Source organism: Polymorphospora sp. NPDC050346, from assembly GCF_040655695.1.
GTDB lineage: Bacteria > Actinomycetota > Actinomycetes > Mycobacteriales > Micromonosporaceae > Polymorphospora > Polymorphospora lycopeni.
In genome coordinates this window covers 85216-142886 of the sequence record NZ_JBFAKM010000003.1, presented here as the reverse complement: position 1 = coordinate 142886, position 57671 = coordinate 85216, and the positions used below count along the sequence as shown (strand labels likewise).

The following is a 57671-nucleotide window of genomic DNA, read 5'->3' as shown; positions in this document are numbered from 1 at the left end:
GCTGGTCACCGCTGTCGTCGGCTCCGGCATCATGGCCACGGCCCTTTCCCCCGGTGACGTGGGCCTGCAACTGCTGGAGAACTCCACCGCCACCGCGTTCGCCCTCGGCGCGCTGATCCTGATCTTCGGGCCGGTCTCCGGCGCGCACTTCAACCCCGTCGTCTCCGCCGCTGACTGGTTCCTCGGTCGCCGCGCCGGCACCGGCCTCACCGCCCGCGACCTGGGCGGCTATGTGGTGGCGCAGGTCCTGGGCGCGATCGCCGGATCAGTGCTGGCGAACCTGATGTTCGACCTGGCCGCCGTCGACTTTTCCGGCAAGGACCGCGCTGCCGGTCACCTGTGGCTCGGCGAGGTCGTTGCCACCGCCGGCCTGATCCTGCTGATCTTCGCCCTCGCACGCTCCGGCCGCGCCGCGGCGGCACCCGTCGCGGTCGGGGCCTACATCGGCGCCGCCTACTGGTTCACCTCGTCCACCTCGTTCGCCAACCCGGCGGTCACCATCGGCCGTGCGTTCACCGACACCTTCGCCGGTATCGCCCCCACCTCGGTGCCCGGGTTCGTCGTGGCCCAGTTCGTCGGCCTCGCCGTCGGTGTCGGTCTGCTCGCGGCCCTCTACCCCGACGCGGGTGCCGCTGCCGACCAGGTCGTCGTGCCCATGGACGAGGACGCCGCTGCCGGCCGCCGCTCGTGACAACACCGTACCCACAAGAACAGCGTGCTCGGCCCGGTCCGGGCTTCGTCGACCGCCGCCGTAAGCCCGGGAGAGGCACCTGATGAGCGACAAGCCCAGCGTCCTGTTCGTCTGCGTCCACAACGCCGGCCGTTCCCAGATGGCCGCCGGCTGGCTGCGCCACTTCGCCGCCGACACCGTCGAGGTCCGCTCCGCCGGCTCCGCGCCCGCCGAGAGCGTCAATCCGGCCGCCGTCGAGGCGATGTGGGAGGTCGGGATCGACATCACCGACCAGACCCCCAAGCTCCTTGAGTACGCCACCGCCGAGTCGTCGGACGTCATCGTCACCATGGGCTGCGGCGACACCTGCCCCGTCTTCCCGGGCAAGCGCTACGAGGACTGGAAGCTCGAAGACCCCGCAGGCAAGGGCGTCGACGCCGTCCGGCCGATCCGCGACGAGATCCGCGCCCGCGTGGAGAAGCTCCTCACCGAACTTCGTGCCACCGCCTGACAGCCGGCCAGCGCCGCCCGCCCGCCGACCTGCCGGATCCGGACGGCTCCCGCCCGAACAAACTCACGGTGATCCAGGCCTCGTTTCACCGGCTTACCGACGGTGTTGCTGCAACGATGCAATATGTGGGATCCGCGAAAATTACAACGCCTGCTATCTCGCCCCTTGCCGGCGAGCCGATCAAACGTGCCGACGCCGAGCGACTCGCCGGAGTGCTGAAGGCCTTCGCCGACCCGGCCCGGCTGCGACTGATCAGCCTGATCCAGTCGTCTCCGTCGGGGGAGGCGTCCGTTACTGACCTCACCGCGCCGCTCGGACTTTCCCAGCCGACCGTGAGTCATCACCTTCGGATCCTCACCGAGGCCGGCCTGCTCGAGCGCGACAAGCGCGGCGTCTGGGTGTACTACCGCCTGGTGCCGTCCGCGATTGCGGGAGTCGCCGATCTGTTGACGCCGCCTCGCAAGCGGGCGATGAAGAAGGTCCGCTGACCGACACCCGTCAGGCAGTGGCGGCGAGCCCCAGCGGCAGGATCCGGCCGCGGCTGACGTGAGGTCGGATCTGCTCGCAGTCTCGCTGGCATCGAGGACGTGCGATGGTTTCGGCGCTCGGGCTGGTCGAGGTGTTGGCGCATATCGCGCTGAGCCCGGAACGGGTAGGACCGCTACGGACGGCGGCCCTCGATCTCGGCTGGGCGCCCGTCGTAGCTGATCACGCTGTCCGACGGAACCGAGCAGCGTGCCTTGGCGGTGAGCCAGACGGTCGCGACGACGAGCCGTGCGAGCGCGACGAGGGACGCCGGCTGGACGCGCTCGGGAGTGTCAGCGGGGCTGTGGTCGCCGCCCATGCCAGCGCCGATCCCGACCGTCGCGAGCCCGGCGGCGGCGTACCGGCGGTCGTCCGAGATCAACGAGCGCGGGGAGAGGGGGAGGCCGACGTGCCGGCCGGCCTGGTCGACGGTCGCGAGCAGGCGGTGTGCGTCGCCGCCGGCTCCGGCGTGTGCGGCCCCACGGGTCAGTCCGGCGCCGTCGGTGCTGATCACCAGCGGTCTGGCGTCATCAGATGCGAGCGTGGCGGCGTGGTGGGCGGCTCCACGGCCACCGAGCGCTTCGGCGTCCAGCAGCGCTACCCGCAGCGCGGTTCGTGGGGGCGGCGCGGCAGCCAGGAGGCGGGCCGCCTCGAGTACGACGGCGACGCCGCCGGCATGGCTCGCGGCCGGCTGCCGCAGTCCCGGCACGTCGCCGACGCCGTCGAAGTGCGCGGTCAACAGGATCTCCAGGTCGGCATCCGGGGCGGTCGCGAAGATCGCGTGGATGTTGGCGGCCGTCAGGTCGAGCCGGCGGATCGGTGCGTTCGCCGCCCACCAGCCGCGTCGCTGCGCCGCTGCCTCATGGACCGCCGCGTGCAGGTTCGGTTCCAGGGCGAGCATCGGTAGGGGACCGGCGTCGGTGCCGGCGAGCGTCGTCGTGAGCCACCCGTCGATGCCAGTGGTCCCAGGAAGGAGCAGGCCGCAGGAGCGGCCGGCGTGTCCGTACGCGTCGAAGACGCTCATCGACGCTGGGACGACCAGCCACCGGCCGGTCGGATCGCCCTGTCCGGCGACCGTCAGTTCACCGTGGCGGATCAGTGGTGCGTCGGACGAGGTCAGGTGCAGGCTGACCTCGCGGCCGAACACCGGCTCTCGCAGTGCTCGGCCGTCGTTCCAGCGCACCTGTGGCGCCGCGTACACCTCCGGCACGCGGGTCGCGTCGAACGGGGCGACAGCGACCGTTGCACCGAGTTCTGCAAGCTGGTCCGCGAGCCATGCCCGTGCCGCGGCGCCACCGGGCGTGCCGGCCCGGCGGCCGGCGAACCGTTTGTCGGCGAGGTAGTTGACTGTGCTGGTCATGCGCCTGGCGGATACCTGTGCCAGCACGAGGTCGAGGGCCCGGACGGTGTTCGCCGTCGAGACAGGCACGTTCATCGGTGGCAGGGGACCGTGATCCGTTGGCTGCTCGCCGGCGCGCCCTGATGCGTCGGGGAACCGGGCACCCCCATCGGTGTGCGGTGGAACGGTGCGCCTCGACGCAGGCGTGGTGGCGGCGAGTGCCTCGTCCGGATCCTCGGCGAACCCACCGGTCGCCTCGGATCGCCTCATGGTCGGAACCCGGTCTCGCTGTGGACGCTGGACGCGATTGGGCGAAGGGTGCCGGGACGGCGGTCGTGCGACGCGGCGGGGGTGGGCCCGGTGCGGTTGCTGTGGAACCGCGCTCTGGTCGACCGGCGGCTGAACGGGTCCATGGCGGCCCTCCTTCGCAGCTCTCGGCTGTCTAGACAATCCTCTAAGTAACCGTGCACGCTGATTCGAGAGCTGTCAACCTAGACCCACGTCGAAACAAGTCATGTGGCTGCCTCGATGCCTCGTCGGCGACGCCCACCGCCGACGAGGCGGGCCGGTCTGGTGCGGGCGCCCGCACTTCAACCTCTACCTGGCTCTGTGCCCGCACCCCGCCAGGGCGGTGGCCGTCTGCCGCCGCACCGTCGGCGGCCCCGGGACGGCACGCGAGAGGTCGCGTCGCGAGCGACCGGTGGTGCGGCCCCGTTCGGGTGGGGCCGCACCACCGGTTCAGGTTCCCCGACTCGCGTCGGATGGCTGGAGGCGGCCGTTGCGATACGCGGTGTTCCGCAGCCCACGACGGTGGTCCTGCCCTGGAAACGCTGGGATCGCGGTGGAGTGCCGGGGCTCCAGCCGGCCGTCGGGACGCCGACGGTGCCTGCCGGGAAGTCGGGCTTCAGGCGGGGGTGCAGCAGATGCCGGCGGCGGTTGGGCTGCTGGCGGGCTGCTCCTCGGCGACCGGAGTGCGGCAGGCGCTCTCGGTGGCCTTCGTCAGGTGGGGAGAGTCGGCCTTGACGGTGTAGACCTCCCAGGGTTCGTTGCCGGGGCCGCGTACCCAGACCTTGTCCTGCAGGGCGTAGCAGCACTCGGTGCTGTTCTCCTCCAGGGTCACCAGGCCGGCCTCGGTGAGGCGCCGGGTGGCCGCGTCGACCTCGTCGGTGCCGGGGACCTCGACGCCGAGGTGGTCCATGACCGTGGGCTGGTCGGGCTCGCCTTCGAGCAGGACGAGCTTCAGCGGCGGGTTCTCGACGGCGAAGTTGGCGTATCCGGGGCGACGCTTGGCCGGCTCGGTGTCGAACAGCTTGCTGTAGAAGGCGATGGAGCCTTCCAGGTCGGATACGCGCAGGGCGAGCTGGACGCGGGACATGGGTGTCCTCTCAATGGTCGTGCATCGACGCGCGGCAGGCCGTAGCGGCTGCCCGCTTGTCTAGATGCTTTTCGAATCAGGCCCACTGTTGCACACTGTTTCGAGAACCGTCAAACTAGGGGAATGTCGAAGCAACCGGTGGCGGACCCCGACCTGGTGGCCTGCTGCCCGCCGATCGCGACCCGCCGTCTGGAGGCGAACCAGGCGGAGGTCATCGCACCGATGTTCCGGGCCCTGGGCGACCCGGTCCGGCTGCGGCTGATGTCGATGATCGCCTCGGTGCCCGAGATCTGCGTCTGCGACCTGACCCCGGAGTTCGCCCTGTCCGGGCCGACCATCTCCCACCACCTCAAGGTGCTGCGCGACGCCGGCCTGGTCGAGTCCGACCGGCGTGGCACCTGGGTCTGGTACCGGGTCAGAGCCGACGCGTTCCGCCAGCTCGGTGCCCTGCTGCGGGTCCCCGCGCCCACCGGGGAAGCGTCGGCGTGAAGCACGCATCGGAGAACGTCGTCATGGCCATGCCACCGCGACCCGTCGGCCTCCGATAACCCATCCGCCCGGCACCGGCGAGATCACGACCGTTGCCATGACCGACCGGCACGCTGACCCGGTCCTGGACATCTACCGCCTCGGGATCGCCCCCGCCAACGGCACCTTCGGCGGCTGACCGGCACGACAAACGCGCGTCGGCTGCCCCGACCTTCGAGGGCCGGGACAGCCGACGCGCGTTGACCGTCAACGGTCATCGTGCCGGCAGAGCGCGGTGCTGCCTTCACAACCAGCACCGTTTGTGACCACTGACGGGCCCGGAACCTGAACCCGTCCTACCGCCCGGCGGCGCCGGACCGGAGGCACCGCCGTCGACGGTTGGTGCTCGTCATCGGGACGCCACGGTGTCGGCCGACATGTCTGGCGCGCCCGCCTTGCTGTCGTCGGTCGCGCCGCGTTGGCGGACGATTCGGGCGGCCCGGGCCGGTGCGTCGGGGTAGAGCAACCGGACCAGGGCGTAGGCGAGGCCGCCGCCGATGAGCTGCATGAGGATGAACGGCAGCACCGACGACGGCGTGATTCCCGCGAACGTGTCGGAGAACATGCGGGCGACGGTGACGGCCGGGTTGGCGAAACTGGTGGAGCTGGTGAACCAGTAGGCGGCGGTGATGTAGCCGGCGACGCCGACGGCGATGGTGTTGGTCCGGCCGGACCGGGCCATGCCGAAGATGACCATCACCAGGCCGAGGGTGGCGACGACCTCACCGAGCCACAGGTTTGGGGTGTCGCGTTGGGTACTGGAGATGCTGACCGCCGAAAGGTCGAACATCAGGTTGGCCACGACCGCGCCGACGAATCCGCCCACCAGTTGCGCGGCGATGAGGACGGCGGCGGTGGTGGCCTTGACGGCGCCGAGCGCGAGTTCGACGAGCGTGACGACAGGGTTGAACGCGGCCGACACCGGTTGCAGGGCGAGGATGAGCGCGACCAGGATGCCGCCGGTGATCAGGGAGTTCTGCAGCAGCTGCAGGCCCACGTCATCGGGTGAGAGGCGGGTGGCGGCGATGCCGGAGCCGATGACGGTCGCGACGAGGAAGGCGGTACCGACGAGTTCGGCGACCGCGGCACGGATGACCGGCATCGTGCTGCGCGGCTGCGGCCGGTCCGGGCCGTGGTCAGACATCGGCGGCGGCGAGTCGGTGGATCGGGCGGGGGTAGCCGGGCTTGAACGAGTTCGCCTCGGCCGCCCGGGACCGGGTTCCGGCGATGTCGTCGGCGTGCGCGACGGCATCGAGCACCGCCTGGTCGAGGACGGCTGGCTCGCAGGCGACCCGCGCGTTGACCGTGGCTGTCGCGGTCGTGGGGGAGCCGGCGGCGGTCAGGTCGACCGACGGGGTGGTGCCCGAACCGGTGATGCTCATCTTGGTCAGTTCGCCGTCGCTGTCGACGGTGAGCTTGGCGTGCCCGATCTCCGCGCCAGCGGCCTGCATGTTCTCCGCCAGGTGTGTCAGCAGGCTGCTCGCCCACACGTCCGGGGAGAATCCGGCGCCGTCGGCGTCGATGACGAATTCCTGGTTCAGCCAGGCCAACTGTGCCTCCGCCGCCGCGTACCGGTCGTAGTCGATGTCGAGGTCCGCGGTCCAGCTCGCCGGCTGCTCCCATGCGTGCAGCAGGTCGGTCAGGCCGGTTCCGGTCTTCGCCGAGTAGCCGATGACGGTCGCCTCCGGGTAGGCGCGGCGCAGGTCGTCGATGACGCGGTCCCGGTCGTCCTGGCCGATGAGGTCGATCTTGTTGACGGCCAGGACGTCGGATTCGCGCAGCTGCTGGCTGAACAGGTAGGACAGGTCGGACTCCGGCTCGCCGCGTTCAGCGGCCCGGGTGAAGGCCCGCAGGCGCATCGGGTCCACCACGGTCGCCAGCGGCGCGACGACGAACTGGTCGCCGTAGAACTTGCGCAGGGGCCGGACCACGGTGGCCTGCAGATCGGTGCAGCTCCCAACCGCCTCGGCGATGACGACGTCGACGTCCCCGCCGGCGATGAGTTCCTCGACGACCTCGATCAGGTCCTCGAACCGGCAGCAGAAGCAGCCGCCGGTCACCTCGGCCACCGAGTCGAGGCTGCTGCGGACGAGCTTCGTGTCGACCAGTTCCGTGCCCTGGTCGTTGGTGACGACAGCGACGCGCTTCCCTTGCTGCTGCAGGTGCCGGGCGGCCGCGACCAGCGTCGTGGTCTTGCCCGCACCGAGAAAACCGCTGAGTGCGATAAATGTGATCACGGGCCTGTTCCTCCGGTCGATACGTCGGGATGGCATGCGCAATACGACGACACTGACCTCAGGCCCTGAATAGTCGGCGAGAACTGCGGTCGGTCAGTGAATCGCTTGATCGAAATGATCCCGGTGCCTGTAACACTTGTCAACGGTCGGCTCTTGGGCTGATACGCGTTTCATGCCTTGTTTTCGGGCGCGTTGTATCGACGGACCGGCGCAGTTCTGATGTCGCTCCGATCGGCGGATTATTCTCAGATAGGTTTGTATTCCAACTCGATTATGTCGTGGGCGCGTTCGAGTTCGGCGTTCGTCTGTTCGACCGAGTCCGTCACGGCGATCACGTATCCGTACCGGGAGAGGAACCCCCGCGGTGGCAGTGCCAGATCCTGGTCGGGCTGACCGGTCGCCACCGCGGCATGCACTCCCGGACTGAGCAGGTCGGTACGTACTCGCAGGTTCAGGATCCGGCAGTCGACCGGCGGGTACAGGAACCGGATACCAGCCACCCGTCGACGGGTCGGGCGGCTGGTGGAATAACACCCAGTGGCGATCTGCCCGGCGGCGACGGCGAAGTCGACACCGGTGGCCAGATAACCGAGGTGCGGGATGAAATCGCCACCGAGTCGGGCGTTGATCTCAATGAGACGTGGACCGTCACGAGTCAGCCGAAATTCGGTGTGAGTCATGCCGTCGGTGAGACCGAGCCCGGAATGAATTAGACGAAGCTGGTCGTTCAACGCCTCATTGGTCAATAGTGGATCGGCGCCGTCGATGAAATGAGCGGTTTCCTCGAAGTACGGAGCCAGCCCCGTCTGTTTGCGGGCCAGGGCGAGCGGAATGACGTTTCCGTCGACGACAGCGCTGTCGACACTGATCTCCGGCCCGTCGAGGTATTCCTCGACGAGCACATCCGCGCCGTCGCGTACGACGTCCGGAAACACTGCGGCGTCGGCGATGCGGTACGCCCGCACCAGCGCCTGCTCGTCGTCGACCCGTTGCACGCCGATGCTGCCGGCCAGCCGTCGCGCCTTCACGACGACCGGGTAGCCGATCGCGGCGGCGGATTCCACCGCCTCGACCTGACCGGTCACGGTGACCGACCGGGGCTGGCCGACGCCGTGACCGGCCAGGATCCGGCGGGTGGCCGCCTTGTCGCGGCAGGCGGCGACCGCCTGCGGCGGGCTGCCCGGCAGGCCGAGCTGTTCGGCGGCGATGGCGGTGGCATCGATGACCCACTCGTCGTAGCTGAACAGGCCGGCGACCGGTGCGACCTCGGACCCGATGCGGCGGACGGCCCCGACCAGGGCCGCCGGATCGTGGGTGTCGACAAGGGTGAATCCGGTCAGGTAGGGCCGGTGCCAGCTGGGTTCGATGGCGTCCAGCAGCCACAGCCGGAAATGGGGTGCCAGCGCGGCGAGGATGTACTCCCGGTAGCGGCGGTCCCCGCTGCCGACCAGCGCGAGCAGCGGGCCATCCTGTCCGGGGCTGCTACTCCTGTCGCCCATGTCGTCGGTCTCCGTTGTCGAGGTGCGGCCACGCCGGCAGCGTCGGGGTGGGTGCGGGGGAGCGACCCATGACGACGTCGGCGGCGGTCGGGAACTTCGTGATGCAGCTGTGGTTGACCGAGTAGAGCCGGGAGGTTCCCTCCCGGGTGTAGGTGACGAAGCCGACCGCGAGCAACGCCTTGAGGTGGTGCGAGACGAGAGACTGCCCCAACCCGAGTTCGTCGACGATGTTGCCGACCGAGACGGGTTCGGTGCGGCGGCTCAGATAGCTGAGGATGATGATCCGGGTCGGATCCGACAGCGCCTGGAACCAGCGGGCGTACGTCTCGGCGGTCTCCCGGTCCAGGGGCTGGTCGTCACCGGACACCGGGCCCGGCTCGGACGTGGCGCCGTTCTGGCTGGTGCCGCTGCGCGACCAGGCACCGCCGGACCGCTCGGCGGCCGGCCGACGGTCCGCGGTGAGGTGGATACCCGGGCGGTGTCCGGACGGCCACCCACGCGCCGCGATGATCATGGCTGCCAGCGCGGTGGCGGCGACCTGGTAGGCGACCAGAGTGGTGTCGAACACGGCTTCTCCCTCGTCCGGCGGACCGATCCTGCGCTGCCGCTCGTTCAAGGCCAGCTGATCGGTGGGCGCTATTGGGAGCATGCCCGTTAAGCGGAGGCGCTGTCATCTGAGGTGATCGGTGTCGCCGGTTTCCGGGCCCGGATGATTGCCGCATGCATCCCGTCGGCGGCCTCGTGGGTGAAGACAACCTCCGGGTCCACCAGGCCGGCCCGCGTCAGTACGTCGCGGTACTCGCTGACCGACAGCGCACCCGCGACGCACTCGGCACGGCTGCCCCGGGCGGCGCGGTCGTCGGCGGACAGCCGATCCTCGGCGACGACGTCACTGATCCCGATCCGGCCACCGGGCACCAGCACCCGGCTCATCTCCTGACACACCGCCAGCTTGTCGACCGACAGGTTGATCACGCAGTTGGAGATGACCACGTCCACGGTCTCCGCCGGCAGCGGGATCGCCTCGATGACGCCCTTGAGCAGCACGATGTTGTCCAGTTCGGCGTCGGCGATGTTGCGCCTGGCCACCGCGAGCATCTCTTCGAGAAAGTCCAGACCGAAGACCTGCCCGTCCGCCCCGACCCGGCGGGCGCTGAGGATCAGGTCGAGGCCCGCCCCGGAACCCAGGTCCAGCACCGTCTCACCCTCACGCAGCTCGGCAACCGCGGTCGGGTTGCCGCAGCCGAGACTTGCCAGCAGCGCCGGATCCGGCGCCTCGCCCGGGCCGATGCCCGCGTAGTTGACAGCACCGAAGGCGGTATCGGTGTCGTCGGCGCAGCAGGCCGAGCCGGCCGCGGCCGTACGCGCCTTGTCCCGGTAGTAGTCCTGGACATCCTGTTGCGGTGCAAGCGTCTCACTCACGGGAACCTCTTCCAGATCCTGGCGTTCAGCCGTCGGAGCAGCAGGCGCTGCCCGAGGCCGCGGTTTCGAGCAGGGGCAGACGGCTCGGCGCGGCCACGTCGCCGAAGGCGACACGCCGGGCCGCACCAAAGGCATCGAGCAAGGGATAGGCCCGTACGCGGTGGGCGGCATCGGCCAGCACCAGACTCGTGGTGATCCGACGCGAGCTGCACCCACGCAGCACCTTCGCCTGATGGGCGCCGGCACCGAACTCCACCTGGCGCAGCCCCTCCCGGTACGCGTCGCGGACCGGGGCGTTGAGCACCAACGCGAAGTACAGGCCGCTGCGCTCACCGAGCCGGGCGTAGTCGAACCCCGCCCACTTCGTCAACAGGCGGTGCCCCTTGCGCAGCACCACGCACGAGGCGACCAGGTCGCCGTCGACACTGCCGGTGTAGGCACGCAGGTCGGCGCCGGCGTCCAACAGTTCGGCGAGCAACGTCTCGATGTGGGCCGGCTCCTCACCGGCACCGTTCTTCTCCCGGTTGAGGCAGGTCAACTCCGCGATCCGGGGAACGTGCGGCCGGATCGCCGCACCGTCGAGCCGCTGCACGGTCACACCGGCCGCGGCGACCCGGCGTTCGTCGGTGACGACCCGCTGCCGCTTCCTCTTCGGCAGCCCCACCAGATACTCTTCCCAGCTCGCGGCGGTGAGCGGGATGTGGTCCTCGAAACCCCAGAAGGTGGTGTGACCGCCTGCCGCGTCCAACGCGGCGGTCAGCGCGTCGTTACCCGGCCGGTCCGGTACCCACGGAGCGACCACACTGCGGATCCCGGCACCGAACGCCGCCGGGACGAGCTGCTCGACCATCGTGGCGAACAGCGTCGGGGTCCAGAAGTTGTAGCCGATCTCGGTGCGGTAACCCAGCGGGGACCCCAACAGCAGCGCGGGGAAGAAGGCATCCTCACCCAGCGCGTCGACCTGGGCCGTGACACTCGGGGCCACCTCCACCCCGCAGCACACGCTGTCACCCGACGGCGGCTGCCAGCCCAGATACGTACGGGGATCGTGGTCCACGGCCGGTGGCGCGGTCAGCACGTAGCCGGGAAGCAGCGCCAGCTCGCCCCGCCCTCGCGTGGCGACGGTGTGCCACGGCTTCGCCTCCGGCAGCGCCCGCTCGGTGGCGGCGAGGAACGTCGGCCCCACGTACGGCCACGCGTCCGTGAGGTCCGCGGACTCGCGGGCCCAGTCCATCTCGGGAAGCTGCTCGCCCGTGCGGACGACGACCCGATGGGATCCACTCATACCTGTTGCCTCCTCCTACCGGCCGCCCGGCCCGTCAACACTTGACGCAGCAGCGGACGGCACCCGCGTCTTCGGCTTCGCTGCGGCGCTGCTGCCACAGCGTCTCCACCCGCCGGTCGGGATGGGTCCAGTCGAGGTGGAAACCCCGGTCCACGAGATCGACATCGGTCAGCCACGGTGACTGCAGCAGCGGGGAGCCCTTGAACAGCAGCAGCCTCGTCTGCAGTGCCGTCGGCTCCACCACCCGGGCCAGGCCCGTCTCGACCAGGAAGTCCTCGAAGGTCAGCAGTTCCTCGTAGCGTACCCAGGGGGTGAACGGGATGAAGGTCGGATTCAGCTCGAAACCGATCCGGTCCGCCTCCGCGATCGCCGCACGCATGTGGGCGACATCGATACCCTTGTCGAAGATCCGCAGGATGCGGTCCGACGGGAACTCCAGCGCCGACGTGACCCGGCGCAGCCCCAACGACACCAGCTCTTCGAGCAGCTCCGGGTAGTCGAGGATGTGGTCGACCCGGGTGGTGAACTCGAACGTCGAGCCGGGAAACTCCGCCACGATCTGGCGGACCACCTCGACCCCGAGAGTCCGCGAGTTGAAGAACTCCGCGTCGATGAAGAAGAAGTGCCGTACGCCGTCGTCGGCGAGCTGCCGCGCGTCGGCGAGCACCGTCTCCAACTCGTACGGCGCCACACCGCCGTCGTACGCCCCGTACACAGAGCAGTAGGTGCACTTGTGGTGACACCCGCGGGACACCTCGATGTTGCCCATCAGCCCCAGGCCGGTGTGGTGCGCGGGATAGTGCACCAGCGACGGGAACAGGTGACGCGCCGGCGCCGTGGCGGTGATCCGCCGCCGCGGGGGCCGTGCGGTCATCTGGTGCGCCGTACGCAGCGCGGGAACCTGTGGCAGCGGGAGCTGTCCGGTGGCCGCCTGGCACAGCTCCTGCGCGATCCGTTCCGGCTCGTCGAACGCGACCGCGTCGACCCTGGCCAGGAACTCGGTGCTGTTCATCTGGGCGTACTGGCCGAACGCGACGATCGGCGCGCCCGGGTGGGCGGCCCGCAGCCTGGGGGCCAGGTCCACGGCCCGGTGCAGACCTTCGAACTGCTGCACCGACAACAGGACCAGGTCCACCTCGGCGTCGGGGAGGCGGTCGGGGAACGCGTGCGCGTCCCAGGCCGTCACCGCCGCCCCCTGGTCCTGCAGGGCAGCGGCGACGCAGGCCGACGCCAACGGTTGCAGTTCCGCTTCGAAGGAAGACACCACAAGCACCCGGGGATCAGGCAACGTAGCCCCCTATGTTCGCGCCACAGGACCGGCGGCAGCCGACGATTGCCGGAGGCGACGAAGCATCCGGGTGCATCAGCTGGGTACCGCCGACGATGGCACCTTCACCAATCCGTGTCAATAGATTGATGGAGTCGGAATGTCCGAATCGGAAGTCTTTCCGTGATCTTGTAGCGGTTGCTGTCGCAGCCTCTGGCCTGCGCGTTTCGCGTCAACGCACCAAACTCGATCTTTCGGGATGAGTCCGGGACGATTGTGGTTTGAAGCGATCGGGCAGATCGTCTGACGTTTGTCCGAATTAGGATTGCCCGGCCTGGGGCGGACCTCCTGAACACCTGATCCTCCGCACGGCGGTCCTCGGTCCCAGCGAGCCCCGCCATGCGGCCCGACCGACAAGCCGGCTGACCGTCGTCAAAGCACGAGCTGGGCACCGAAGCCGATGATGATGCTGCCGAACACGCTGATCCCCAGATACGTCAGGAAGACCCGGTTGGTCACGACGCTACGGACCGCGACCATCGCCGGAACCGTGGTCACGGCACCACCGAGCAGGAACGTCACGACCGCCCCCGGCGCCATCCCCTTGGCCAACAGGCCGTCGATGATCGGAATCGCGCCGACACCGTTGAGGTACAACGGCACACTGATCGCCGCCGCGAGCGGGATCGCCACCAGCGGATCCTTCCCGAGCAGGGTCGTGATCAGGTCACCCGGCACGTACATGATGATCAGCGCCTCGGCGACACAGGCCAGAACCAGCCACTTGCCCAGGGTCAGCGTGTCCCGGCCCATGTTCCGGAAGCTGATCTGCCAGTTCCGCCGGGTGCGCACGCTTGCCTTCGCCGCCGGCCACCACGGCCTGTCGTCGTCCTCGCCGTCGTCGACGCCGGCCGAGCCGCCAGAACCCTGGGCCGCCGTCTGCGAGCAGGCAGCGGTCGCCTGCGCGGTGCCGCCACCGGCGCCCACCAGCGCCGGCTCCTCGGTGCGCGGCTGATCCTGTCCACACTGGGGAACCTCGAGTCGCTCCTGCTTCTCGTATCCACGCCGAAGGACATTCTTGAACATCCCCCGCCGCTCCATGAGCAGGACGACGAAACCGGCCCCAACGCTGAGTATCACCGCGCCGACCAGGCGAGCCGTCGCCAACGGCATGCCGATCTGCGCCGCCGTCATCGCGAAGATCTCCGGATCCATCGCCGGCGAGGCCACCCAGAACGCCATCACCGCCGACAGGGGGATGCCGCCGGCGAGCAGCTTGCGGATGAGTGGGATGACGGTCAACGAGCAGAACGGGCTGAACGCCCCGATCGCCGCGGCCAGCACCACGCCGACCCAGCCCCGGCGTCGGAACGTGCGTCGCGCGATGATGTCGAGATAGAGCAGATCCACCATGGCCGAGATGAAGATCGCCAGGGCGAACCACGGCGCCAGTTGAACCAGATAGACCAGGGTGAGTCGCACGACCTCCACGACATCTTCCACGGCCCCTCCTTGCGGACGCGCTTCGGCCGGCACGGGCGGCCGCCGAGCGCACTCTATCAACCAACAACGATGATAGATAGAATCTGTGGTAGGTGGCCGCGAGGCGGCCCACGCCGACACCGCGGACACCCACCACGAACAGTTGTTTGCCGCGCTGGGAGAGAACGGGTGGCCCCACCGACGCCAACCGTCCATCGATCTTGCCGATGCCGGTGCGCAGTACAGTGGCCACGCTGGCCCGACCGTGCGCGACCACCTGAGGTGGGGCAGAACGGCGATGTGGCAGTCCACAATGGGGTGATGCGCACGTGGCGGAAGGTGATTGGGGGAGTGAGGGCCATCCCGCGAGCTCGATGATTGCCACCCAATATGGTCCGCCGCCGTGTCAGGACGATCCAATGACGGCTTGCCGACCAAAGTGAAGGAAAATAGCGTAGTTGATCTCTAGAGCAGCAGGTCAGGAAGTCTGCTCCCCGCGCACGCGGGGATGATCCCACGTCGTCGACGTCGACGGTCTGCCCGTCGAGCTGCTCCCCGCGCACGCGGGGATGATCCCGCGCGCGCGCGTACGCGCGCGAGGCTGACGCGCTGCTCCCCGCGCACGCGGGGATGATCCCTGTTCAAAATCATTGATCCACGGTTCCGAAGGCTGCTCCCCGCGCACGCGGGGATGATCCTCGATTGCGAACAGCGAAGAAGCTATCCGTCTGCTGCTCCCCGCGCACGCGGGGATGATCCCTAAGCGCTTCAAGCTGCGGCCGTATGTGAGGCCTGCTCCCCGCGCACGCGGGGATGATCCCCCGGCCAAGGAGACGGACTCCCGGGCTAACGGCTGCTCCCCGCGCACGCGGGGATGATCCCGCGGAGTTTCTCGACCTGCTTGTGCAGGCCGTCTGCTCCCCGCGCACGCGGGGATGATCCCTTCGCGGTGACGTCTTCCTTCCCGGCCGGGGCTGCTCCCCGCGCACGCGGGGATGATCCGGCCGCGATCGTTGGCGCCTGCGGATACAGCGTCTGCTCCCCGCGCACGCGGGGATGATCCCCTGAAGATCACGGATGCTCGGGCTGCGGAGAACTGCTCCCCGCGCACGCGGGGATGATCCGTCGTACATGCGCCGCTGCTCGGCGGCACTCAACTGCTCCCCGCGCACGCGGGGATGATCCCTCGCCCCGCGCGCCGTGAAGCTCGACGGATCCCTGCTCCCCGCGCACGCGGGGATGATCCGTCCTCGCGGAAGCACAACCCGACCCGGAATTGCTGCTCCCCGCGCACGCGGGGATGATCCCGCGGCCCACACATCGAACACGGCTACTACGACCTGCTCCCCGCGCACGCGGGGATGATCCCGAGGCCGACCGGCGCCGCTGGCACGACGAGCGCTGCTCCCCGCGCACGCGGGGATGATCCTGCGCTTACGGCACCGTTCCGGGCGGCTAGTAGCTGCTCCCCGCGCACGCGGGGATGATCCCTCCCAGCCGCGGCCCGAGCGGTCCACGAAACCCTGCTCCCCGCGCACGCGGGGATGATCCCTCGCTGTGCAGGTCAGCCTCGACCAGCGTCCACTGCTCCCCGCGCACGCGGGGATGATCCCGTGGCGGCGAGGTCGCCGGACGCGTCCAGGCCACTGCTCCCCGCGCACGCGGGGATGATCCCGCCGGGCCCTGGTCGACGCGGACCGGCGGGCCCTGCTCCCCGCGCACGCGGGGATGATCCTGGTGGCGCTGACTCAGCCGGCGTCCCGGGCCCTGCTCCCCGCGCACGCGGGGATGATCCCTCCCCGCCGGACCGGCGCCGGTCGGCGTCGTCCTGCTCCCCGCGCACGCGGGGATGATCCATGGATCCCGACACGTTCCTGCCGAACCGGGAACTGCTCCCCGCGCACGCGGGGATGATCCCTGTCGTGTGGACATATGAAGAGTCGACGCACCCTGCTCCCCGCGCACGCGGGGATGATCCGATCGTGCGGACCGTCGCCCGCCACGGGTGCCGCTGCTCCCCGCGCACGCGGGGATGATCCCGCCGGCGGGACCGGGCGGCCCGGCGGGCCCCGCTGCTCCCCGCGCACGCGGGGATGATCCCCGAGCGACGTGATCTACGGCGGTGGCCGATGACCTGCTCCCCGCGCACGCGGGGATGATCCCTCGCTCAGGTCCGGGCGCAGGCTGCTGATCTCCTGCTCCCCGCGCACGCGGGGATGATCCCGGCTGGCGTTCGGCATCGAGCTGCACATGAATCTGCTCCCCGCGCACGCGGGGATGATCCGGACGGCCTGCCCAATCCGGCGCTGCCGTACTGCTGCTCCCCGCGCACGCGGGGATGATCCCCGCGCCGAGCCCGTCGCGTGGCCGCCGAACCCAGGCGGAGCGCTGGCCGGATCGGGTTACAGGGAGCCCGCGACCTTGCCGCGCCGACGTCCTGCCGAGCGATCAGCCGCCCGGCCCGCGCTGGATTGTGGTGGGCCAAGGCCCAGGATGGCGGTGGTCGTTGACCTGCTCGATGGTGACCGGCCGCAGCGCTTGCCAGCCAACGCTTGTCACAGGTCGCGCCCGCCCAGCGAGACGTCGCAGAGCCTCGACGCCGCTGTCGTCCAGCGGATTGCCGCCGCCGTAGCCGACGAAGGCTATCGCCCCAGGGGTCGGCTCCCAGACGATCATTCCGGCGCCGTCACGTATGCCGGACAGCACCGCAGGCCGGCCGTGGACGGTCCCGGCACTGACCGAACGCACCGCGAAGAGTTGGTCTTCGAAGCCGCCACTACTGGCGACCCCAGCATGAATCCAGCCCGAGCCGAGGGCTTGCCCTTCGCCGGCTGCTGCGCTGCTGTAGCCGACTTGACGCACGATCGGTGGTCGGTACGGCCCAGTCGAAATCACCGTATAGCCATCAGGCGGATCCATGCCCGGCCTGCCAGCGACGACAGTTGTTCGGGCAGCAAGCGCGATCAGCATGGGCTGGCCAACATCTCCACGGATGCGGGCGTGTCCACCAGCGACCGGCCATGTGACCTCCGCATCCGTCGCTATACCTGTAACCCCGTTGACACTGACGTGACGCCCCGTAGCGGGAATCTCGACAGGGAATGTCACGACAGCACCGTGCCTGGCGAGCGAGCCGTCCGACCGGCGTACGACCACGGCCCACGGTCCGTCCAGGGCGGTGGGGTCACACCGTTGCTGGCTTAGATCTCGGTGCAGTCCATCCCCCGGCTGCTCGAGAAGCAGGCCAGTGATCCAGTCTGCCACCGCAGCGCCCTGGTCCGAACTGGCCGACGGACATGATTCCTCGGGATCAGTCGGCGTCGTCGGGCTCACGATAGGAGGTGTCGTGCTGCGTGACCCGTCACTTTCGTGTAGGACGAACAGTGCTGCCACGATGAGGGCGATGAAACTCGCTCCGATCAGCCACCGAGGTAGCGGCTGCAAGGACCGGTCGGGGCCGGAGTTGAGGATGTCCGGTTTATCATCCTGACGGCGATCCACGCTCCTGGACACCCCCTGTCAGTTGGAAGGCAACAACGCAGCTTGGGCCGGGTTCGGCTGAAAGCGCAAGGCGACCTCATTGATCGCTACCGGACCTGGGGTGTCCGATCGTGCTGTCCTTCGGCGATGAAGTTGATCGCCCCACCGACACGAACTCCCACAAACCCCGAGCGCTCGCGGTGGTTGGGCAATCGATCGTCGCGATGACCGAACGACACCTCGATGGCGGGGGAGTGGGCGTGCGTGGGTGATGCGTGAACAGCGACAAGCCCTGCTTGCAGGTGAACACCACCCTGCGGGAAGCGGGGGAGACTCCCGGAGTCATGTGGCGAGGCGGACGATCGCGGCGATGGACCGGTCCACGTCTTCCTCCGTCGTGGTGGCGTTCGATACCGAGATCCGCATCAGACGCCGCCCCCGCCAGGTTGTGCCGCCTGCCCAGCATGTGCCGTCCGCCTGGACCGCCGCCACCACCCGGTCGGTGCGCGCGTCGTCGCCGAAGCCGACGAGCACCTGGTTGAGGACTACCTCGTTCGCCACCTCGAACCCGGCCGAGGTCAGGCCGGCGGCGAACCGGCGGGCCAGCGCACAGCAGCGGTCGACCAGTGCCGTGACCCCGTCGCGGCCCAGTTCCCGTAGTCCAGCCCAGACGGCGAACCCACGGGCCCGGCGCGACGACTCGGCGGTGAAATCCCCTCCGGCTGGTACACCCCCGGAACCGACCAGGTACGAGGCGGCAAAGGACATCGCCGCGGCATGCACATCCGGCCGGGCGCAGAACGCGAACCCCGAGTCGTACGGAATATTCAGCCACTTGTGGCCGTCGCAGGCCCACGAGTCCGCCAGTTCCAGCCCGTCCACCAGATGCCGGGTGGCGGGGCTCGCCGCGGCCCACAGCCCGAAGGCCCCGTCCACATGCACCCACCCGCCGTGCCGTCGGACCAGTTCGCACGCCTCCCGGAGTGGGTCGCAGGCGCCGGTGTTCACGTTCCCGGCCTGCAGGCACACGATGGTCGGACCCGAGGGGCCGCCTTGCAGCACCTCCCGCAGCAATCCAAGATCAATCGCGCCGTTCGGCCCGGCCGGCACCGGTTCCACCAGATCCGTCCCGAGGCCGAGTAGACGCAGCGACCGGTCGATGGTCGCGTGCCGCTCCGCACCGGCGATCACCCGTATCGGCGGCGCCCCGAGCAGCCCGCGCCGATCCACGTCCCAACCCGCGTCCGCCAGTAGGTGGTGGCGGGCGGCAGCGAGCCCGGCGGTGTTGGCCGCCTGGGCGCCGGTGACGAAACCGACCGACGCGGACGCCGGGATCCCCAGCAGTTCCTTCAACCAGACGCCGGCGGCGGCCTCGGCCGCGATCGCGGCCGGCGACGTGACGGCATTGGTCGCGAGCTGGTCCCAACCGGCTGCGAGGATGTCGGCGGCGGTCGCGGCCGGCAGGGCACCGCCGACCACGAAACCGAAGTACCGCGGGCCGGCACTGGCCACCAGGCCCGGTTCGGCCGCGGCGAGCAGGTCCGCCAGCACCTGCTCCGGCGGGCAGGGCACGGAGGGCAACGGGCCGGTGAACGCCTCGGCCAACGCCCCCTGGTTGATCGACGCTCCGACCGGCCGATCCGGCAACGATTCCCGGTAGCCGGCGGCATGATCAGCGGCCAACCGGAACAGGCGCCCCAGATCCTCCACCGATCCACCCCAATCCCCGGCGCACACCGAACTCGGCACCGTCGTTCGGGGACCGGAACGCTGCACGTACACCGTCTTGCCCAACGACCGCGGGCCACCGGAGCCTACCGGTCTCCCGCGGAGGTGCGCCGCGCTGCCGTGCCCGCCGCGTCGGGCGTGCGGCTACACCACAAACCCGAGACGCAGGCGTACGTCCAGGGGCTGACCCGGAACGCCGGGCGGGCGCGGCTACCGCGAGCCGACCCAGGACATGTCCGGCCACGGCCCGAAGTCGAACTCCTCGGCGATGCGGACGAGTTCGGCCAACGGCACCGTCTCGGGGTCCCCGCCCGTCGGCTCGGCGGCGATCGGCGCGTCCAGCCCGACGAACACCGCGACCCCGTCCGGCAGGGTGAAGAACAGGTGGCCGTTGTCGGGCACGTGCCAGCCGTCCGACCCGAGCACCCGTACCGGCCGGGCCGCCTGCTGGTTCAACAGACCGGCGTGTGCACCGGGGCCGGAGAGCACCATCAGTTGCCGCCCGTCGCCGCCGGTGACCGAGACCAACTGCCGCCAGTCGGCTCCCTCGTAGTTCACGAAGAGCTGCCAGGGCCGGCCGGCCAGGCCGATCGGCAGCCAGCCCGGACGTGGTCCCAGCCGGATGTGGCGCGGATCCGGTCGCGTCGACCGGGCGACGCGCAGCGCGACGTTGGCCCGCTGCTCGACGGTGTCGTCGCCGAGTACGGTCAGGATCAGTTGCGGCTCGCCGGGCGGCTGCCAGATGACGTGGACGTCCGGGGCGGCGTCCGGAATCTCGGGGCCGCGGACGAGTTGGCCGGCGACACCGGCGACGTCGACGTCCTGCGTACGGCCGGTGGGCCGGTCGGCATCCAGGGACTCGTGCCAGCCGACGGTGAGCGCGACGATCGGGGTCCGGGCGTCGGCTGTGCCGGGTCGCTCCCACTGCCGCGCGACGACCGGTGCCTCCTTGCCGGACACCAGGACCCGCAGTTGGCTCTGTCCGTGACCGGGAGGCAGCCAGGTCGGATGTTGACGTAGCGGGACCTCCAGCCAGCCGCCCCCCGGGCCGTCCGAGATCTCAGGAAAGCCGGTTCGGGGTCGGTCGAGGAGACGCACCGTGCCCAGCCCGCCGAGGCCGACCGCCGCCGTGGCCACACCGGTGCCGGCGAGCCGCAACACGAGGCGGCGCTGCCGGTGCCGCCGGGTGCGGCCGGTGAGGTTCGCGCGGATGCGTTCCGGCCCGGGCGCCTCGTCGGCGATGGCGGTCAACGCCTCACGGATCGCTGCTGAATCGATCATCGCTGTTCCTTCGACGGCTGGAGCGTGGCGGTGCCCCGCAGGCTGGCGAGGGCGCGTGATGCCTGACTGCGTACCGTGGCGACGCTGCAGTCCATGAGCGCCGCGATGTCGGCGTCGGCCATGTCCTCGAGATAGCGCAACGCGATCACGATCCGTTGCCTGGTCGGCAGGGCCCGGATCAGCCGGACGAGTGCGTCGCGCTGCACGACGGTCTCGGTGCGGTCGTCGACCGGGTCCGGCAGGTGGACCCGTTCTCGGCGTAGCCTGGCCGTCACCCGTCGGCGGGTCGACACCAGTTCGTTGACGATCATCTTGCGTACGTACGACTCGGGCAGGTCCAGCGCGTCGATCCGCGCCCACCGGGAATGTGCCTTCACGAGTACGTCCTGCACGACGTCCTCGGCCTGGTGCGGGTCGCCGGCCAGCACGGTGGCGTACCGCAGCAGCGCCGGCAGCCGCGCCGCGACGAATTCCTCGAACGTCACTCGACCTCCCTGTTCATCATGAACACGAAGCAGGGTGCCGTTTCTGTTGCAGGCGCCTGCGGACCTCGTCGCCCGGACCGGGTGCCGCGGCGGCCGCCGGAGGGCGCTTTCCTGCACCTGCGATGTACCCATTGACCGATTCTGATGGGTGGGGATAGCCTGCCGGGAAAGCGTTTTCTTCTACGTGGGGCAACACGGAGAACGGCGCGCCAACCTGCCGCCATGCCGTCCGCCCCCGTCCCCCGGCTCCTCCGTCCGGCGGCCGTCCATGGCGCGAGTCCCAGATGGGAGCAGCGACATGATCCTGGAAACCCGTCCCCCCGATTCGGGACGACGGCTGCGCAGGGCCGTCGTCGGCCTTGTCACCATGGCCCTCGCCGCACTCGGTGTCGCCGTCGCACCGGGTCCGGCACACGCGGCCACCGTCGACACCAACGCCTGGTACGTCCTGGTCAACCGGCACTCCGGCAAGGCGCTCGACGTCTACAACCTGTCCACCAGCGACGGCGGGCAGATCGTCCAGTGCCGCGCAACGACGGCAACTGGCAGCAGTGGCAGTTCGTCGACTCCGGGTCCGGCTACTACCGCCTGAAGTCCCGGCACAGCGGCAAGGTGCTCGACATCTTCGAATGGTCCACGGCCGGCGGCGCCGAGGTCGTGCAGTGGGCCGACTTCAACGCCACCAACCAGCAGTTCCGGCTCGCCGACTCCGACGGCGGACACGTCCGGCTGATCAACCGGCACAGCGGAATGGCGCTGGAGTCCTGGGAGTGGTCGACCGCCGACGGTGCCCGCATCTCGCAGTGGAACGACCTCAACGGCGCCAACCAGCAGTGGCAGCTGGTCAGGGTCACCGGCGGTGGCAGCGGTGGGGGCGACGGCAGCGGCCCGTGGCCGACCGAGACCGGCAGCGAGCGGGTCAGCTCGACGCGCAACCTCGGCAGCTTCTTCGATGGTGGCATGAAGCGCTACTACGGCATCGGCGACGGCGGGCAGAGCGAGGACCAGGACCCGATGTTCGTCGTACCCAACGGTGGCACCATCCAGAACGTCATCCTCGGCTCCCCGGCCGGCGACGGCATCCACTGCGAGGGCTCCTGCACCATCCGCAACGTGTGGTGGAACGACGTGGGCGAGGACGCGGCCACCTTCCGCAGTTCGAGCGCGTCGGCGACGTACCTGGTCGACGGTGGCGGCGCCCGGTCCGCGTCGGACAAGGTCTTCCAGCACAACGGTGCCGGCACCGTCACCATCCGCAACTTCCAGGTGCACGGCTCCGGCAAGCTCTACCGCGCCTGCGGCAACTGCTCCACCTCCTACCAGCGGCACGTCGTCATGGACGGGGTCACCGCCCGGACGACGGGCGTCCTGGCCGGCATCAACACCAACTGGGGCGACACCGCGCGCTTCTCCCGGATCACCGTGTACGGCAGCACCACGATCTGCGAGAAGTACCGGGGTGTCCCGAAGGGCGGCGAGCCGACGAAGATCGGCTCCGGTGCCGACGGCACCCACTGCCTCTACAGTTCGTCCGACATCACCCAGCGCTAGCCGGGTTCCGGTGGCTTCCGGTCGACGATCCGGCCGGGAGCCACCGGTGGCGGTGCCGGTTCAGCCGAACAGCGTCCGGGCCAGCGCCGAGTCGCCAGCGCGGCCCGGCCGAGCGGGAGACGGCGTGAGGAGGGGCGCAGCCCGCGGATGACGGTGAGCCCTGTTCCGGGTGCGGGCACGCGCCGCAGCATCACCCAGGGCCGGACGATCGCGATCTCTTCATCTGCGCGGCCTGCATTTACGAGGAGGATGAAGGGCTACGCCATGTCGCGGCAATGTGTACGAGGGTCTTCCCCGGCGGCGTCGCTGGGTGACGTGCCGGGTGACGACGGGCGTATAACGCGGCGGGACACCCGTTTGAGCGGTCGGCCCTGTTGCTGTCGACAGCCCTCTGCTCCTACGTCACAGGTGATCCGCCGCGGCTTGTCCTGGGGGCCGACCTCAGACAAGATCGGCGCCATCCCGGTACACAACGCCGACAGCCGTAGATCACACCGAAACAGGCGGCATCGGGGACAATCTCGCAGTGAGCTGGGAAGAGTTCTTGTGGCATATGGACCACCGCTTGGGCATGTACGTCGGGCGGCCGAGGTACGAGCGAATGTACTCCGCGCTGACGGGGTTCGCTCTGGCGCGCGGTCGGGGCGAGTTGACGGCGTTCCAGGAGTGGATGTCCGCCCGGCATCCGGGCAGCAGCTTTTCCTTCTCGGCTCTGGTGCTGGTCGAGACCTTTGGCGAAGATGCCACCGAGGACTGGCTCGTCAACGATGCCGACCACAGGCGGGCCGTCTCGGCCCTCTGCCGGCTCTTCCTGGAATTCCTTGGGCAGCAGGCGCCGGCCGCGCACCAGCGCTGACAACGGACGGCTCTATCGGAAGTCCCGCACTGGATTGGCTGGCCAATGTCACGACCGGCGATGGACAGTACGGACAGGTGTCCTGCCTGGTACGCGGCCAGGCGCTCGGCGGTGAACCGCCACGGGTTCCGTGGCGGCATCAGTTACCGCCGGAGATAGGTCAGGACGGCTTGGACACGTTTGTGCGTGGTGTCGTCGGCGCCGAGGTCGAGCTTGGCGAAGATGCGGTTGATGTGCTTGGCGACCGCCGCCTCGGTGACGACCAGCGTTTCGGCGATCGCGGTGTTGGTCTTGCCTTCGGCCATGAGTGCGAGCACGTCGGTTTCACGCGGGGTGAGCTTGTCGAGGTGGGATCGGTGCCGGAGGAGCTTGCGGACTACCTGGGGGTCGATGACCTCGCCGCCCGAGGCGATGGTGTCGAGCGCGCGAAGGAACTCGTCCACGTCGCCGACGCGGTCCTTGAGGAGGTATCCGATCCCGCCTTCGCCCGTGGTGAGCAGGTCGGCGGCAGCCCGGCCGGAGACGATCTGCGAGAGCACGAGGATGCGTTCGGTCGGGTTGGTCGCTCGTAGCGTGCGTGCGGCCTCGATGCCTTCGTCCGTGTGTGTCGGTGGCATGCGTACGTCGACGATGGTGAGGTCGGGACGGTGGGTGCGTACCGCGTCCAGGAGTGCGCTGCCGTCCCCGACGGCGGCGACCACCTCGTGGCCGGCCGTGGCGAGGAGTCGGGCCAGTCCTTCCCTGAGCAGGGCGGCGTCTTCGGCTATGACGATGCGCATGGGACCTCCAGTGTGACGCGGGTGGGGCCACCGACGGGGCTGGTGATCTTGACGCGGCCGCCAAGGGTCTCGAGCCGGTCGATGACCCCGAGCAGTCCCGTGCCGTCGGGGCGTGCGCCGCCGCGGCCGTCGTCCTCGACCGTGAGGTACAGCGTGCCGTCCGGTGTGTGACGTGCGGCGAGCAGGACCGCACTGGCCTGGGCGTGTTTCGCGACGTTGGTGAACAGTTCGCTCGCCGCGAAATAGATGCCGACCTCCACATCGCCCGGCAGGCCGGCCGGCAGGTCGATGTGCACGGAGGTGCTCAGGCCGGCGGCTTCGGCGCGGACGGCGAGTTCGTCGAGCGCTTCGGCGAGGTCATGGTCGCGTAGCGCGGCGGGATAGATGCCATGCACGATGTCACGGAGTTCGTCGACGGCCTGTTGCGCGTCGGCACGGGCCTGGTCGATGAGCGGGGTGATGTCGTCCCCGCGGTCGTGCTGATACCGCAGAGAGCCGAGCGTCATGATCACGGCGGTGAGTCGCTGTTGGGCGCCGTCGTGCAGATCACGCTCGATCCGCCGCCTTTCGTCGTCGAAAGCGGTGGTGATCCGCGCACGGGACCGCGTGATGTCGTCCAGTTGCCCGGCGAGCTCGGTGTCCGGCTCGCTGATGAGCAGGCGAGTGAGGTGTCGCTGGCCTTCGGCGGCAAGGGTCACCAGATAGAGGCCGAGCATCAGGACGAGTGCGCCGAGGGCGGCGAAGCCGAGTTGAGCGAGCGGGTTCTTGTTGACCGTCGAGGTCGGCAGGTCCGACACGGTGGTGACGGCGGTGGGATCGACACCGAGGACGAGGATGACGAACAACGCGATGCTGGAAGCGATGGTCGCGGCGGGAACGAGAAGCACGACGGTGAGCAGGGCGAAGCTCAGCACGGACAGCGGTACCAGGACCACGCCGTGGAGCAGTTCGGTCCACGTGACCCGTTCACGAGCCCGCAGTCGCATCCAGGCGGCGAAACCCGGCGAGGCGGCCGCGGCGTGCGGATTCGGGACCGGTCTGCGATCCACCCACCGCAAGCGCCAGCGTTCGACGCGACCGAGAGGCAGGCCCGCGAGTGCCAGCAGGGGCCAGCAGGTCATCGCCCACACCATCGAGACAGTGGGGGTCGTCGCGAGATAGGCGAGCGACCGCCACGGCCAAGAGGTCACCAGGAGACGCATCGGATGACGACGCAACGCCGCGCCGGGGGTTGCGATCGCCGCGCGCCCCGAAGACTCGACCGGAGGTACCGGAATCCGCACGCGGTCCATCTTCGCCTGCCCGTCGGAGGCGGCGCGGGGCATCACCATGCCCGGACCCCTTCGAGTGGGTCGGCCGTCATCGCGGTGCGCGCGGGCGCGAGAGTCCCGAGAAACGCGGCCAGGTAGGCGCACCCGACGATCGCGAGGAAGGCCGGGCCGACGAAAGGCAGCCAGATCGTGTCGGTGAGCAGGTATCCGTAGCCGATCATCGTGATGGCCGCGATGGCGGTGCCGGCGATGGCCGCGGTGGTGGCGACCACGACGGCCTCGACCAGGAGCGACCCGGCGATCTGCGGGCGGCGTGCCCCGGCGAGCCGGAGCAGCGCGAACTCGCGCTTGCGGGACATGGTGGACGAGATCAGCACATTGATCGCGGAGACTCCCGCGTAGCCGCCCAGGATGACGACGACCATGAGGACGATCCAGTTGTCGCCGCTGGCTTGCGCCGCCACCTGCGCCAGATGCTCGTCGCGGTCGGTGGCCTGTGCCCCCGGGACGGCGGCCGACAGCGCACCGTTGATGGCGGTCATGACATCGCTGCGGCCGGTGCCGGGATCGAGGGCGACATAGATGGCGGAGGCGAAGGGTTCCAGGACGTGCGGGGTGAGCGTGTCCAGCGGCAGGACCGTGTCGCTGACGCCCATCGGGTCACGGTAGATCGTGCTGAGTAGGGTGCTACCGGGTGTTCCATCCGGATACCGGAAGGCCACCTGGTCGCCGATCCGCCAGCCCTTCTCGTCGGCGACGATCTGTGACACGGCGATGCTGCCCTCGTCGAAGTCTGCCCACGTCCCGGCCACGACCTCGTAGTCGAGCACCCGATCGAATCCGGCCGGGTCCACGCCGGTCACCGTGCCGTTCGAGCGCATCGTCGGCGGATCGTCGAAGATCAGGCGCGACGAGATACTGCCGGATGCCGCCGCGACACCCGGCACGTCCGCCAGCGCGTCGACCGCGCTGAACGGCACGCCGAGCTGGACACCTCCGGTCACCACGACATCGGCGGTCACCTGATCGGCATAGACCTGGGAGCGCGCCTGGTAGTTCGCGCTGTCCTGGAACAGCAGCACCGCGCTGACCGCCACCAGCAAGGTCAGCGGAACCGAAACCCCGGCCGCGCGACGCAGGTCGGAGCGGATCGACCGCTCCGCGACGAAGCCACCGAACCACCGACGCAGCAGTCCGCCCAGCGGCGCCAGGACGCCCCGCAACAGCGTCGACCCCAGCACGACCGAGGCGCCGATGAGCAGGGGGAACGCCATCACGATGAGCATGAGCGCGATCGCGCCGCCCAGGGTCGTGACCGGACCTCCCAGGGCGAACGCTCCCGCCACGCAGACGACAGCCGTCACCAGCAGCACCCATCCGAAGACGACCCTGCCTCGCCCCGTCGCGCCGCTGGGGTTGTCGGACTCGCGCAACGCCTCCAGCGGTGCGATGCGCGTCGCTCGTCGTGCGGGAAGCCAGGCCGCCACCAGCGCCGCCAGCACCGCGGCAGCAGCCCCGCCCAACAGCGCTGTCGGCTCCGGCGACACCACGGCTCCCCGGGCCATCAGTCCCTGTGCGGTGAAGAACTGACGTGCCAGCTCGGCAAGCGCGATTCCGACGCCTGCCCCGACAACACCGCCGAACGCGCCGATGATGGCGGCCTCCCAGGTGACGAGGCGGCGAATCAGCCGTGGTCTGGTGCCGACGATCCGCAGCATCGCCAACTCACGTCGTCGCTGCCCGATCGAAACCGTGAGGGTGCTGGAGATGACGAACACCGCGATCGCCAACGCCAGGAATGCGATCACCATGAGGAACTGGCTGGACCCGCCCGCGAGCTCGGCCTGGCGCAGGTCGAGCTGAAGGCTCCCCGCGCGGGCCTCGCCGGTGAACACCTGGAAGCCGGGGATGGCGTTTCGCAGCGCATCGATGTCCGTGGTCGACACCAGCGCCGCGACCGGGGCGCCGCCGAACCGTACGGCCGTCCCGCCGTCGACGAACAGGGCGTGCTCGAACTGCTCACCCGGCCGACGCACGATGCCGGTCACCGTGAACTCCTCGGTGCCGGTGGCCAGCACGACCCGTACCGGGTCACCCACGTCGATGCCGGCGGCTGTCGCGACGGACTCATCGACCGCCACGTCACCTGGCCGGCTCGGCTCCCGCCCGGTGGTGAGCGAGGCGGCGTCGGCGAGCGCGGTCGACCATGGATGCCCCCAGGAACGGGTGAAGGCGTCGCCGATCACCGCGCCATCCGAAGCGATCATGTAGGCCGGGAACGGCGACTCCAAAGCAACCGCCGTGACACCGGGCGCGTTGCGGATGGCGTCGATCTGCTCGTCGGTCAGCCGTGGCATGGACGGCAGATCGAGCACGAGCCCGCTGTTCAGGGTGACGTTCGCCGGCGGCTTGACCACGGCGTCGACGGCCTCGAACCGCCAGCTCGTCACGCTCGCGGCGCCCTGCTGCTCCTGTGAGCTGGCGATCAGCAGAGTCGCCGTCAACAGCGATGATCCCACCACGACCGAGAACAGGGCCGCCAGGATGGCGAGCTTCCGCCGTACCAGACTCCGCCACGCCAGGACGATCACGCCGCTGCCCCTCTCGGCGTCAGCCGGGCCAGGATCGCCTCGGCCGAGGGGTTCTGCAGCTCGCCCTCCACGCGACCGTCCCTGAGGAACACGACCCGGTGCGAGTGCGCCGCGGCGGCGGGATCGTGCGTCACCATCACGATCGTCTGCCCGAACCGCTCGACAGCCAGTCGCAGGAAGTGCAGCACCTCACCGCCGGTGTGGGAGTCCAGGTTGCCGGTCGGCTCGTCGGCGAACACGACCGCCGGACGATGCGCCAACGCCCGTGCGATTGCGACACGCTGCTGCTGTCCGCCCGAAAGCTCGCTGGGCCGATGCCGCAGACGATCAGTGAGACCAAGCACCCGCACCACGTGAGACATCCATTCCGGATCGATCCGGGGCCCGCCGATGCGTTCGCTCAGGGTGATGTTCTCCTCGGCGGTCAGTGTCGGGATCAGGTTGAACACCTGGAACACGAAGCCCAGCCGGTCGCGCCGCAGCATCGTCAACTGCGTATCCGACAGACGCGCGAGGTCCGCGCCGGCCACGACCACCGAACCCGAACTCGGCCGCTCCAGACCCGCTAGACAATGCAGCAACGTCGACTTGCCCGACCCCGACGGCCCCATGATCGACGTGAACCGACCAGCCTCGAACGCGACCGAAACCCGATCCAGAGCCGTCACGGCGGCATTCTGACGCCCGAAGGACTTGACCAACTCGGCGGCGTATACGACGGGCACGTTCGCCGGGGCTTCCGGCCGCGGGGGAGACGAGGAAAGACTCATACGTCCATCCCACGCGAACGCCCCGGGCAGATCGATGGCGCCAGCCACACACTTCGCGGTAACCCAGGCATTACCGTCGGGCGCACGTGGGACCTTGCGTGAAGGGCGGGCCGGCGACGTGGGCCTGGTCCGGCCCGTCACCGACGTCGGCGATCGTCGGATCGAGGAGCGTTTCGCCGAGGTGTGTACTGCTGGTCACGGTGGTGGCACTGGCCGCCGGCTTTGCCGTCTCCGGCGGCTGAAGATCTCCGCCACCACATCGAGAAGATGATCGACTCCGACCGCGGCTACCCGGCGGTCGCCAACTGCTGCGCCAGCCGGTCCAGGCCGCCCTTGATCAGCCGCCCGTAGTCGTCATCGCCGAGCGCGCCGATCCCTGCCTGCGCACGCTGGAGGCACTCGCGGGCACGGCCGAGATCGCCGAGCCTGCGGTAGCACTCACCCAGGTTGAGATGCAACGACGGATACAAGCCAGCCACCGACATCGGCACCCCGGCCTGCGCGACCCGCGCATCGGTGAGCAGGTCAGCCGCCGCGAGCGCCCGCTCGTCCCAGACCAGCTCCTGGTGGACGTCGTCCTGCACATCGGCCATCGAGTGCGCGAGGACGCAGACATGCAAGGGATCGCCCTGCTCGCCACCGATCTCGTCCCAGATCTGGGCGAACAAGTCGCGGGCAGCCGCACGCCGGCCTTGATGGTGATGCAACTGCACGCCTTGGTTGATGCGGGTGAGCGTTTCGTCGTTGATCATCAGCTGCTCCTGCCGACTCAGGTCGCGACGATGGCATGGATCGTACGTCCGTCCCGGCGGAGATCGGCGATCTCGGGTAGCGAACCGTCACATCGACCAGCCATCGTGGACGGCATGATGGTGACTGCCGACCAATGGGACCGGGTACGTGACTCCGTACCCGCCGTGCTCCGACGACTGCTCGCTCTCGTCGACGGCGTGCCGCCCGACCGGGCGGTGACCGCGCACTGGACTGTCGCGGACACGCTGGCCCACCTGGTCAGCGTGGCCACGATCGATGTCGCGCTGGTCCGGGACGCGGCACCGGACCTGCCGGGGCGCCCGCTCGGCGACCTGCTGACGGCCACCACCGTCGACACGGTGGCCGACATGAACCGCCGGATCCTGGCCGACTTCACCGAACGCGACGTGCCGACGCTGGCCGCCCGGTTGCGGTCCGATGTCGACGAACTGCTCGCGGCCACGTCCGAGGTCGGTCCGCTGCCTGAGGTGAGCTGGCTGGGTGGTGCCCGCCTGCCGATGGCCGGGCTGCTCGCGCATCTGCTCAACGAGCTGAACATCCATGCCTGGGACATCGCGCGGGCCACCGGGGCGCGGTGGGAGATCGATCCGCGCGACGCCGCCCTGTTCTTCGATCTGTTCCTGGTCGGGGTGGTCCGCTGCGGCTACGGACGGCTGGTCGACCACGACGGCCCGGTACGCCGCGGCCGACTTTCGGTCACCTTCCGTTCCACGGTCAGCCCCGCGGTGACCTTCGCCCTCACCGACGGGCTGGTGACCGTGGAGGAGCCGGACCCCCGACCGGACGTACGGGTCTCCTACGACCCCGCCACGTTCGGCCTGATGCTCTTCGGGCGGGTCTCCCGGGTCCGGGCGGTGCTCGCCGGGAAGCTGTCCGTCGGTGGACGGCGGCCGTGGTTGCTGCCGACCTTCATGGCGACGATGCGCATGCCGTCCTGACGGCGGGACGCGCCGGCCGGGGCACGCGACGGCGGCTGCGGTGCCAGTGGCGGCCTTCGATGTTGTTTGTGGAAAGCGGTTGCCCTACGATGCGGGAGAGCCGGAACCGTCCTTTCAACGGCGTTTCCAACCGATCTGCGGCCCCTCCGTCGCTGCACCGCATCCACCGCCGCGCCCGGCAGGCCGGCGGACGCCGTCCCGGGCAGGTCGGCGGCTTAGGCGGCTGTGGCGACTCGGGCGCGGAGTTCCGGTGGTACGCATCCGGATCCCCGGAGGCGATCGTCCATGCACCTGTCCAGACATCGAATCACCCTGCTCGCCACCACCACGCTCGGCGCGCTGGCACTCAGCACCTTCGGCGCTGTGCTCGCGTCGGCGGCCGCCGCCGGCTGCCGCGTCGACTACCAGACAACCAACCAGTGGCAGGGCGGCTTCGGCGCCAACGTCACCGTCACCAACCTCGGCGACCCGATCGACGGTTGGACCCTGACCTGGTCGTACGCAGCCGGCCAGCAGGTCACCCAGGCATGGAACGCCACGGTCGACCAGAGCGGTGCCCAGGTGACCGCCCGCAACGTCGGCTACAACGCCATCATCGCCACGAACGGCAACGTCGGATTCGGTTTCAACGGCTCCTGGAACGGCACCAGCAACCCGGTGCCGTCCGGCTTCGTCCTCAATGGCACCACGTGCACCGGCGGGGTCACGCCGACCGCCACCACCTCCGGCCCGACCACCCCGCCGCCGACCACCCCGCCACCGACGACACCGCCACCCACGACCCCGCCACCGGCGCCCGGAACCCGGCAGGCCGAGAACCTGGACCGGGGCCTGGTCAGTGTCCGGTCCGGCAACGGCAACCTCGTCTCCTGGCGCCTGCTGGGCACCGAGACCACCGGTGTGTCCTTCAACGTCTACCGGGGCGGCACCAGGCTGAACGCGACGCCGATCACCGGCGCCACCAACTACCTCGACGCCGGCGCCGCCGCCAACGCCGGCTACACCGTCCGGGCCGTGATCAACGGGGTCGAGCAGGCGGCGTCCCCGGCCGCGTTGCAGTTCCCGAGCGGCTACCTGGACGTGCCGTTGCAGGTTCCGGCGGGTGGCAGCACCCCGTCGGGGGAGTCGTACACGTACTCCGCGAACGACGCCTCGGTCGGTGACCTCGACGGCGACGGCCGCTACGAGTTCGTGGTCAAGTGGGACCCGTCGAACGCCAAGGACAACTCGCAGTCCGGCTACACCGGCAACGTCTACGTCGACGCGTACACCCTGACCGGGACCCGGTTGTGGCGCATCGACCTGGGCCGCAACATCCGGGCCGGCGCGCACTACACCCAGTTCCAGGTCTACGACTACGACGGCGACGGCCGCGCCGAGGTGGCGATGAAGACCGCCGACGGCACCCGCTCCGGCACCGGGCAGGTGATCGGATCGGCGTCGGCCGACCACCGCAACTCCTCCGGCTACGTGCTCGCCGGCCCGGAGTACCTGACCGTCTTCGACGGCCGGACCGGCGCGATCGCGGCTACCACGGACTACGTACCGGCCCGGGGCACCGTCTCGTCGTGGGGCGACTCGTACGGCAACCGGGTGGACCGGTTCCTGGCCGGCACCGCCTACCTCGACGGCACCCGCCCGTCGCTGATCATGGCCCGGGGCTACTACACCCGCTCGGTCGTGGTCGCCTGGGACTACCGCAACGGCGCGCTGACCCGCCGCTGGACGTTCGACTCCAACGCCTCGACCAACGGATCGGCGTGGGCCGGGCAGGGCAACCACTCGCTGTCCGTCGCCGACGTCGACGGCGACGGCCGGCAGGAGGTCGTCTACGGCGCGATGGTCGTCGACGACGACGGGCGCGGTCTGTGGACCAACCGCCTCGGGCACGGCGACGCCGGCCACGTCGGCGACCTCGACCCGGGCCGGCCGGGACTGGAGTACTTCAAGGTCAGCGAGAACGCGTCCAGCCCGTCGTCGTGGCTCGCCGACGCCCGTACCGGGCAGTTGATCTGGCAGACGGCACCCGGCGGCGACAACGGGCGTGGTGTGGCCGGCGACATCTACGCCGGCAGCCCGGGTGCCGAGGCGTGGTCGTCGGCGGTGGACGGGCTGCGCAGCGTGACCGGCGCGAACGTCGGCCGCAAGCCGTCATCGACGAACTTCCTGATCTGGTGGGACGGCGACCCGGTCCGGGAACTGCTCGACGCCACCCGGATCGACAAGTACGGCACCGGCGGCGACACCCGGCTGCTCAACGGCAGCGGGGTGGCGTCGAACAACGGCACCAAGGCCACTCCGGCGCTGTCCGGCGACATCCTCGGCGACTGGCGCGAAGAGGTCGTCTGGCGCACCACGGACAGCCGGGCGTTGCGGATCTACAGCACCCCGACGCCCACCGACCGCCGGATCCACACCCTGATGCACGACCTGCAGTACCGGGTGGCGATCGCCTGGCAGAACACCGCCTACAACCAGCCGCCGCACCCGAGCTTCTTCATCGGTGCCGGCATGTCCAACCCGCCGGCTCCCGACGTCTACCTCCGTTGACGACGTGGCCCCGGGCCCGCCCGGCCCGGGGCCACACCCGGTTCCGGCTCGACGCTTCGCGGCGGTCGGGGCGGGGTGGGCGGGTCGTGTGCCGGGCACGCAGGCTACTCCTTCGTTGCCACGACGAGGCCGTGCTCGTACGGCAGGCCGGTGTACGACCTGATGTCGCCGAAACCCGCCTGCCGTGCCCATTGCTCGTAGTCGCCGACCGGGTACGTCATGCCGGTGCCGGTGGCGAGCACGTTGAGGTAGAGCGAGAGCCGGGCCGAGTAGACGCCACCGTCCTCGTCGTCGGAGGCGTGGAAGCCGTAGATGAACAGCCGCCCGGAGACAGGTAGCGCCTCGTACGCCTTCCGCAGCAGGGCGAGGATCTGCTCGCCGGAGAAGACCTCCAGGACGTGGCTGAACAGCACGGCGTCCGCTCCGGCCGGCAGCGGATCTGCGAACAGGTCTCCCGGGTGCAGCCGGATCCGGTCGCCGTCGGGGGTGTCGCCGGCGAGTCGGGTGACGCTCGGCATGTCGAAGATGGTCACCTCGGCCGACGGGAAACGCTCGGCGAACGCCCGCGCGGTCGTGCCATCGCCGCCGCCGACGTCCAGCAGGTGCCGGACGGTGGCGATCTCCGGGTTGTCGAGCAACGCCGGCATCGTCTGCAGCGTGAACGCGGACATCGAGCGGTGCAGCACCGCCTCGAGCTCCGGCTGGTGCGCCAGGCGCTGGTAGAGCGTCGGCTCGGTCCCGGGGTGCGCGGCCAGCGCGGTGTTGGTGCCGGCCGACATCGCCTCGGTCAGGTGCGGGTACGCCGGGTAGTAGATCTGCTGCCAGCCGGCAAGGATGTGCCGCCAGCTGGCCGGACCGTCGGAGGTCAGCAGTTCCTCGGCGGCGCGGGTGTTGTGGTACCCGCCGTCGCGACGCCGTACCAGGCCGGTCGCGCACAGCGCGTGCATCAGGACCCGCGTCTGGTGTGCCGGGAGCCGGGCGGCCTGCTGGATCTCGGCGGGGCCGGCGCCGGGGTGCTCCGACAGGAGGGCGAAGACACCCAGGTCGAGCCCGGTGACGACGGCGTTGAACAGGGCCGGACCGTTCACGATGAGGTGGAAGCGTTCGTAGATCGGGTCGTCCTGTGAGATCGCTGCTGTGGTCATGCCGTTCCTTTCGACATCGGGGTGCGGGACCACCGGTCACCAGGTGACCGGCAGATGGTGGACGCCGTAGAAGCCCATGTCGGCGGAGAGACGGACGTCCTGCGTCGGCACAGCGAGGCGCAGCGAGGGGAACCGGCGTAGCAGCGCCGGATAGGCGATGCGCATCTGGACCCGGGCCAGGTTCTGACCGATGCACTGGTGCACGCCGAACCCGAACGCCAGGTGGCCCCGTGCCGGCCGGGCGAGGTCGAGGGTGTCCGGGGCGGTGAAACGGGTCGGGTCGCGGTTGGCTGCCGGCAGCGAGACCGTCACGCTCTCGCCGGCACGGATGGGCACCCCGCCGATCTCGACGTCCTCCAGGGGCGTCCTGGGTACGCCGAAGTGGAAGATGGACAGGTACCGCAGCAGCTCGTCCACCGCGTTGGTGACGTCGACGTTGCCGTCGTGCAGCAGCCGCGACTGCTCCGGGTGGCACAGCAGGGCGAACGTGCCGAGGCCGAGCATGCTCGCCACGGTCTCGTGCCCGGCGGTGAGCAGCAGTACGCCAACGCCGGTGAGTTCCTCTTTGCTCAGTCGGCCGCTCGCGCCGAGCGCGCCGAGCAGGTCACCGGGAGGCTCCTGACGGGGCCGGCGCACCAGGTCGCGCAGCAGCGCGTCGAGGGCCACCATGGCAGCGTCCGCCTCGTCGGCGGTGACCTCGAGACTGAACAGGGTCGCGCTGTTTCGCTGGAACTCGGCGCGTTCGGCGTACGGGACACCGAGTAGCTCGCAGATCACCATCGACGGGATCGGTAGCGCGAAGGCGTCCACCAGGTCGCACGGGCCGCCAGCGGCCGCCATGGCGTCGAGATGCTCGGCGACGATCTGCTCGATGCGCGGGGTCAGTGCCTCGGCCCGGTGGACGGTGAAGTGCCCGGCGAGCAGTCGCCGGACTCGTGTGTGGTTCGGCGGGTCCATGTCCAGGAACCAGCCGGGTAGGGCGGGTCGGCCGTAGAACGGGGCGACGCTCGGGCGGGCGACCGGGACCCGTTTGAGTTCCGAGCGGGCGCTGAAACGCTGGTCGGCGAGGATGGCGCGGGCGACCGCATGGTCGGTGACGAGCCAGCCGAGGTGTCCGTCGGGGTAGCGCAGGCGGGTCACGGGGCCTGTCCGCCGCAGCTCGGCGAGACGGTCGGGAGGGTCGAAGGGGTTGCTGCGTAGGGTCGGCATGCCAGCCGGTTCGGAGCCGGTGCTGCTGGGCTGCTGGGTCACGTCGGTTGTCACGCCGGGTCCGCTCCTGATCGCCGATCGTGCTTGTCGCGGGGTGTCGACCGGTCCGTTGCCGGACCGTCCGTCACGCAAGGGCGCGCCCGCGAACGCCTCGGGGATGTTCTCGGGCTGCCGGAGCCGTCGCGGGCCGGATGGGCGCAGCGACGAGTGAACCGCGATCGTCAGCGGTCGCGTGAATCCCCCGTTGGGTGGCAGAGCATATGAGCGTACGAGCACGTTCGTCAATGTCTTGACGGGTGCAGTGATTCAGTTTAGGGTCCTAACAGTTGCATCTGACGTTCCACGGGGGAGTGTTCACATGTATCTGATCGAACGCTTTCCGAGGCGACCAGACGGCCTTTCGGTGCGATTCTGACGCGCCCTCTGCCTCTTGGGGTCCGACCTCGACCGCCGGCCGATTCGGCTGCTGAAGCTTGTTCCAACGCGCTGCTGACCTGTCTCCGACACTCCGCTTCATGGACACGTGCCATCCCGGGCTCGTGCCATAAACCGTGTCCGCATTCCTTGGGGAAGGTGTATGGAACTCAATAGCTACGACGAATGGTCACCGCTCAAAGAAGCCATTGTCGGGTCCGCCGAGAATTACACTTCGCATGAGCGGGAACTGTCGTTCGACCTGTTCTTCCACGACAACATCGTGCGAACCGAATGGTATTACCCCAGGTTGTCGTCGGGCCCGACGGCGGGTCCGACCCGCTCGACGATCAAGCAGCGCTACGTCGACGAACTCAACGAGGACGTCGAAGGCATCGCGAAGACCCTCGAGTCGCTCGACGTGCGGGTACACCGGCCCCTGCGCCTGGACGAGGCCACCACGGAGGTCCGCACCCTCGCCTGGTCCGCCGCGGTGGTGCCGCCGCTCAACGTGCGGGACAACACCGTCATCCTGGGCGACGAGATCATCGAGACGCCGCCGATGATCCGATCGCGGTACTTCGAAACCCAGTTCCTGACGCCCGTGTTCGCCGACTACTTCCGCCGCGGCGCTCGCTGGACCGTCATGCCCCGGCCGATCATGACCGACGCGTCGTTCGACCTCTCCTACGTCAACAGCACCGCCGGCGGTCCGACCGAGGTGATCGAGGACCCGCGGGAGTCGGTCTACGACGTCGGCCCCGAGATGATGTTCGACGGTGCGCAGTGCCTGCGCCTCGGCCGCGACATCGTCGTGAACGTCTCGACCGCGAACCACGCGCTGGCCTGCGACTGGCTGGAGCGCCACCTCGAGGGCCGCTTCCGTATCCACCGGGTCTTCCGCCTCAGCGACAGCCACATCGACAGCATGGTCCTGGCGCTGCGTCCCGGTGTGCTGCTGGTGCGCTCGGAGGCCGTCGCGCAGGCCCTGCCCGAGCCGCTGCGGAAGTGGAAGATGATCATCCCGCCGCTCCCGACGGAGAACACCTTCCCGCGGTACGACGACGATGACCTCGTCCTGACCAGCCCTTTCATCGACATGAACGTGTTGAGCGTCAGCCCGGACACCGTCTTGGTCAACGACGCGTGTCCGGACCTCATGCGGACGCTGGAGCGCCACGGGTTCACCACCGTGCCGGTCCGGCACCGCCACCGGCGCCTGTTCGGCGGCGGCTTCCACTGCTTCACGCTCGACACGGTCCGCGAGGGCGGGCCGGAGGACTACCTGTAGAGCCGCTTCGCCGCGATCCCCACCCCTCGACAGGAGTACCCGTGCCGATGCTAGGTGCCAGACCACTCCGGCGGGCGTTTCTGCACGAACGCCAGCGGCCCCTCCCGGGCGTCGCGGCTGCGCATGCGTCTTTCCTCCCAGACGAAGCGGCTCGCGAATGCCTGCTCCAGCGGCATGGTCGCCGCCCTGGTCGTGGCCTCCTTCACCGCGCGCACCGCCAGCGGGGCGCAGCGCAACAGGTCGTCGACCCACCCGGCGACACACTCGTCGAGTTCGCCGGCTGGCACCACGTCGTTGACGAGGCCGAGCTCGTAGGCCCGGCGGGCCGTCAGCGGCCGGCCGGTCATGAGGTGCCCGAGCGCGGTACGCAACGGCAGTTGCCGGGCAAGCCGGAACACCCCGCCGGCACCCGCCACCAGACCGAGGCGGGCCTCCGGCAACGCGAACCGGGCACCCTCGGCGGCGACGATGATGTCGCAGGCGAGGGCCAGTTCGAACCCGCCGCCGTAGGCGTAACCACGGACCTTCGCGACGAGCGGCTTGGCGAGCTGCAACCGCTCGGTGAGCCGCGGCCAGCCGGGCAGGTCACGACTGCCGAAAGTGGACTGACCGGCGGTGCCGGCCTCGATCCGCGCGGCCAGCTCCTTGAGGTCCTGACCCACGCTGAACGCACGGTCGCCGGCCCCCGACAGCACACCGACCCACACGTCGTCGTCGGCCTCGAAATCGTCCCACACCTCGCGGAGCTCCTCGTGCATCCGCAGGTCCATCGCGTTGAGCACGGCGGGCCGGTTGAGAGTGACGTGGGCGACGCGGCCCGACTTCTCGTAGGTGACCCGGGAGTGCTGCACACCGTCAATGTACTGCGGCGGCGAGCATGAGCGTCACACCAGCGCCGGCCCTGCCGCGGATCACGGCGGTGGGCACGGCCGTGCCTCCGGACTCCTACACCCAGGCAGAGCTGCTGGAGGCATTCCGGATCACCGACCCCCGGGTGCGGTCGGTGTTTCTCAACGGCGGCATCGAGCGACGCAACCTCGTCCTGCCACCCGTCGGTCCCGACGGCGCGCACCGCCCGGAGACGCAGGGCGAACTGTTGCGCAAGCACCTGACGAACGGCCTACGCACCGGCGCCGAGGCCGTCCGGGTGTGCCTCCGTCGGGCCGGGGTGAGCCTCGGCGACGTGCGCTATCTGTGCTGCGTATCCTCGACCGGATTCCTCACCCCGGGCTTCAGCGCGCTGCTTATCAAGGAGCTCGGCTTCGACGTCGACTGTTCGCGTCTCGACGTCGTCGGCATGGGCTGCAACGCGGGGCTCAACGCGCTCAACGCGGCCGCCGGCTGGGCCACCACCCACCCGGGCGACCTCGCCATCATGGTCTGTATCGAGGCGTGCTCGGCGGCGTACGTCTTCGACGGCACGATGCGCACGTCCGTGGTCAACAGCCTCTTCGGCGACGGCGCCGCGGCCGTCACCCTCGTCGCCGGCGGCGAACGGGACGGCGGCGAACCGGACGGCGGCGGCGAACCGGTTGGCGTCCGCCCCGGGCCGCGGCTGCTGGGGTTCGCCAGCCACATCATCCCGGACGCGGTCGGCGCGATGCGCTACGACTGGGACGACGACGCCGGCCGGTTCAGCTTCTACCTGGACCCGCAGGTGCCCTACGTCGTCGGCGCCAACGCCGAGGAGTCCATCGACCGGCTGCTCGGTGCGGCGGGCCTGCGTCGCTCGCAGGTCGCCCACTGGATCGTGCACTCCGGGGGCCGGAAGGTCGTCGACTCGGTACGCGTCAACCTCGGGCTGAGCCGGCACGACGTGCGGCACACGCTCAGCGTCCTGCGTGACCACGGAAACCTGTCCAGCGGGTCCTTTCTGTTCTCGTACGAGCGGCTGCTCGCCGAGGACGCGGTCGCGCCCGGCGACTACGGCGTGCTGATGACCATGGGACCGGGTTCGACCATCGAGCTCGCGCTCGTGCGCTGGTGAGGAGATGGCGATGGCACGACACATGCTCGACCTGGTCGGCGACCAGGGCATCTACCTGGAGGTCGATGACCGGCAGTCGCTGCGCGAGCTCACCGGGCTGCTCCAGTCGGTGTGCGTTCAGGCGGAGGAGCGGCGTTCCCCCTCGGTCATCGTGCTGCGGCTGGGCACGATCCCGCCCGTCGAGCGCGGCTGGCCCGGCGACGTCGGCGTCCAGGACGTCAACCGGTGGGAACGCGCGGTACGGCGGCTGGAAGGGCTCGGGGTCGTGACGATCGCCGTCGCCAGCGGTACCTGCGGCGGGCCGGCTCTGGACGTGCTGCTCGCCGCCGACTACCGCATCGCCACCATCAACCTGCAACTGCTGCTGCCGGTCAACGACGGCCACTTCTGGCCCGGCATGGCAACGCACCGGCTGGTGCACCAGATCGGCGTGGCCCGGGCCCGCCAGATCGTGTTGTGGGGTGACGAGCTGTCCGCCCGGCGCGCCCTGGACATCGGCCTCGTCGACGAGATCGCCGACGACGCGGCCGACGCCATCCAGGCCGCCGTGGTGCTGCTCGGCCGGGCCGCCGGCGCTGACCTGCGGGTCCGACGGCAGCTGCTGCTGGAGGCCGCCGCCACGCCGTTCGAGGACGCGCTCGGGTCGCACCTGGCCGCCTGCGATCGGGAACTGCGCCGGGCACACCCGCGCGGCGACGCCACCGGGCGGATCCGTGGCACCGCCGACCCCGCCGACCCCGACCGTCCGGCGGACCCCGACCGGGAAGCCGCAGAGCGCGGGACCGGCCACGAGACAGACGGCGGAGCGGGCCGATGAGGACGGATCCGCGGGCCCGTGTGGAGCGCTGGCAGACCGACGTGCCTACCGTCGGGGGCCCGCTGGAAGCCGACGCGGCCACGCTGTCCGCCTACACCGAGCGCGGCGAGGAACTGCTCGCCGCGCTGCCCGCCAGGTACGACCGCGACGGCGCGGCGCAGCACCTCGCCGACCGGATCCACGCCGCCTGCCGTACGGCCCGCGACCGGTTCGTCGGCCGGCACGCCGAGGCCGTGCACGCCGCGCTGACCGACGGACTGCGCGTCCACCGGGGCGTGGCCGAGCTGGCCGCGGCCGCCGCCGAGGCCTTCCCGGGCCTGGTACCGACCGGCACGCAGCTGGCTGCCGAACGCGCACTCCCGCAGCGGGACAAGGAGGGCCGCGAGATCGATCAGGGACTGTTCTTCCGGGGACTGCTGCGCTCGCCCTCGGCCGGCGCGCACCTGCTGGAGTCGATGCGCCGCCCGACGGCCCGGGCGGTCGAGCTGCTGCCCCGGCTGCGCTCCGAGGGCGGCCTGAACCTCGGCCCGGTCGCTCTGCACTGCGACGCGGGCGTGGCCCGGTTGACCATGCAGAACCTGCACTGCCTCAACGCGGAGGACGACGCGCAGGTCGCCGCGATGGAGACCGCGGTGGACCTGGCCCTGCTCCACGACGACGTACGGGTGCTGCTGCTGCGCGGTGGGATCATGACCCACCCCCGCTACGCGGGTCGCCGGGTGTTCAGCGCCGGGATCAACCTTCGCGACCTCGTCGCGGGGCGGATCTCCTTCACCGGCTTCCTGCTGGGCCGTGAGCTCGGCTACGTCAGCAAGCTCGTGCACGGACTGCGACTCGACGACGGCACCGACGCGCAGAAGCCGTGGGTCGCGGCGGTCGACACGTTCGCGATCGGCGGCGGCATGCAGCTGCTGCTCGTCGCCGACCGGGTCGTCGCCGGCGCGGACGCCTGGTTCAGCCTGCCGGCGGCGAAGGAGGGCATCGTCCCGGGCGCGGCGAACCTGCGCCTCGCCAGGCTGACCGGGGCCCGGCTGGCCCGCCGGATCATCCTCGGCGGCCGGCGGGTCCACGCCCGCGACGCCGACGCCGGGCTCCTCTGCGACGACGTCGTGCCGCCGGACGAGGTGGGTGACGCGGCGCAACGCGCGGCCGCCGAACTGGACTCCGCGGCGGTCCCCGCCAACCGTCGGATGCTCAACCTCGCCGAGGAACCGACCGACGCGTTACGCGCCTACCTGGCCGAGTTCGCCTACGTGCAGGCCTGCCGGCTGCACAGCCCCGACGTCGTCGCCAAGGCCGGAGCGTCGGCATGACCGGTGCCGCGGTGCGGGTCCACCTCGACGAGGAGCTGCTGCACCCGTCGCTGCGCGATCCCGCGCTGAGCTCGATCGGCTTCCTCAACGAGGTGATGGCCCGCTATCCCGAGGCGATCTCGTTCGCGCCGGGCGCCCCCGACCTGACGCACCTGGCCGGCGCCGACCTGGCCGGGTACGTCGACAGCTACCTGACGCACGTGCAACGGACCCGTGGCATCGGCCCGGAGCGGGCGCGCCGGCTGCTGCTCGAGTACGGGCCGAGCGCCGGACTGATCAACGACCTCGTCGCGGCGGCCCTGCGCGCCGACGGCGGACCCGACGTGCCGTCCGAGGCGATCGTCGTGACGGTCGGCGCCCAGGAGGCGCTGCTGCTGGTCCTGCGGGCGCTGTTTCGCGACGGCGCCGACGTGCTCGCCGTGAGCAGCCCGTGCTTCCCCGGGATCACCGGGGCCGCCCGGCTGCTCGACATCGCCGTCGCTCCGTTTGCCGAGTCCCCCGGCGGCCCGGACCTCGACCGGCTGGCCGCGCTCTGCGCCGAGGCGCGTGGCCGGAACCGCCGCGTCCGGGCGGTCTACGTCGCGCCCGACTACGCCAACCCGGGCGGAGCCCGAATGGGCCTGCCCGACCGACGGCGTCTGCTCGCGCTGGCCGAGCGGGAGAACCTGCTGATCATCGAGGACAACGTCTACGGGTTCACCGCGCCGCTCGGCGACGCACTGCCCGGCCTCAAGGAACTCGACGAGACCGGCCGGGTCGTCATGGTCGGCTCGTTCGCCAAGGTCTGCCTGCCCGGCGCGCGCGTCGGCTTCGTCGTGGCCGACCAGACGGTGCGCGGTGCCGGCGGGGACCGGCTGCTCGCCGTCGAGCTGGCCGCGCTCAAGGGCATGACCACGATCAACACGGCACCGGTCTGTCAGGCCGTCGTCGGCGGCATGCTGCTGCGCCACGGCGGGTCGCTGGCGGCGCTCGGCCGGGCGCGGGCCGCCGCGTACCGGCGCGGCCTGCGCGGGCTGCTCGACGCGCTGGACCGCCACGTCGCGCCGGTCGCACCGCCGACCGTGCGGTGGAACCGGCCCGACGGGGGGTTCTTCGTCCTGATGGACCTGCCGGTCCCGGCGGACCTCACGCTGCTGTCGCACTGCGCGCGGCACTACGGCGTGCTGTGGACCCCGATGGCGGGCTTCCACCCCGACGGCGGCGGTCGCAACCGGCTGCGGCTGTCCTGCAGCTACCTGACCGCGGACCGCATCGAGGAGGGCGTCGCCCGCCTGGCCCGGTTCCTGAGCCGGCTGCCCGCGCACCACGACGGCGCCGGCGCGTCCGCGATCTTCCGCACCAACCGGACAAGTGAGGATGTGACGCGGTGAGACTGCTCATCGGCAACAGCACCGACATCGACCTGGTCGGTGAGTTCGAGAAGGCCGGCGCGGCCTGGTGGGCGCAGCGGCTGGTCTGGTTCGCCCGCGAGGGCGACGTACTGGTGCTGCCGGCGCTGCCGGAAGACGACTACGTCGACTACGTCACCGGTGTGCTCGGCGTCGACCGGAGTTCGCTGCGGCTGCTGGTGCCACCGCCCGGCACCGACGGGGCGGCCCGGTTGACCGCGGACCGCCTCGCCGACCCGTCGTTCCTGGCCGACCTCGACGCGGCCCTCGCCGGCCGTACGGTCGAGCAGGTCCTCGCCACCTGGCCCGCCGCGTCCGTCGTCGCCCTCGCCCGCCGGGCCGGCGCGGCGGACCTGCTGCCCGGCCAGGCGTTCCTGAGTCAGGGCGGCGGCGCGCTGGTCAACAGCAAGGCCGTCTTCCGGGCCGTCGCCGCGGGCGCCGGCGTACCCATCCCGCAGGGCGCGGTCTGCGCCAACCCGGCGGGCGCGGAACAGGAGATCTGGGACCTGCTCGCCGAGGACCGCGCGGTGATCATCAAGCACGAGTTCTACTCCGGCGGCGTCGGCAACCACATCCTCAGCCGCGGCGAGGGAATCCAGCCCCTGGGCGCTCCCCACGTGTCGATCATGCCGGACCGCCCGGCGGTCGCGAAGTTCATCGCCGCCGAGTGGGACAGGTACACCAGCGGGGGCCGGCACCGCCTCGTCGTCGAGGAGTACTTCCCGGGAAGCCGGGCGGTCTTCTCCGAGCTGCTCATCACCGATGGCGGGATCCAGTCCGGCACCGACGGCGAGATGTTCTACGTGCCGATCGCCAACGCGCAGGCCATTCCGGCACCGGACCAGCCGGCCGACCGCATGGCCGCGGTCACCGAGCACGCCCGGCGGCTCTGCGAGCCACTACGCGCGATGGGCTACCGGGGCTGGCTCTCCGCCGACGCGATCGTGACACCCGGCGGAGCGGTCTACTTCACCGAGTACAACGGCCGGATCACCGGCTCCACGCACCTGCACGAGGTCCTCGGTCGGCGGGTCGTGGGGCCGGACTTCGCCCGCGACCGGGTGCTGTTCGAGCGGGTCGGCTGGCGGGCCCCGTCGTTTCGAAAGGCGGTGGACGCGGTCGAGGCCGCCGGTCTGGCCTACGACCCGGCGACCCGCACCGGCGCGCTGTTCTGCAGCGCCTACGACCCGGACGCGGGGTCGGTCTGGTACTGCGCCGTGGCGCCCGACATGGACGCGATCCGGGTGCTGGAGGAGCGGCTCGCGTCGCTGTTCCCGCAGCAGCCGAGCTGAGAGGGGCGCCCGATGTCGGTAAAAGAGCCGGTCCTGCTCGGCGGCCGGCCGCTGCTCACCCAGACGCCGCCGTTGGCGCGGCCGCCACTGCTGCGCGAGCACGGTGACCTGCTGGCTGTCTTCGGCGACATCGTCGCCGGCGGCACCCTGACCAAAGGCGGTCATCTCGCCGCACTGGAAGTCGAGTTGGCGCGGTTCCTCGGTGTCGCGCACGCCGTGGCGGTGTCCAGCTGCACGAGCGGGCTGATGCTCCTCATGCGCGGCCTGAGCCCGGGCGGTGCGGTCGTCATGCCCAGCTTCACGTTCATGGCCAGCGCACACGCCGCGCGCTGGAACGGCCTGCGGCCGGTCTTCGCCGACATCGAATCCGGCGGGTTCGGTCTGTCGGCGTCGGCCGCGTCCGCCGCGGTCGATGACCGCACCGTGGCGATCCTGGGGGTGCACGTCTTCGGCACCCCGTGCGACGCCGACGCCCTGGCCGAGGTCGCCGCGGCGCGCGGGGTGCCGCTGCTGCTCGACGCGGCCCCGGCGTTCGGCGCGGTCTACCCCGACGGTACGCGCGTCGGCGGCAAGGGACTCGCCGAGGTGTTCAGTCTCAGCCCGACCAAGCCGTTCACCGCTGGCGAGGGCGGCATCATCACCACCGCGAACGAGGACCTCGCCCGGGAGCTGCGCACCGCCAGGGAGTACGGCAACCCGGGCACCTTCGACAGCCTCTTCGTCGGCCTCAACGCCCGGATGCCGGAGCTGTCCGCGGCGCTCGCCCTGCACCAGCTGCCGGGCTTCCCGGACCTGCTGGCCCGCCGGTTGGCGCTCGTCGACCGGTACCGCGCGGCACTCGCCGACGTACCCGGGATCGAGTTTCCGCGGGTGCCACCCGGCGCGACGAGCACCCACAAGGATCTCTCCCTCACGATCGACCCGGCGCGGTTCGGCATCGACCGGGACACCCTCGTCGTCGCGCTGCGCGCGGAGAACGTCCCGACCCGCAACTACTTCGACCCGCCCGTGCACCGCCAGACCGCCTACCGCCAGGTGGCGTCCGGGCCGCTGCCCAACACCGAGGCCCGCGCCGCGGCGGTCGTCGCGGTGCCGCTGTACAGCGGGATGACCGACGACGTGGTGGACCGGATCTGCGCGGTCGTCCGCCGCATCCAGGCCCACGCCGACGGCGTCGCGCAGGCCGTGCGGTCCACCCTGCGGATCAGGAGTGCCGAACATGTCTGACCAGGTGTTTCTCGGAATATCCACCGCCGAGTTCGACCCAGCGGTGGCCGCGGTCGTCGACGGACGTGTCGTCGCCTACGCCGAGGAGGAACGTTTCCTGCGGGTGAAGCACGCGCCGGGGCGCTACCCGGACCGGGCGCTGCGTTACTGCCTGGAGACGGCCGGGGTACGACTCGACGAGGTCGCATCGGTCACCATCGGCTACGACCTGGCCGCCTACACCGATGGCCGGATGCGGCGGTTCTTCGACGCGATGGCGCGCGAGTGGCCGCTGGACCAGGCCACCCTGGACTGGCAGCGCGGCTGTCTGCGTGAGTTCGACATCGCCGGGCAGACCGCGAAGCACCACTACCACTGGCGGCGTCAGTTCGGCGACCTCACGTTCCCGCCGATCCGCTTCGCGCCGCACCACTACACCCACGCGTTCCAGTCGGCGATGGAGTCGCCGTTCGAGTCGGCCGTCGTGCTGACCCTGGACGGCTCCGGCGACCAGCACACCACCGTCCTGTGGCTGAAGCGGGGCGAGGTGCTCACGCCCCTGCGCGAGGTGTGCATGCCGCACTCCCTCGGTTGGTTCTACGCCGCGTTCACCGAGTATCTCGGGTTCGACGCCTACGACGGCGAGTACAAGGTGATGGGCCTCGCCGCGCACGGCGGGCCGGACCCGACCCTGGCGGACCTCGTCGGCCAGGTGCTGCTGCCGGCCTCCGACGGGGTCGAGTACCGGCTCGACCCGTCCTACATCCACTACGGGGAGCACCGCTACTCGCGGCGGTTCACCGACAAGCTCGTCAAGCTGCTCGGTGCGGCGCCGCGCCTGCCCCGTGACCCGGTGACCCGCTGGCACATGGATCTCGCCTTCGCGGTGCAGCAGGCGCTGGAGGAGGCGGCGTGCCGGTTGATCCGCTGGGGAATCGCGCAGACCGGCGTCTCCGATGTCTGTGTCGGCGGTGGGGTCGGCCTGAACGTGAAGATGAACTCGCGGATCTTCGCGCTGCCCGAGGTCACCGACGTCTTCGCCCACCCGCTCTGCGCCGACAACGGCCAGGCGGTGGGTGCCGCGCTGGTCACCTGCCATCGGGAGACCGGGGCGCTGCCACCGCCGCTCGCATCCCTCGCGTGGGGCCCGGAGCAGGGCAACGAGGAGATCGAGCGGGTCCTGCGCAACGCCGGCGTCGCGTACACCCGCAGCGAGGACGTCTGTGAGACGGTCGCCGCCGACCTGGCCGCGGGCCGGCTCGTGGCCTGGTGCCAGGGGCGGTTGGAGGCGGGACCGCGGGCCCTCGGGCAGCGCAGCATCCTCGCCGACCCGCGCAGCGTCGAGGTCCGCGACCGGGTCAACGCCGCGGTCAAGCAGCGGGAGTTGTGGCGCCCGTTCGGTCCGTCGATGATCGCTTCGGCGGCCGGGCGCTACTTCGAGCACCACACCGACTCGCGGTACATGACGATGGCGTTCCCGGCGAGCGGGGCGCTGCGCCGCGACGCTCCGGCGATCGTGCACATCGACGGCAGTTCCCGGGTGCAGATCGTGCACGAGTCGGCGAACCCCCGCTACCACCGGCTCATCGAGCGGTTCGGTGAGCGCACCGGTGTGCCGGTGGTGCTCAACACCTCGTTCAACGTCCGCGGTGAGCCGATCGTGTCCACGACGGAGGACGCGCTGCGGACGTTCTTCGCCACCGGCCTGGACGTGCTGGCCGTCGGCGACTTCATCGTGCGCAAACACCCGACCGACATGGCAGGAGGCAGGTAATGGCACAGCGGCGCATCCTCGTGGTCGCGGCCCACCCCGACGACGAGATCCTCGGCATGGGCGGGACCATCGCGAAACACGCGCTGCACGAGGGCGCGGAGGTCGCGGTGCTGTGGGTCTCCGAGGGCAGTTCGACGCAGTATCCGGGTGACGAGCAGATCGCCCAGCAGAAGTTCCGCGAGGCCGAGGCGGCGGCGAAGACCCTCGGGGTGACGTACTGCATGCAGCGCACGCTGCCCGACATGCGCCTGGACACCGTCGGGCACGTCGAGGTGAACCGGGTCGTGGAGGAGGCGGTCGACGAGTTCGGCCCTGACACGGTCTACACCGTCCATCCGGACGTCAACATGGACCACCGCACGGTCTTCCGCTCGGTCATGGTGGCGACACGTCCCTATGCCGGCAGTTCGGTACGGCGGGTGCTCAGCTACGCCACCACGTCCGGCATCGAGTGGACGCCACCGTTCGAGGCGTCGTTCGCGCCGAACGTCTTCGTCGATGTCACCGCCACCATCGAGGACAAGGTGTCCGCCTTCTCCTGCTACCAGACCGAGACCCGGCCGTGGCCGCACCCGCGGTCGTCACGTGCGATCAGGGCAAACGCGGAGAGCTGGGGCAGCGGCGTCGGCTGGGCCTACGCCGAGCCCTTCGTCCTGATCCGTGAACTGCGCACCTGACGGGTCGGCCCGAAAAGGAATGATGTCGATGAGCATCCTTCGTAACTCCACCATCCTCGTCACCGGCGCCACCGGATCGTTCGGCAAGGCGTTCATCCGGCACGCGTTGACGTTCCTGGACCCCGAGTTGGTCCTCGTCTACTCCCGTGACGAGCTCAAGCAGTACGAGATGCGCCAACTCTTCCCCGCCGAGACGCGGCTGCGTCTGGTGATCGGCGACGTCCGCGACCGCGATCGGCTCACCGGATGCATGCGCGGCGTGGACTTCGTGGTGCACGCGGCCGCGCTGAAGCAGGTCGACACGGCCGAGGGGCACGCCGGCGAGTTCGTGAAGACCAACGTCGTCGGTTCGCAGAACGTCATCGACGCCGCCACGGCCAACGGTGTGCGGCAGGTCGTGGCGCTCTCCACCGACAAGGCCTCCAGCCCGATCAACCTGTACGGCGCCACGAAGATGGTCGCGGACAAGCTCTTCACCTCCAGCGACGGCGGTCCGACGGGGTTCTCCGTGGTGCGCTACGGCAACGTCATGGGCAGCCGCGGTTCGGTCATCCCGCTGTTCCGGCGGCTGGCGCGTACCGGCGCGAGCCTGCCCATCACCGACAAGCGGATGACCCGCTTCCTCATCACCCTGGACCAGGCGGTCCGGTTCGTCGTGGAGACCTTCGACGTGATGCGGGGCGGCGAGCTGTACGTGCCGAAGATCCCGAGCATCCGGATCTCGGATCTGGCCGAGGCGATCGCGCCGGGCTGCCCCACGTACGAGGTCGGCATCCGCCCGGGGGAGAAGGTGCACGAGGAGCTGATCGCCGCGGAGGACAGCCAACGCACGTTCCAGACCGCCGACCGGTATGTCGTCATGCCGACGATCCGGCGCGCCGGCTACCCGGTCCCGGAGGGCTGCCGGCAGGTCGAGGAGGGCTTCCGCTACCGCTCGGACCTGAACACCGCCTGGCTCGGCGTCGAGGAGCTGCGCGAGCTGATCGAGGTCATCGACCGGCCGGGGGAGTCGGGCACCCTGGTGGCGTCGCGGTGAGCGCGCCGGTTCGGCTCACCGGCGCGGTGATGGCACATCCGCGCCGGCTCGGACCCGGCCGGGAGCTGCTGGCCGCCGCCCCGCCGGGGCTGCTGCAGCTTGTGCTGGATCCGCAGCCGGACGGGCCGCGGACCGGGCTGCGTACGGCGATGAAGGCATGGTCGTCGATCCCCTCCGGCTCGACGCACCATGTCGTACTGGAGGACGACGCGATCCTGGTGCCGGGCTTCGCCGAGCACGCGGCCCGGGCCGCGGCGGGGGCACCGGACGCGGCCGTGGTGTTCCACGCCAACTGGTGCTCGCGCACCGGCGCGGCGGTTCGGCTCGGTGCGCTGGCCGGTGCCCGGTGGGTGCGCGCGGCACAGGAGTACACCCCGACGGTCGCGCTGATGCTGCCGGCGGCCGTCGGGGCCGGGTTCCCGGCGTTCGCCCGGCAACACGCCGGCACCTGGGCCGGTGACGTGGTGATGGCCCGCTACCTCGCCGCGCGGGGGGTCCGCACGTACGTGACCGTGCCGAACCTCGTCGAGCACGGCGACTTCCCCAGCGTGGCGCAGAACGACGCCCATGGGCTGCGGCTCTCCGCGTGCTACGGGGAGCCGCCGCCCGGCGCGGACTGGTCGCTCGCCGGCGCGGCGGAGCCGGAGGCGTTGCCCTTCTACAAGTTCGGCCTCGCGCTCTGCGCCGTACGTGAGCCGGCGGGCCGCTGGTCGACGATCGGTCCGCAGCGCTGGAGTAGCCGGCTGCGCATCGATGTGGACGACTGTGCCAAGGCCTTCGAGGCCGCTTTGGGCCGGTCCGCCGCGCTGCGCGAGCGGTGCGACGACGACGTGCTCTTCGAGGTGTGGCGCACCGCGTACGCGACGGGTGCGGTGAGCCGCCGCCCCGGCCAGGACATGGCGTCGCTGGCGTCGGACCCGCTGGTGGTGCGGGCCGCGCAGTCGATCGGCCCGGGCGGCCTGTGCATGAGCGTCGACGCCCACGAGCTGCTGACGCTGCGGGAACCGCTCGGTGAGCTCGCGCTGGCCGGAATCGTCGCCGGGCTGCACGGCCCGGTGGCCGCCCGCCCGCCCGGGAACCGCCGTCCCGGCGGCCACCGTCGGGTGGTCGACGTGCCGTGCCCGCCGCCGGCGGCGCCGTCGCTTCGGCGGACTCTGGCGGGTGAGCTGGTCGACCGGGGCTACGACGTGACGGTGGAGGTGACCGACGGCGCGGTCCGGGTGGTGGGCACGGGCCCGCAGCGCGGCACCGTGACCGTGCCGACCGGTGTCCCGTACGGTCCCGGCGTACGCTGCCGGCCGCTCGACGACTATGTGGCCCGGTCGCTCGTCGGCCAGCCGATCGTCGTGGATCGCACCTGTCGGGCGACGTCGTACTCGCACGTGTGGGACATCGCCTCCGCGGTCGCCAGGGCGCTCGACGGCGCTCCGGCCGACCCGTCCGACGCGGGCCCGCCGGTGGACCCGGCGGAGCTGGCCGTGCTGGTCTCGCGGACGATCAAGCCGGTGCCGGTCCTGGATGGCGACGGTCCGCACACCGCGGGCCGGGAACCGGTCGGGCGGGACGGACCCGGGATCGGCCTTGCCGACGGCATCCGCACGGTCGGCCAGTGGCTGGCCTACGAGGCGGACGAGACGTGGAGGTGACGGCACTCAGCCGGGCCGCGCCCGGCGGTGACAACGAGGACGCCGTCGTGGCCGGCGACACGTTCGCCGTGGCGCTCGACGGCGCGACCGCCGAGCCCGGCTTCGGCTCCGGCTGCCGCCACGGGGTCCGCTGGTTCGCCCGCTCGATCGCGGGCGAACTGGGCCGGCTCCTCGGCACGGACCCCGACGGGGTGCCGCTGCCGGTGCTCCTGCGCGACGCTGCCGGGACGGTCCGCGCAGCCCATGCCGACACCTGCGACCTCGACGACCCGCGCAGCCCGTCGGCGACCGTGGCGATGCTGCGGCTGCGGGGCGACCGGATCGAGCACCTTGTCCTCGGCGACGCCGTGCTGCTGCTGCGCGACCGGCGCGGGAGGGTCACGGCGGTCTCCGACGATCGGATCCGCAGCTTCTACCACCTGCCCTGGTCGCGGCTGCACGACAGACGCAATGTGCCGGGCGGCTTCTGGGTCGTCGGGGCGCGGCCGGACGCCGCCGCCGAGGCGCTGACCGGCTCGGTGCCTGTCGCGGAGCTGGACTGCGCCGCCGTGCTCACCGACGGGGCGACCCGGCTGGTGGAGCGCTTCGGCTGGACGTGGGACGACCTGCTCGCCGTGCTGAGGCGCGACGGGCCCGCCGCACTGGTGGCCGCGACCCGGGCGGCGGAACGCGCCGCACCGCCCGCCGACCCCGACGACAAGGCATACGACGATGCGACGGTGGCCCTCTGCCGCTTCCATGATTGAATAGTTAAGTTCATTTCCTGTTGGCGTCCGCCGTCTCCCGGATGCGAGAGTGCGTGCGAAACTTCCCGGAACCCTCAGTCGTCACACCGGATTGTCGATCGTCACTGCGTTATCTGTTCTGGCTCGCGGGCCAGTTCCGCGTACCGATCCTGCTCGGCGCTCTCGCCGGCATCGCCTGCATCGTCGCCCAGGCGTTGATTCCGGCGGCGATCGGCGCGGCCATCGACGACGGCATCATCGCCCGGGACCAGCCGGCACTGCTGTGGTGGGGTGCCGTGATCCTCGGTCTCGGTGTCGTGCAGGCATTGACAGGTCTCATGCAGGACCGGTACGGGCTGACCGCTTCGCTCGGTGCGGCGTACCGCACGCTGCAACTCGTCACCGCGCAGGCCGCCCGGCTCGGCGGCACCCTGCGCAAGCAGGCGTCCACCGGCGAGGTCGTGAGTGTCGGCGTCGCGGACATCACCCAGCTCGGTGCCGCGCTGGAGACGACCGGCCGGTTCGCCGGCGCCGTCGTGGTCATCATCGTGGTGGCCGGCATCATGCTCGCCACGTCCTGGCAGCTCGGCGTCGTCGTCCTGGTCGGGGTGCCCGTCATGGTCTGGGCGGTCGGGCTGCTCCTGCGACCGCTGCACGGCCGCCAGCAGCACCTGCGCGACCAGCAGGCCGAGCTGACCACCCACGCCGTGGACATCAGCAGCGGCCTGCGGGTGCTGCGCAGCATCGGCGGCGAGGCCCAGTTCTCCCACCGCTACCGGCAGATGTCGCAGCGGGTGCGCGGAGCCGGCGTACGGGTCGCCGGCGTCGAGGCCGCCCTGGACGCCGCCAAGACCTTCCTGCCAGGGCTGCTGCTCGTCACCGTGGTGTGGCTGGGCGCGGAGTCGGTCCTCGACGGCCGGCTCAGCGTCGGGCAGCTGGTTGCCTTCTACGGCTACGCGGTCTTCCTGGCGACCCCGCTGCGCCGCGTCGCCGACGGCGCCGACCAGTTCACCAGGGGCAACGTCGCCGCCGCGAGGGTGATCCGGCTGCTGAGCATCGAACCCGAACACGCCTCGGGCACCACACCGCTGCCGGACGGCCCGGCGGAGCTCGTCGATCCCGACGCCGGACTCAGGGTGCAGCCCGGCCGGTTCGTGGCGGTGGCGTGCGCGACCCCGTCGGACGCCGCGCTGCTCGCCGACCGCCTCGGCCGGCACACCGGCACGACCGCCACATTCGGCGGGGTGCCGCTGCGCGACGCGCCGCTGGAGCAGGTCCGCGCCCGCATCCTGGTCGCCACCAACGAGGACCGGCTCTTCGACGGCCCGCTGCGTAGCGAACTCGACCCCGCCGACCGATCCGACGGGCTGCGCGCCGTGATCGAGGCCTCGTCGTCGAGCGACATCATCGAGATGCTGCCCGACGGTCTGGACCAGACGGTCGTGGGCGGCGGGCAGGAGTTCTCCGGCGGGCAGCGGCAGCGACTGCGCCTTGCCCGCGCGCTGCAGGCCGACCCGGACGTGCTCGTACTCGTCGAGCCGACCAGCGCCGTCGACGCGCACACCGAGGCACGCGTCGCCCAGCGGCTGCGCCAGGCCCGGGCCGGGCGTACGACCGTGGTCTTCACGACCAGCCCGATCATGCTCAACGCCGCCGACCGGGTCGCCGTCGTCGTCGAGGGCCGGGTCGTCGGCGAAGGTACCTACCCGGGGCTGCGTGGCGATGCCCGGTACCGGCCCATCGTCGCCCGGGAGGACGAGGCGTGAACACCGACGACACCCCGCACACGCTGCCCGTCGCATCGGCCCGGGAGGTGCGGTCCCAGGCTCGCCGCATCGCCGTGCGGCACCGTGGCCCCCTGCTCGGTGCCCTCGCACTGCACACCCTCGCCGCCGCGTCCGGCCTGGTCGCGCCGCGGCTGCTCGGCAACCTCATCGAACAGGTGTCACGGGGCACCGCCGAGGTCACCCACGCCGTCGTGCTCATCCTCGTGTTCGTGGTGGCGCAGGTGATCCTGCTCGCCGCTGCCGTCTACGCCTCCGCCCGCCTCGGCGAGACGGTCCTGGCCGAACTGCGCGAGGAGTTCGTCGACAACATCCTGGCGCTGCCGCTGGCCGTCGTCGAGCGGGCCGGCACCGGCGATCTGGTCAACCGCACCACCCGCGACGTCGACATGCTCTCCCGCGCGGTGCGCCAGGCCGTGCCCGACACGCTGTTCGCCGGCACGACGATCGTGCTGACCGTCGGCGCGCTGATCCTCGTGGACCCGCTGCTCGCCATGCCCTGCCTGGTCGCGGTGCCGGTGCTGTGGGCAGCCACCCGCTGGTACCTGCGCCGGGCCCGCGACGGCTACCTGCGACAGAGCGCCTCGTACGCGCGCATCACCGACGGTCTGACCGAGACCGCGGACGGCGCCCGTACGGTCGAGGCCCTGCGCATCGCGCACCGCCGCACGGCCCGCGCCGACGCCGACATCGCCGAGTCCTACCGGGCGGAGCGCTACACGCTGTACCTGCGCTCGGTGTTCCTGCCGATCAGCGACGTCGGGTACGTGCTGCCCGTCGCCGCGACCCTGGTGCTCGGCGGCGTGTTCTACCTCAACGGGCACGTCACCCTGGCCGCGGTCACCACGGCCACGCTCTACGTGCAGCAGGTCATCGTCCCGGTCGACGTGCTGCTGTACTGGCTGAACGAGCTGCAGATCGGCGGCGCGTCGCTGGCGAGAACCCTTGGCGTGCACGGTGCCGCCCCGGCCCGCGCGTCGCTTCCGGTGCCCGCGGCCGGCGGCGGTGGCCGGGTCGGGCTGGACGGCGTCAACTTCGCCTACCGCGAGGGCCACGACGTCCTGTGCGATGTCACCCTGCGGGTCGAACCGGGGGAGCGGCTCGCGGTCGTCGGCCCGTCCGGCGCGGGCAAGTCGACCCTCGGCCGGCTCGTCGCCGGCATCCAGCCGCCGACGTCCGGCGCGGTCACCATCGACGACGCGGCCCTGACCGACCTGCCGCTGGACGACCTGCGCCGCCGGGTCGCGCTCGTTACCCAGGAGCACTACGTCTTCGCCGGGACACTGCGCGAGAACCTCGTCATGGCGAAACCCTCGGCCACCGACGACGAGCTGGAGAAGATCCTCAAGGCACTGGACGCCTGGGACTGGGCCGCCGAGCGGGGTCTGGACGCCGCCGTCGGCACGGGCGGAGCGGCACTGTCACCCGCGGAGGCCCAGCAGTTGGCGCTGGCCCGGTTGGCGCTGGCCGACCCGCAGGTGGTGGTCCTGGACGAGGCGACATCGCTGCTCGCCCCAAAGGCCGCGCGGCACGTCGAGCGGTCCCTGGCGGCGGTTCTGGAGGGGCGCACCGTGATCGCCATCGCCCACCGGCTGCACACCGCGCACGACGCCGACCGCATCGTGGTGCTGGAGGACGGCCGGGTGGTGGAGTCGGGCAGCCACGACGAACTCGTGCGGGCCGGAGGCGCCTACGCGGCCCTCTGGCGCTCCTGGCACGGCTAGGGCCGCGGAGTGTCCACGGAAGAACTCCGACGACCCCGATCAGGCCGCTACCCGGCGGGCTGGTCGGACAGTTCCCGCCGCAGCGCCGCCCGCAGCGTACGCACCTGCGGGGCGTCCAGTTCGCCGCAGCGCTCCAGGGCCCGCTGGCGTAGCGCCCGGGCCTCCGCCGGCCGGTCGTCGTCGGCCAGGGCGGCGAGGACGTGCAGGGTCTGCGCCTCCCACCTCGGGCTGGAGAGCGCGGCGAACAGTGCCAGCGCCTGTCGCAGCGCGTCGGTCGCGGCGTCGACCTCGTCCAACTCCCGAGCCGCCAGCCCGTACCGGTAGGTGGCGTGGGCCTCGCTGAACGTCGCGCCGCACCGCTGGAAGTTTCGCCGGGCCTGGTCGAACTCGTCGGCGGCCTCCCGCCAGCGGCCGAGGCCGGCCAGGGCCCCGCCGAGGGAGATCATCGCCGCGCCCTGCGTGACCTCCGCACCGGTACGGGTGAGGCCGTTGTCCCGCCGGTAGAACGCGAGCACCTCCCGGTGCAGGTCGGCTGCCTCGGCGTACCGGCCGAGCGCGGCCAGCGCCGCGCCCTGGGCGCTCGCCGCGCAGTGCTCGCCGAGGGCGTATCCGGCCTGCCGGAACAGGCCCACGGCCCGGCGGCACGGGTCGAGGGCCGCCGCCGCGCGGCCGGTGCGGACCAGGATCGCCGCCGAGTACGTCAGGGCCCACGCCTCCTCCCGGCGGTCCCCGATCCGCCGGGCCAGTTCCAGCGCGCGGTTCAGGACGGTCTGGGCCTCGGCGTTGCGGTCCCGGCAGAAGTAGTGCGCCCAGCCGAGGAAGTTCGACAGTACGGCCTCGTCCCTTGGGTGGCCGGCGGCCCGGGCGGCGGCCACCCCGAGGGAGAAGATCTCGTCCCAGGGGTGCCGGTGGCTGTTCGCGTCGGAGTACCAGTGCAGGGAGCGGGCCACCCGGACCACGTCGGTGTGCCGGCCGGCGTGGGCCGCATCGCGCAGCGCCGCCAGCCAGTTGCCGGATTCGCGGTCCAACCAGGACGCCGCCGTCCGGTCGTCGGCGAAGGGGGCGTCCGCCCGGTCGGCGACCGGCTCGAACACGGCACCGGCCTGCTCGGTGCGGCGCAGCAGCCAGCCGACCATCCGGTCGTGCGCGGCGGCCCGGTCGGCCGGGTCCTCCTCGTGGTCGAGGCGTTCGGCGGCGTAGAGCCGGACCAGGTCGTGGAAGTGGTACCGGTCGCCCGCGGACAGCAGCACCCCGGCCTCGACCAGTTCCTCCACGGCCAGCGCCGCGGCCTCCTCGTCGGTGCCCGCGACGGCGGCGACGAGGCTTTCGTCGAAGTCGGTGCCGGGAACCAGCGAGGCGCGCCGGAACACCGCGGCCGCCGCCGGGTCCAGTTGCCGGTAGGAGACCTCGAACGCGGCCCGGACGTCCAGGTCCCCGGCGGTCAGCACGGTCAGCCGCCGGCGCTGGTCGTGGAGCAGGTCGACCAGCCGCCGTACCGACCACTGCGGCCGGCTGGCGAGCCGGTTGCCGGCGATCCGGACGGCCAGCGGAAGCCGCCCGCAGAGCGTGACGAGCCGGTCGGCGGCGGCCGGCTCGGCCGCGACCCGGTCGGCGCCGACGATCGCGGCCAGCAGTTGCCGGCCGGCGGCCGGGTCCAGCAGGTCGAGCGGCTGCCGGATCGCGCCGGCCAGCCCGGTCAGCGGGCGACGGCTGGTGACCAGGGCCAGGCAGTGCCGCCCGGCCGGCAGCAGCGGGCGTACCCGGGCCTCGTCCACGGCGTTGTCGAGGACGACCAGCAGCCGGCGGTCGCGGGTCAGGGTGCGGAACAGCCCGCCCCGCTCGGCCGGGGAGGCCGGGACGAGGCTGTCCGGCACCCCGAGGGAGCGCAGGAACCCGGCGAGCGTGTCGGCCGGGTCGGCGTCCTGGAGGTCGGCGAAGAGTTGCCCGTCGCCGAACGCCGGGCTGAGCCGGTGGCCCGCCGCGACGGCGAGGCTGGTCTTGCCGATCCCCGGCGGGCCGTGCAGGACGACGACGCGGGTGGCCCCGGTGTCCGTGGCGGCCAGCGCCGAGAGCAGGTCGAGGGCGTCCGACCGGCCGGTCAGGTCGGGGACGGCGGCGGGCAGTTCACCGGGTACGACCGCCGGCTGGACGGCAACGGCCGCGTCGACCGGTGCCGGGTCCGGCGGCGGCTGCCGTTCGGCGCGGGCCAGGTCGAGGAACCGGCCGCGTTCCGGCCCGGCGAGTCGTAGCGCGTCGGCGAGCAGGACGGCGGTGCGCCGCTGCGGGCTGCGTACCCGGCCCCGCTCCATCTCCCGGATGCTGCGGACGCTGGAGCCGGACGCCTCGGCCAGCCCCTCCTGGGTCAGGCCCAGGCTCCGCCGGAGGCTCCGGAGCCGGTCGCCGAACCGCTCACGCTGCTCCTGATCAATGGGTATGGCTTCCCCCAACCACCCGCCTACGCGCGCTCGCGCAACGCCGATCGATGCTTGCACACCCGGCACCGGTCGGGGGAGCGGTGTGTGGTGCTCGCCATGCTCAGCCCGTGACGAACCGTACCGATCCCACCCGGTCCGGTCCAATCACGACAGTGGACATCGGACGAATGGTCAGGGCAGGTCGTTGACCCGGCGGGCCGGGCCGAGCGCGGCCACCACGTCGGCGACCACCGTCTCGTGGACGTCGTCCAGGTAGAAGTGCGCCCCGGGATACGTACGCAGCGCGAAGGCGGCCCGGGTGTGGTGCGCCCAGTCCCGCACCTCGGCCGGCGACGCGGTGGGGTCGGCCACCCCGACCAGCCCGGTCACCGGGCAGCCCAGCGGCGGCACCAACACCGGCCGGTGCGTCTCGAAGGCCCGGTAGTCGGCGCGTACCGACGGCAGCACGACCGCGCGCAGTTCGGGGTCGTCCAGCGCCCGGTCGTCGGTGCCGCCGAGCCGGCGCAGTTCGGCGACCAGCGCCTCGTCGTCGCCGAGGTGCACGGTGCCCGGCCGGTGGTGGCACGGCGCCGGCAGGCCGGAGACGAACAGGTGCGCCGGCGTGCAGCCGCGCC

Annotated in this window: 46 protein-coding genes, 1 pseudogene and 1 CRISPR repeat array (2 of these 48 only partly in view); of the genes and pseudogenes, 23 read left to right on the top strand and 24 right to left on the bottom strand. The window is 71.0% G+C overall.

The genetic code is table 11. The features are described 5' to 3' along the window. The 3 genes from AB0I42_RS04990 to AB0I42_RS04980 form a co-directional block, all read left to right on the top strand. A protein-coding gene (locus tag AB0I42_RS04990; protein WP_357534287.1) for an MIP/aquaporin family protein crosses the window boundary here: on the top strand, nt 1-691 show its 3' portion. It extends 53 nt beyond the left edge of the window; 691 of the gene's 744 nt are visible here — the last part of the coding sequence; its start codon lies beyond the left edge, outside the window; the stop codon is at nt 689-691. Nucleotides 692-773: 82 nt separating this feature from the next. Beyond that, nucleotides 774-1181, top strand: a complete 408-nt coding sequence (locus tag AB0I42_RS04985; RefSeq protein ID WP_357534285.1) for an arsenate reductase ArsC — start codon at nt 774-776, stop codon at nt 1179-1181. Between the two features lie 116 nt (nt 1182-1297). Further along, nucleotides 1298-1669 carry a metalloregulator ArsR/SmtB family transcription factor gene (locus AB0I42_RS04980; RefSeq protein WP_357534511.1) on the top strand — a complete coding sequence of 124 codons (372 nt, stop codon included), beginning with the start codon at nt 1298-1300 and terminating at the stop codon, nt 1667-1669. 173 nt (nt 1670-1842) lie between these two features. On the opposite strand, the gene AB0I42_RS04975 is transcribed toward AB0I42_RS04980, so the two are convergent. Both AB0I42_RS04975 and AB0I42_RS04970 read right to left on the bottom strand, forming a co-directional pair. Further along, nucleotides 1843-3141 (bottom strand): M28 family peptidase, encoded by a 1299-nt coding sequence (locus tag AB0I42_RS04975; protein WP_357534283.1) that lies wholly within the window; start codon nt 3139-3141, stop codon nt 1843-1845. Nucleotides 3142-3949: 808 nt separating this feature from the next. Beyond that, the gene (locus AB0I42_RS04970; protein ID WP_357534281.1) at nt 3950-4420 is read right to left on the bottom strand and encodes an ArsI/CadI family heavy metal resistance metalloenzyme; all 471 of its coding nucleotides are present in this window, start codon (nt 4418-4420) and stop codon (nt 3950-3952) included. A gap of 123 nt (nt 4421-4543) precedes the next feature. Between AB0I42_RS04970 and AB0I42_RS04965 the strand changes: the two genes are divergently transcribed. Next, the gene (locus AB0I42_RS04965; protein WP_357534280.1) at nt 4544-4909 is read left to right on the top strand and encodes a metalloregulator ArsR/SmtB family transcription factor; all 366 of its coding nucleotides are present in this window, start codon (nt 4544-4546) and stop codon (nt 4907-4909) included. Nucleotides 4910-5297: 388 nt separating this feature from the next. Here the strand turns inward: AB0I42_RS04965 and AB0I42_RS04960 are convergent, their stop codons facing one another. The 12 genes from AB0I42_RS04960 to AB0I42_RS04905 all read right to left on the bottom strand — a co-directional run bounded on the left by AB0I42_RS04960 (nt 5298) and on the right by AB0I42_RS04905 (nt 21114). Next, nucleotides 5298-6092 carry an aquaporin gene (locus AB0I42_RS04960; RefSeq protein ID WP_357534279.1) on the bottom strand — a complete coding sequence of 265 codons (795 nt, stop codon included), beginning with the start codon at nt 6090-6092 and terminating at the stop codon, nt 5298-5300. Next, a complete protein-coding gene (locus AB0I42_RS04955; protein ID WP_357534277.1) occupies nt 6085-7185 on the bottom strand; it encodes a GTP-binding protein in 1101 nt (366 codons plus the stop codon). Before AB0I42_RS04955 ends, AB0I42_RS04960 begins: the two co-directional genes overlap by 8 nt. A 245-nt stretch (nt 7186-7430) precedes the next feature. Next, nucleotides 7431-8684, bottom strand: coding sequence for an ATP-grasp domain-containing protein (locus AB0I42_RS04950; protein ID WP_357534276.1), 1254 nt, complete (start codon nt 8682-8684; stop codon nt 7431-7433). Then, on the bottom strand, nt 8668-9252 hold the full coding sequence (locus AB0I42_RS04945; protein WP_357534274.1) for a metalloregulator ArsR/SmtB family transcription factor: 585 nt from the start codon (nt 9250-9252) through the stop codon (nt 8668-8670). The genes AB0I42_RS04950 and AB0I42_RS04945 overlap by 17 nt, the downstream gene beginning before the upstream one ends. Before the next feature lie 86 nt (nt 9253-9338). Continuing rightward, nucleotides 9339-10106, bottom strand: coding sequence for a methyltransferase domain-containing protein (locus tag AB0I42_RS04940; protein ID WP_212817375.1), 768 nt, complete (start codon nt 10104-10106; stop codon nt 9339-9341). Between the two features lie 25 nt (nt 10107-10131). Beyond that, nucleotides 10132-11391 (bottom strand): GNAT family N-acetyltransferase, encoded by a 1260-nt coding sequence (locus AB0I42_RS04935; protein ID WP_357534272.1) that lies wholly within the window; start codon nt 11389-11391, stop codon nt 10132-10134. A gap of 34 nt (nt 11392-11425) precedes the next feature. Further along, on the bottom strand, nt 11426-12655 hold the full coding sequence (locus AB0I42_RS04930; protein WP_357534271.1) for an RCCLKC-tail radical SAM protein: 1230 nt from the start codon (nt 12653-12655) through the stop codon (nt 11426-11428). A gap of 435 nt (nt 12656-13090) precedes the next feature. Next, on the bottom strand, nt 13091-14194 hold the full coding sequence (locus AB0I42_RS04925; protein WP_357534269.1) for a permease: 1104 nt from the start codon (nt 14192-14194) through the stop codon (nt 13091-13093). A gap of 433 nt (nt 14195-14627) precedes the next feature. Then, a CRISPR array of direct repeats spans nt 14628-16485; the repeat unit is 28 nt; unit sequence CTGCTCCCCGCGCACGCGGGGATGATCC. A 103-nt stretch (nt 16486-16588) separates the two neighbouring features. Beyond that, a complete protein-coding gene (locus AB0I42_RS04920) occupies nt 16589-17110 on the bottom strand; it encodes a hypothetical protein (RefSeq protein WP_357534267.1) in 522 nt (173 codons plus the stop codon). A gap of 852 nt (nt 17111-17962) precedes the next feature. Then, nucleotides 17963-19330: a pyridoxal-dependent decarboxylase gene (locus AB0I42_RS04915; RefSeq protein ID WP_357534265.1), complete on the bottom strand. Its 1368-nt coding sequence runs from the start codon at nt 19328-19330 to the stop codon at nt 17963-17965. 228 nt (nt 19331-19558) lie between these two features. Beyond that, nucleotides 19559-20629 (bottom strand): hypothetical protein, encoded by a 1071-nt coding sequence (locus AB0I42_RS04910; RefSeq protein ID WP_357534263.1) that lies wholly within the window; start codon nt 20627-20629, stop codon nt 19559-19561. Beyond that, nucleotides 20626-21114, bottom strand: a complete 489-nt coding sequence (locus tag AB0I42_RS04905) for a SigE family RNA polymerase sigma factor (protein ID WP_357534262.1) — start codon at nt 21112-21114, stop codon at nt 20626-20628. The genes AB0I42_RS04910 and AB0I42_RS04905 overlap by 4 nt, the downstream gene beginning before the upstream one ends. A 367-nt stretch (nt 21115-21481) precedes the next feature. Between AB0I42_RS04905 and AB0I42_RS04900 the strand changes: the two are divergent. The 3 genes and pseudogenes from AB0I42_RS04900 to AB0I42_RS04890 form a co-directional block, all read left to right on the top strand. Further along, nucleotides 21482-21978, top strand: a pseudogene (locus tag AB0I42_RS04900) (RICIN domain-containing protein); the annotation flags it as partial. Beyond that, nucleotides 21955-22665 (top strand): pectate lyase, encoded by a 711-nt coding sequence (locus tag AB0I42_RS04895; RefSeq protein ID WP_357534510.1) that lies wholly within the window; start codon nt 21955-21957, stop codon nt 22663-22665. The pseudogene AB0I42_RS04900 and the gene AB0I42_RS04895, both read left to right, overlap by 24 nt. Nucleotides 22666-23266: 601 nt before the next feature. Then, nucleotides 23267-23521: a hypothetical protein gene (locus tag AB0I42_RS04890; protein ID WP_357534260.1), complete on the top strand. Its 255-nt coding sequence runs from the start codon at nt 23267-23269 to the stop codon at nt 23519-23521. Between the two features lie 143 nt (nt 23522-23664). Here the strand turns inward: AB0I42_RS04890 and AB0I42_RS04885 are convergent, their stop codons facing one another. The 5 genes from AB0I42_RS04885 to AB0I42_RS04865 form a co-directional block, all read right to left on the bottom strand. Continuing rightward, nucleotides 23665-24300 carry a response regulator transcription factor gene (locus tag AB0I42_RS04885; protein WP_357534258.1) on the bottom strand — a complete coding sequence of 212 codons (636 nt, stop codon included), beginning with the start codon at nt 24298-24300 and terminating at the stop codon, nt 23665-23667. Further along, nucleotides 24285-25631: a sensor domain-containing protein gene (locus tag AB0I42_RS04880; RefSeq protein ID WP_357534257.1), complete on the bottom strand. Its 1347-nt coding sequence runs from the start codon at nt 25629-25631 to the stop codon at nt 24285-24287. The genes AB0I42_RS04885 and AB0I42_RS04880 overlap by 16 nt, the downstream gene beginning before the upstream one ends. Continuing rightward, nucleotides 25625-28162, bottom strand: coding sequence for an FtsX-like permease family protein (locus tag AB0I42_RS04875; RefSeq protein WP_357534255.1), 2538 nt, complete (start codon nt 28160-28162; stop codon nt 25625-25627). Before AB0I42_RS04875 ends, AB0I42_RS04880 begins: the two co-directional genes overlap by 7 nt. Continuing rightward, nucleotides 28159-28980: an ABC transporter ATP-binding protein gene (locus tag AB0I42_RS04870; protein ID WP_357534253.1), complete on the bottom strand. Its 822-nt coding sequence runs from the start codon at nt 28978-28980 to the stop codon at nt 28159-28161. Before AB0I42_RS04870 ends, AB0I42_RS04875 begins: the two co-directional genes overlap by 4 nt. A gap of 239 nt (nt 28981-29219) precedes the next feature. Beyond that, the gene (locus AB0I42_RS04865) at nt 29220-29684 is read right to left on the bottom strand and encodes a tetratricopeptide repeat protein (RefSeq protein ID WP_357534252.1); all 465 of its coding nucleotides are present in this window, start codon (nt 29682-29684) and stop codon (nt 29220-29222) included. 114 nt (nt 29685-29798) lie between these two features. Here AB0I42_RS04865 and AB0I42_RS04860 point away from each other — a divergent pair, with 114 nt between their 5' ends. Beyond that, on the top strand, nt 29799-30644 hold the full coding sequence (locus tag AB0I42_RS04860; protein ID WP_357534250.1) for a maleylpyruvate isomerase N-terminal domain-containing protein: 846 nt from the start codon (nt 29799-29801) through the stop codon (nt 30642-30644). Nucleotides 30645-30929: 285 nt separating this feature from the next. Next, nucleotides 30930-33194 carry a cellulose binding domain-containing protein gene (locus tag AB0I42_RS04855; protein WP_357534248.1) on the top strand — a complete coding sequence of 755 codons (2265 nt, stop codon included), beginning with the start codon at nt 30930-30932 and terminating at the stop codon, nt 33192-33194. A 104-nt stretch (nt 33195-33298) separates the two neighbouring features. Here AB0I42_RS04855 and AB0I42_RS04850 read toward each other — a convergent pair whose 3' ends face one another. Further along, on the bottom strand, nt 33299-34339 hold the full coding sequence (locus AB0I42_RS04850; protein WP_357534246.1) for a methyltransferase: 1041 nt from the start codon (nt 34337-34339) through the stop codon (nt 33299-33301). A 36-nt stretch (nt 34340-34375) separates the two neighbouring features. Beyond that, entirely contained in the window at nt 34376-35602 is a 1227-nt protein-coding gene (locus AB0I42_RS04845; RefSeq protein WP_357534244.1) for a cytochrome P450, read from the bottom strand. Nucleotides 35603-36125: 523 nt separating this feature from the next. On the opposite strand from AB0I42_RS04845, the gene AB0I42_RS04840 reads away from it, so the two are divergent. Then, nucleotides 36126-37253 (top strand): glycine amidinotransferase, encoded by a 1128-nt coding sequence (locus AB0I42_RS04840; protein ID WP_357534242.1) that lies wholly within the window; start codon nt 36126-36128, stop codon nt 37251-37253. A 50-nt stretch (nt 37254-37303) separates the two neighbouring features. Here AB0I42_RS04840 and dpgD read toward each other — a convergent pair whose 3' ends face one another. Continuing rightward, nucleotides 37304-38104 carry an enoyl-CoA-hydratase DpgD gene (dpgD, locus tag AB0I42_RS04835; protein WP_357534240.1) on the bottom strand — a complete coding sequence of 267 codons (801 nt, stop codon included), beginning with the start codon at nt 38102-38104 and terminating at the stop codon, nt 37304-37306. A 26-nt stretch (nt 38105-38130) separates the two neighbouring features. Between dpgD and dpgA the strand changes: the two genes are divergently transcribed. From dpgA to AB0I42_RS04770, 13 genes are read left to right on the top strand one after another with little or no spacing between them, the layout of a single operon-like run. Continuing rightward, complete coding sequence (dpgA, locus tag AB0I42_RS04830; RefSeq protein ID WP_357534238.1) at nt 38131-39240, top strand: 3,5-dihydroxyphenylacetyl-CoA synthase DpgA; 1110 nt, start codon at nt 38131-38133, stop codon at nt 39238-39240. A 10-nt stretch (nt 39241-39250) separates the two neighbouring features. Further along, nucleotides 39251-40057 carry an enoyl-CoA-hydratase DpgB gene (gene dpgB / locus AB0I42_RS04825; protein ID WP_357534236.1) on the top strand — a complete coding sequence of 269 codons (807 nt, stop codon included), beginning with the start codon at nt 39251-39253 and terminating at the stop codon, nt 40055-40057. Then, nucleotides 40054-41370, top strand: a complete 1317-nt coding sequence (gene dpgC, locus AB0I42_RS04820; protein ID WP_357534234.1) for a (3,5-dihydroxyphenyl)acetyl-CoA 1,2-dioxygenase DpgC — start codon at nt 40054-40056, stop codon at nt 41368-41370. Before dpgB ends, dpgC begins: the two co-directional genes overlap by 4 nt. Then, nucleotides 41367-42740 (top strand): PLP-dependent aminotransferase family protein, encoded by a 1374-nt coding sequence (locus AB0I42_RS04815; protein WP_357534232.1) that lies wholly within the window; start codon nt 41367-41369, stop codon nt 42738-42740. Before dpgC ends, AB0I42_RS04815 begins: the two co-directional genes overlap by 4 nt. Then, nucleotides 42737-44050 carry a peptide ligase PGM1-related protein gene (locus tag AB0I42_RS04810; protein WP_357534230.1) on the top strand — a complete coding sequence of 438 codons (1314 nt, stop codon included), beginning with the start codon at nt 42737-42739 and terminating at the stop codon, nt 44048-44050. Before AB0I42_RS04815 ends, AB0I42_RS04810 begins: the two co-directional genes overlap by 4 nt. A gap of 12 nt (nt 44051-44062) precedes the next feature. Next, nucleotides 44063-45277: a DegT/DnrJ/EryC1/StrS family aminotransferase gene (locus AB0I42_RS04805; RefSeq protein ID WP_357534228.1), complete on the top strand. Its 1215-nt coding sequence runs from the start codon at nt 44063-44065 to the stop codon at nt 45275-45277. After that, complete coding sequence (locus AB0I42_RS04800; RefSeq protein WP_357534227.1) at nt 45270-47030, top strand: carbamoyltransferase C-terminal domain-containing protein; 1761 nt, start codon at nt 45270-45272, stop codon at nt 47028-47030. The genes AB0I42_RS04805 and AB0I42_RS04800 overlap by 8 nt, the downstream gene beginning before the upstream one ends. Continuing rightward, nucleotides 47030-47707 carry a PIG-L deacetylase family protein gene (locus tag AB0I42_RS04795; RefSeq protein ID WP_357534225.1) on the top strand — a complete coding sequence of 226 codons (678 nt, stop codon included), beginning with the start codon at nt 47030-47032 and terminating at the stop codon, nt 47705-47707. The genes AB0I42_RS04800 and AB0I42_RS04795 overlap by 1 nt, the downstream gene beginning before the upstream one ends. 34 nt (nt 47708-47741) lie before the next feature. Then, nucleotides 47742-48743, top strand: a complete 1002-nt coding sequence (gene pseB / locus AB0I42_RS04790; protein WP_357534508.1) for a UDP-N-acetylglucosamine 4,6-dehydratase (inverting) — start codon at nt 47742-47744, stop codon at nt 48741-48743. Then, nucleotides 48740-50389 carry a hypothetical protein gene (locus AB0I42_RS04785; protein WP_357534224.1) on the top strand — a complete coding sequence of 550 codons (1650 nt, stop codon included), beginning with the start codon at nt 48740-48742 and terminating at the stop codon, nt 50387-50389. Before pseB ends, AB0I42_RS04785 begins: the two co-directional genes overlap by 4 nt. Next, entirely contained in the window at nt 50386-51135 is a 750-nt protein-coding gene (locus AB0I42_RS04780; protein WP_357534222.1) for a protein phosphatase 2C domain-containing protein, read from the top strand. Before AB0I42_RS04785 ends, AB0I42_RS04780 begins: the two co-directional genes overlap by 4 nt. Nucleotides 51136-51188: 53 nt before the next feature. After that, nucleotides 51189-52880, top strand: coding sequence for an ABC transporter ATP-binding protein (locus tag AB0I42_RS04775; protein WP_357534220.1), 1692 nt, complete (start codon nt 51189-51191; stop codon nt 52878-52880). Beyond that, nucleotides 52877-54622, top strand: coding sequence for an ABC transporter ATP-binding protein (locus AB0I42_RS04770; RefSeq protein ID WP_357534218.1), 1746 nt, complete (start codon nt 52877-52879; stop codon nt 54620-54622). Before AB0I42_RS04775 ends, AB0I42_RS04770 begins: the two co-directional genes overlap by 4 nt. Nucleotides 54623-54669: 47 nt before the next feature. On the opposite strand, the gene AB0I42_RS04765 is transcribed toward AB0I42_RS04770, so the two are convergent. Then, on the bottom strand, nt 54670-57069 hold the full coding sequence (locus AB0I42_RS04765) for a helix-turn-helix domain-containing protein (protein WP_357534216.1): 2400 nt from the start codon (nt 57067-57069) through the stop codon (nt 54670-54672). Nucleotides 57070-57228: 159 nt separating this feature from the next. After that, a protein-coding gene (locus AB0I42_RS04760) for a thioesterase domain-containing protein (RefSeq protein ID WP_357534214.1) crosses the window boundary here: on the bottom strand, nt 57229-57671 show its 3' portion. It continues 331 nt past the right edge of the window; the window shows 443 of its 774 coding nt (coding positions 332-774); its start codon lies off the right edge, out of view; its stop codon occupies nt 57229-57231.

What these genes read in the sequence shown, in the direction of transcription:
- AB0I42_RS04985 (WP_357534285.1), top strand. Translation starts at nt 774, where the DNA reads ATGAGCGACAAGCCCAGCGTCCTGTTCGTCTGCGTCCACAACGCCGGC.
- AB0I42_RS04980 (WP_357534511.1), top strand. Translation starts at nt 1,298, where the DNA reads ATGCAATATGTGGGATCCGCGAAAATTACAACGCCTGCTATCTCGCCC.
- AB0I42_RS04975 (WP_357534283.1), bottom strand. Translation starts at nt 3,141, where the DNA reads ATGAACGTGCCTGTCTCGACGGCGAACACCGTCCGGGCCCTCGACCTC.
- AB0I42_RS04970 (WP_357534281.1), bottom strand. Translation starts at nt 4,420, where the DNA reads ATGTCCCGCGTCCAGCTCGCCCTGCGCGTATCCGACCTGGAAGGCTCC.
- AB0I42_RS04965 (WP_357534280.1), top strand. Translation starts at nt 4,544, where the DNA reads ATGTCGAAGCAACCGGTGGCGGACCCCGACCTGGTGGCCTGCTGCCCG.
- AB0I42_RS04960 (WP_357534279.1), bottom strand. Translation starts at nt 6,092, where the DNA reads ATGTCTGACCACGGCCCGGACCGGCCGCAGCCGCGCAGCACGATGCCG.
- AB0I42_RS04950 (WP_357534276.1), bottom strand. Translation starts at nt 8,684, where the DNA reads ATGGGCGACAGGAGTAGCAGCCCCGGACAGGATGGCCCGCTGCTCGCG.
- AB0I42_RS04935 (WP_357534272.1), bottom strand. Translation starts at nt 11,391, where the DNA reads ATGAGTGGATCCCATCGGGTCGTCGTCCGCACGGGCGAGCAGCTTCCC.
- AB0I42_RS04920 (WP_357534267.1), bottom strand. Translation starts at nt 17,110, where the DNA reads ATGCTGATCGCGCTTGCTGCCCGAACAACTGTCGTCGCTGGCAGGCCG.
- AB0I42_RS04910 (WP_357534263.1), bottom strand. Translation starts at nt 20,629, where the DNA reads ATGATCGATTCAGCAGCGATCCGTGAGGCGTTGACCGCCATCGCCGAC.
- AB0I42_RS04890 (WP_357534260.1), top strand. Translation starts at nt 23,267, where the DNA reads ATGTACTCCGCGCTGACGGGGTTCGCTCTGGCGCGCGGTCGGGGCGAG.
- AB0I42_RS04885 (WP_357534258.1), bottom strand. Translation starts at nt 24,300, where the DNA reads ATGCGCATCGTCATAGCCGAAGACGCCGCCCTGCTCAGGGAAGGACTG.
- AB0I42_RS04880 (WP_357534257.1), bottom strand. Translation starts at nt 25,631, where the DNA reads ATGGTGATGCCCCGCGCCGCCTCCGACGGGCAGGCGAAGATGGACCGC.
- AB0I42_RS04865 (WP_357534252.1), bottom strand. Translation starts at nt 29,684, where the DNA reads ATGATCAACGACGAAACGCTCACCCGCATCAACCAAGGCGTGCAGTTG.
- AB0I42_RS04860 (WP_357534250.1), top strand. Translation starts at nt 29,799, where the DNA reads ATGATGGTGACTGCCGACCAATGGGACCGGGTACGTGACTCCGTACCC.
- AB0I42_RS04855 (WP_357534248.1), top strand. Translation starts at nt 30,930, where the DNA reads ATGCACCTGTCCAGACATCGAATCACCCTGCTCGCCACCACCACGCTC.
- AB0I42_RS04850 (WP_357534246.1), bottom strand. Translation starts at nt 34,339, where the DNA reads ATGACCACAGCAGCGATCTCACAGGACGACCCGATCTACGAACGCTTC.
- AB0I42_RS04840 (WP_357534242.1), top strand. Translation starts at nt 36,126, where the DNA reads ATGGAACTCAATAGCTACGACGAATGGTCACCGCTCAAAGAAGCCATT.
- dpgA (WP_357534238.1), top strand. Translation starts at nt 38,131, where the DNA reads ATGAGCGTCACACCAGCGCCGGCCCTGCCGCGGATCACGGCGGTGGGC.
- dpgB (WP_357534236.1), top strand. Translation starts at nt 39,251, where the DNA reads ATGGCACGACACATGCTCGACCTGGTCGGCGACCAGGGCATCTACCTG.
- dpgC (WP_357534234.1), top strand. Translation starts at nt 40,054, where the DNA reads ATGAGGACGGATCCGCGGGCCCGTGTGGAGCGCTGGCAGACCGACGTG.
- AB0I42_RS04815 (WP_357534232.1), top strand. Translation starts at nt 41,367, where the DNA reads ATGACCGGTGCCGCGGTGCGGGTCCACCTCGACGAGGAGCTGCTGCAC.
- AB0I42_RS04805 (WP_357534228.1), top strand. Translation starts at nt 44,063, where the DNA reads ATGTCGGTAAAAGAGCCGGTCCTGCTCGGCGGCCGGCCGCTGCTCACC.
- AB0I42_RS04800 (WP_357534227.1), top strand. Translation starts at nt 45,270, where the DNA reads ATGTCTGACCAGGTGTTTCTCGGAATATCCACCGCCGAGTTCGACCCA.
- AB0I42_RS04795 (WP_357534225.1), top strand. Translation starts at nt 47,030, where the DNA reads ATGGCACAGCGGCGCATCCTCGTGGTCGCGGCCCACCCCGACGACGAG.